This window comes from Moorena sp. SIO1G6, from assembly GCF_010672795.1.
GTDB classification, from domain to species: domain Bacteria; phylum Cyanobacteriota; class Cyanobacteriia; order Cyanobacteriales; family Coleofasciculaceae; genus Moorena; species Moorena producens.
Window position 1 is genome coordinate 1 of sequence record NZ_JAAHFZ010000039.1, and the last position, 57,671, is coordinate 57,671.

At 43.1% G+C, this 57,671-nt stretch carries 25 protein-coding genes and 3 pseudogenes (1 of these 28 running past the window's edge); 9 read left to right on the top strand and 19 right to left on the bottom strand.

Going from position 1 to position 57,671, the window contains the following annotated elements; translation table 11 throughout:
• Nucleotides 1-123: 123 nt before the first annotated feature.
• Nucleotides 124-576 carry a hypothetical protein gene (locus F6K63_RS26530; RefSeq protein WP_287313533.1) on the bottom strand — a complete coding sequence of 151 codons (453 nt, stop codon included), beginning with the start codon at nt 574-576 and terminating at the stop codon, nt 124-126.
• On the bottom strand, nt 503-907 hold the full coding sequence (locus F6K63_RS26535; RefSeq protein WP_287313535.1) for a hypothetical protein: 405 nt from the start codon (nt 905-907) through the stop codon (nt 503-505). Before F6K63_RS26535 ends, F6K63_RS26530 begins: the two co-directional genes overlap by 74 nt.
• 225 nt (nt 908-1,132) lie before the next feature.
• On the opposite strand from F6K63_RS26535, the pseudogene F6K63_RS26540 reads away from it, so the two are divergent.
• Nucleotides 1,133-1,510, top strand: a pseudogene (locus F6K63_RS26540) (zinc ribbon domain-containing protein); the annotation flags it as partial.
• 382 nt (nt 1,511-1,892) lie between these two features.
• On the opposite strand, the gene F6K63_RS26545 reads toward F6K63_RS26540, so the two are convergent.
• The 9 genes and pseudogenes from F6K63_RS26545 to F6K63_RS26580 all read right to left on the bottom strand — a co-directional run.
• Complete coding sequence (locus F6K63_RS26545; RefSeq protein WP_287313536.1) at nt 1,893-2,990, bottom strand: glycoside hydrolase family 10-like protein; 1,098 nt, start codon at nt 2,988-2,990, stop codon at nt 1,893-1,895.
• Nucleotides 2,991-3,294: 304 nt separating this feature from the next.
• Nucleotides 3,295-4,431 carry a citrate synthase gene (locus F6K63_RS26550; RefSeq protein WP_287313551.1) on the bottom strand — a complete coding sequence of 379 codons (1,137 nt, stop codon included), beginning with the start codon at nt 4,429-4,431 and terminating at the stop codon, nt 3,295-3,297.
• Between the two features lie 246 nt (nt 4,432-4,677).
• On the bottom strand, nt 4,678-5,175 hold the full coding sequence (gene sixA / locus F6K63_RS26555; RefSeq protein WP_287313537.1) for a phosphohistidine phosphatase SixA: 498 nt from the start codon (nt 5,173-5,175) through the stop codon (nt 4,678-4,680).
• Nucleotides 5,176-5,536: 361 nt separating this feature from the next.
• A complete protein-coding gene (locus tag F6K63_RS26560) occupies nt 5,537-6,787 on the bottom strand; it encodes a DHH family phosphoesterase (RefSeq protein WP_287313538.1) in 1,251 nt (416 codons plus the stop codon).
• A gap of 97 nt (nt 6,788-6,884) precedes the next feature.
• Entirely contained in the window at nt 6,885-7,382 is a 498-nt protein-coding gene (locus F6K63_RS26565) for an HNH endonuclease (protein WP_008189673.1), read from the bottom strand.
• Between the two features lie 176 nt (nt 7,383-7,558).
• A complete protein-coding gene (locus tag F6K63_RS26570; RefSeq protein ID WP_287313540.1) occupies nt 7,559-9,109 on the bottom strand; it encodes an adenylate/guanylate cyclase domain-containing protein in 1,551 nt (516 codons plus the stop codon).
• A 227-nt stretch (nt 9,110-9,336) separates the two neighbouring features.
• On the bottom strand, nt 9,337-13,668 hold the full coding sequence (locus tag F6K63_RS26575) for a PAS domain S-box protein (RefSeq protein WP_287313541.1): 4,332 nt from the start codon (nt 13,666-13,668) through the stop codon (nt 9,337-9,339).
• 571 nt (nt 13,669-14,239) lie between these two features.
• Complete coding sequence (locus F6K63_RS38020; RefSeq protein WP_071986960.1) at nt 14,240-14,434, bottom strand: TLTLP motif-containing protein; 195 nt, start codon at nt 14,432-14,434, stop codon at nt 14,240-14,242.
• A gap of 310 nt (nt 14,435-14,744) precedes the next feature.
• A pseudogene (locus F6K63_RS26580) lies at nt 14,745-14,894 on the bottom strand (succinate--CoA ligase subunit beta); the annotation flags it as partial.
• A 685-nt stretch (nt 14,895-15,579) separates the two neighbouring features.
• Between F6K63_RS26580 and F6K63_RS26585 the strand changes: the two are divergent.
• The 4 genes from F6K63_RS26585 to F6K63_RS26600 all read left to right on the top strand — a co-directional run bounded on the left by F6K63_RS26585 (nt 15,580) and on the right by F6K63_RS26600 (nt 20,823).
• The gene (locus F6K63_RS26585; RefSeq protein ID WP_131827210.1) at nt 15,580-16,977 is read left to right on the top strand and encodes a hypothetical protein; all 1,398 of its coding nucleotides are present in this window, start codon (nt 15,580-15,582) and stop codon (nt 16,975-16,977) included.
• Nucleotides 16,978-17,065: 88 nt separating this feature from the next.
• Entirely contained in the window at nt 17,066-18,352 is a 1,287-nt protein-coding gene (locus F6K63_RS26590) for a M16 family metallopeptidase (RefSeq protein WP_008189686.1), read from the top strand.
• A 246-nt stretch (nt 18,353-18,598) separates the two neighbouring features.
• Nucleotides 18,599-19,873, top strand: a complete 1,275-nt coding sequence (locus tag F6K63_RS26595; protein ID WP_008189688.1) for a M16 family metallopeptidase — start codon at nt 18,599-18,601, stop codon at nt 19,871-19,873.
• Between the two features lie 140 nt (nt 19,874-20,013).
• Entirely contained in the window at nt 20,014-20,823 is an 810-nt protein-coding gene (locus F6K63_RS26600; protein ID WP_008189690.1) for a peptidoglycan-binding domain-containing protein, read from the top strand.
• A gap of 173 nt (nt 20,824-20,996) precedes the next feature.
• Here the strand turns inward: F6K63_RS26600 and F6K63_RS26605 are convergent, their stop codons facing one another.
• Nucleotides 20,997-21,641, bottom strand: a complete 645-nt coding sequence (locus tag F6K63_RS26605) for a PEP-CTERM sorting domain-containing protein (RefSeq protein ID WP_287263195.1) — start codon at nt 21,639-21,641, stop codon at nt 20,997-20,999.
• Nucleotides 21,642-22,110: 469 nt separating this feature from the next.
• Between F6K63_RS26605 and F6K63_RS37420 the strand changes: the two genes are divergently transcribed.
• Nucleotides 22,111-23,088, top strand: coding sequence for a PDC sensor domain-containing protein (locus F6K63_RS37420; RefSeq protein ID WP_353813102.1), 978 nt, complete (start codon nt 22,111-22,113; stop codon nt 23,086-23,088).
• A gap of 60 nt (nt 23,089-23,148) precedes the next feature.
• On the top strand, nt 23,149-25,578 hold the full coding sequence (locus F6K63_RS26610; protein WP_353813103.1) for a response regulator: 2,430 nt from the start codon (nt 23,149-23,151) through the stop codon (nt 25,576-25,578).
• Nucleotides 25,579-25,962: 384 nt separating this feature from the next.
• Here F6K63_RS26610 and mnmH read toward each other — a convergent pair whose 3' ends face one another.
• Nucleotides 25,963-27,027: a tRNA 2-selenouridine(34) synthase MnmH gene (mnmH, locus tag F6K63_RS26615; RefSeq protein WP_287313542.1), complete on the bottom strand. Its 1,065-nt coding sequence runs from the start codon at nt 27,025-27,027 to the stop codon at nt 25,963-25,965.
• Nucleotides 27,028-27,030: 3 nt separating this feature from the next.
• On the opposite strand from mnmH, the gene F6K63_RS26620 reads away from it, so the two are divergent.
• Entirely contained in the window at nt 27,031-27,261 is a 231-nt protein-coding gene (locus F6K63_RS26620; RefSeq protein ID WP_287313543.1) for a hypothetical protein, read from the top strand.
• Between the two features lie 210 nt (nt 27,262-27,471).
• Here the strand turns inward: F6K63_RS26620 and F6K63_RS26625 are convergent.
• Nucleotides 27,472-27,883 (bottom strand): annotated as a pseudogene (locus F6K63_RS26625) (IS4 family transposase); the annotation flags it as partial.
• Nucleotides 27,884-28,009: 126 nt separating this feature from the next.
• On the opposite strand from F6K63_RS26625, the gene F6K63_RS26630 reads away from it, so the two are divergent.
• Entirely contained in the window at nt 28,010-29,335 is a 1,326-nt protein-coding gene (locus F6K63_RS26630; protein ID WP_287313544.1) for a phthiocerol/phthiodiolone dimycocerosyl transferase family protein, read from the top strand.
• Between the two features lie 176 nt (nt 29,336-29,511).
• On the opposite strand, the gene F6K63_RS26635 is transcribed toward F6K63_RS26630, so the two are convergent.
• The 5 genes from F6K63_RS26635 to F6K63_RS26655 form a co-directional block, all read right to left on the bottom strand.
• Nucleotides 29,512-34,065 (bottom strand): non-ribosomal peptide synthetase, encoded by a 4,554-nt coding sequence (locus tag F6K63_RS26635; RefSeq protein WP_287313545.1) that lies wholly within the window; start codon nt 34,063-34,065, stop codon nt 29,512-29,514.
• Nucleotides 34,062-40,850: a type I polyketide synthase gene (locus F6K63_RS26640; RefSeq protein WP_287313546.1), complete on the bottom strand. Its 6,789-nt coding sequence runs from the start codon at nt 40,848-40,850 to the stop codon at nt 34,062-34,064. Before F6K63_RS26640 ends, F6K63_RS26635 begins: the two co-directional genes overlap by 4 nt.
• Nucleotides 40,851-40,870: 20 nt before the next feature.
• Nucleotides 40,871-47,506: a type I polyketide synthase gene (locus F6K63_RS26645; protein WP_287313547.1), complete on the bottom strand. Its 6,636-nt coding sequence runs from the start codon at nt 47,504-47,506 to the stop codon at nt 40,871-40,873.
• Between the two features lie 11 nt (nt 47,507-47,517).
• The gene (locus F6K63_RS26650; RefSeq protein WP_287313548.1) at nt 47,518-55,272 is read right to left on the bottom strand and encodes a type I polyketide synthase; all 7,755 of its coding nucleotides are present in this window, start codon (nt 55,270-55,272) and stop codon (nt 47,518-47,520) included.
• A gap of 46 nt (nt 55,273-55,318) precedes the next feature.
• Nucleotides 55,319-57,671: part of an SDR family NAD(P)-dependent oxidoreductase coding region (locus F6K63_RS26655; RefSeq protein ID WP_287313550.1), annotated on the bottom strand (this coding region is incomplete at its 5' end). 2,398 nt of the annotated region lie beyond the right edge of the window; the window shows 2,353 of its 4,751 annotated nt.

Sequence of the window (57,671 nt, forward strand, 5' to 3'; positions counted from 1 at the left end):
GGGCACACCGAAACTTTTATCAACGCTTGGGGAGATCTGTCCTCTACATTTCCTGATTCCGGTCTGGTTAAGCAAGTCAGTTCGTTGAACCAAGAATCCCCCGATTTCTAATCGTGGGGAGTGTCAATTTTGCACATTCCAGCCGTTGGATTGGTCATCCAAGAAATTTTCCTCGATATCAAACCGTAAACCATATTCTTGAAAAGTTTGGAGGGTCGTCTTTTCATTGCTGACAATCGCCCAAAACTCACCATTGATATTGTTGCAACCGAAGATCAGATGAACCGAGCCATACCAATGCTCCTTGTGAATCCTGACATTATGAAAACACAGGGCTTCACCGGGTTTGAAGTGGAAATCTTTGAGCTGACACCAACCTTTACCGGCTCGCCAAATCCAGGTATCCTTTTTCAGACGAATCCGATAATGCCAACCCCATTGATTGGTCATCGCTTTCATCAAATCGGTGTGGATCAACCCTCGATCTGCTAGTAAGACGACCTTAACCCCTAAAGGTAAACGTGGGATGGCAAGTTGGGCGCATCTCTCGATAATCTTTGAATGCAACTGTGGCACTGGGATGTTCCATCACTCGCCACACTACGGGCAAGGCACGTCCCCGATGGACTACGACCAATCGTACCAGGCAGTACTTATCCCAAAACAGCGAAGTGTCCAAACTTAGATAAATACAATCGTCTTCCCAATCTGCTAAGGCTGCCTGGATCAAAGGTTTATACAATCGTTCGCGTAGCGTGGCCTTTTGGCCATGGATGTTAATCCGGGCATTATGCAGCCAACGCTGCATCCGACGCTGTTTGCTTTGGGCATATTGGCCGAACCATGGGATGTAGGGAATCCAACGGGTCAAATTTACCTCCCCTGTCTGGATCAGGGCAGACACCATCCATAAACAGGTCGTCAGGTGGGTCAGATGTGCCCACTCACAGGGTTGACCCATCCAGGTCTTCAAGGCATTATAGATTCGGGAGTTTTTTTCACAGCATTCCTATGGTATGAGTGGTTTCTGTCCTTAGAATGCTGGCTCCCAATCACTAATGTCAAGTCTTGCAACTCCTTTCCAGATAAGCAGTTGACCACTGTTGACTTCACTTTTTGTCAGTCAACCAGACATGATGCAGCATGGGGAGCATTCTTGGAAATATTGCAAGCAGTGGCGGTAAAACGCGGCTTGTTAGTTCAGGAAGTTAACCCACGTGGCACAAGTATTGAGTGTTTTAATTGTGGCTCTAGAGTTGAGAAAAGTTTAAGTGATTCGGCGAAGCCGACGCTGCGCGAACGTGTTCATGGCTGCTCTACTTGTAACGTCAGAATTGATCGTGACTGGAACAGTGGCATTAACATTTTGAATCGTGGATTATTGGCGGTTGGACTGCCGCTTAATGGCTGTGACAAATCGGCACAGGATGTCGTTCGCGTAGCGTCGGCCTCCGCCGAGGAGCAGCAAGTCTCATTCGTGAGATTGAGAAGCCCACATCATAATCTTTGATTTGATGTGGGGAGTAGTCACATCATCGGTATCGTTAGTCGGGTTAGCTGGGAGCTCACCTTCCCTTCAATCAGGTTTTGCTTCATGGTAGGGCATACCTTAATTAATCTTAATAAAATTTAACTAAATTTAATTGGTTTTGAGGGTTTCTCGATAGAGAGGGGAAGAGAAGTAAGATGGTAAATGAGTTAAAACAGGTAAATTAAGTAAATAGTTTCGCCTCATCCATAACGAATGGGTTTAGTTTTTAGCTAACTGCTGAGAGCTGATATAGCAATCCCTGTAGGAATTGAGAGAATTTTGCTCCCTGTTCCCTACTCCCTGTTCCCTACTCCCTACTCCCTGTTCCCTGTTCCCTGTTCCCTTTGCTATAGCTAACTGCTTAAACTAATAGTTCCAGAAACCTTATAAGGTTAAAAAAAAGCTTCTTTGTGCCCAAGTAAGTTTTAACAAACGCTTCTTTGTGCTCTGGTTTTACACCACGAAAGGGACTATAGGTAGATTCCCAACAAAAAAGAGAATAACCATAACCATAGTTTTCGGCTATTGCTATCTGCTTGTTGAGTTCATTGATGGGCTTAGGGCGATAGACTTCTCCACTGTAGATACCTACCGCTACCGGAACGTAATAACTAGCTTCTTGTAAACCAGAAGATTTTAGAGTATTTATTACTTCTTGGCTTGTCTTGCGATAAATTTGGACGATCACTTCATCAATCAAGCCTTGGCGTAACCAATACAACCAATTTTGAGAGTATTTTCTGTAGGAAAAACTTGGGGAGTTGGGAGAAAGAGATATAATTAAGTTAGGGTTAATTTTTTTAACCGCTTGGTAAATTTTACGGGTTAATTCTGTCATCACTCTGGCGTGATTTCCAAACTGAGTTGGAATGCCCCAATGATCGTCTAGTTGAATACCATAGAGATTGGGATAGTTCTTTGCAGCTTCAGTAAATAAATTAATGAAGTACTGTTGAACATCTGGGTGCTTTGGATTTAGCCACAGATGTTGATCGATAGCTTTTTCTCCTGTTGACGTCTTCAGGAGCCAATCGGGATGCTGTTTAGCAAATTTTGAATTAAGATGAAGCATCATGCCATGCTCATACCAAGCATAAATTTTTAAGCCTTGACGTTCACCTTCTTTGATGGCAGCTTTTAGGGGGTCGGTGAAGGGTAAAGTAATCCGGTTATTTTTGAGGGAATAGTTACTAGGATAGGTAGTTCCACCATTATAAACATCAACGTAAATTCGATTAAAATTCAGACCAGATAACTGGTGAAATACATTATCAGTTTGTCCTGTATAGGATAGAAAGTTGTTACCGACATGAGTTACCCAAATTCCTTGAATTTTATTGGTGCTTTTTGGGGTATGGCGAGGGGCAGGAATGATAGTGTTGACTCCTACCAGGACTACCACTCCTATTAACATCCAAGTTATAAATTTATTGAATTTTTTTATTAACGGAAATTTCATTAGTTAATTAGTAATTGGTAATAAGCTGTTCAGCATTTAAATTGGCATACCTAAATTACTCACAGGGAACAGGGAACAGGGAACAGGGAACAGGTAATAACCAAGTTAAATGCACATCAGCTTAGGCATTCAGCTATCAGCACTCAGCAGTCAGCTTTTGAAGCAAGGAAAACTAGGTACGAAAACTTAGGCATTTGGCTGAGGGGCACGAGTACATGAGTATTCATGGGACTTCCCTCAAGAATCACCAACGCCCAAATCACCAATGACCAATAACTAATGACTAATAACTAATGACTAATGACTAACGAGCTTCAATAGGAATATAGGGAGCATCGTGAGTGCCAGTGTAGACTTGAGTAGGTCTAAAAATTCGATTTACGGCTAGCTGTTCCTTCCAGTGAGCTAGCCAACCCGCAACCCGTGCGATCGCAAACACTGGTGTAAACAAGTCACTCGGAATACCCAGCTTCCGGTAAACTAAGCCGGAATAGAAATCCACATTGGGATAAATCCCCTTATGACCCAGTTTTTCTTCCACTGCTTTCTCCAACTCCAAAGCAATGTCGTAGTACTTGTCTGTGCCAGATTCCTTAAACAGTTGTTCCGCTAAGTTCTGAAGTATCGTTGCTCGCGGGTCTTTTACCTTATAGACTCGGTGACCACAACCCATAATTCGTTCTTTGCGCTGCAAGCGCTCCTCCAAGTAAGACTGGACATTGTCCACTGAGCCGATGGTTTCCAACATGGTAATCACTTCTTCATTCGCCCCTCCGTGTAACGGACCAGCTAGAGTTCCCACCGCTGATGCCACTACTGCATAAGGGTCAGTAAGAGTAGAAGCAGTCACCAGAGCCGAAAAAGTAGACGCATTGATAGTATGTTCGGCATGGAGGGTCAGGCAAACATCAAAGACATGAGCCTCTAGGGGAGTAGGCTCTTGCTCATTGAGCATATACAGAAAGTTAGCTGCATAGCTAAGATCATCCCGAGGGCGTATTGGATCGTCCCCTTTGCGCATCTGTTTAAATGCTGCTACCATTGTGGGTATCTTAGCCAACAGCCGAACCACGGCTTCGAGAATGTATTGTGGATTGTCTAGAGCCCGTTTGGAGTAAAACAGACCCAAAGCAGCAGCAGAGGCTTGTAGAGCATCCATGGGATGACCAGTTTCTGGAAAACATTTCATCATGTCCCGGATGCTATACTTGATCCGTCGGTGGAGGCGGACTTCCTCCTGGAATTCATAAAGTTCGTTCTTACTAGGGAGCTCACCCCAAATGAGTAGATAGGCGGCTTCTAGGAAAGTACTTTTTGATGCGAGTTCTTCGATCCTAATGCCACGATACTCTAGTATTCCCTTCTGCCCATCAACGTAGCTGATACTGGATTGAGCTGCTGGAATGCCTTCTAAACCTGGCTGGTACTCGCAAGCTATCATGTTATTACCTACAGAATCTTCAGTCATCTCAGGGTAACTTACCAGAGATTAGTGCTTAAGTCTTCCGTGCTACAAAGATTATTACTTTTTAGTGTAATGACTATATTATAGCAATCTCCAACAATCTTGATGAATTTGTGCTTGATGAATTTGTGCTCAAAGAACCAATCGTTATATTCTTCCCCCTCTTACCTGTCTTGCCTGTCTTCCCCCTCTTCAGAAGTTTTACAACTCCAATCCCCATTGCTATAGTAACCACTTAGGTGAGGTCAGCAAGAATAGCTCACTGCGACCGAAGGGCTTGCCAGTATTAGGAAGCTTTAACCCAATTACTCCAGCTTTTTTTAGCACTAGTTTTTGATTGGATACTCCCCACACCAACATTTCCGCCCAATTAGCTAAATCCGGTTGATGGCCAACTAGAGCTAAACGTCTTTGAGCATTAGTCTTTCGCCACCTCTGCTGTAGCCAGCTGAGCCATTGGTGAATGTCACCCTCAGGAGCGAGACTCTCTGACTCTTCAACCAATGAGGCTAAGCCAACATCTTGGAGGATAGCAGCGGTTTCTTTAGCTCTGACCAATGGACTAGTCAAGATTAGGTCAAAATGTAGCCCTCGTTTCTGGAGCTCCTTTGCTACTTTACTAGTTTTTTCATGGCCAATTTTGGTCAGTGGCCGCTCTTGATCGTTGTTGTAGGTGCCTCGCTCAGCGGCAATACCGTGGCGAATTAAGTAGAGTTCCATGGGCTGATTCAAAGGCAGTAGCTTAAAATGCGATCGCGCTCACTGAAAATAGTCGTAAGCATTCAGCTATCAGCCTATGCGCTACAGATGGTGCTACTTGAGGTGTTATCAGCCTATGCGCTACAGATGGTGCTACTTGAGGTGCCATCAGCTATCAGTTTATGGGCTATGCGCACACTAATTGATGTCCTTATGGGCATAGGGCAAGCTACACCGAACAGCTTTTGAATAAAACAGGTAATTCGAATAATGCTGAGTTACGGAAAGCACCTCAAGCAGCATGAGCCTTTGGCTCACGGCTGACCGCTGACGGCTGAATGCTTACAAATACTAATGAGTTCATAAGTTGGTATTAGTTAGTTTAGATCACAGTATCCTGGGGATTAACTAACCGCAGTAGTTTTTGCTTGACTTGGGTATCAAACACCTCCCACTTGAGCTTGGCATACTCCGATTTGTCATTAAAACTACTCAAGAATCCCGTCGGAATTTCAAAGCCACCAGCCATCATGCGCCCACCACCAAAGAAACGCCCATGACTGTCTTGACCGAAAGCTTCTTTGATAAATTCATCAGGGTCGAGGGTTAACTTATTGGTTCTCAAGGAACCAATCACCACTTCTAATTCTTGGTCTTCATCGTAAACAATCCCGTAAACCACAGCAGTGTGAACATTTTCTTCAGTAACTAAAAAGTCAGCAGCTTGGGGAATAGCATCCCGGTCTTCATAGCGAAGATAGCCCACACCAGCCATAGAGAAGTTATCTTGGAGAATGCGATATTTAAGCGATCGCTCAATCACATCCATGACTCGGCGAGATCGGGATGTTTTGAGTATAGCGTTAAGCAGTTGACTGTCGTAGAAGCGACTGAGATATCCAGCTGCCAAGAAATCCTCTTCCTGAGCCTGCATCAGCATATTAGTATCAGAGCGCACACCATGCATCAAGGCTGTAGCACATTTGATGTGTTCACTAATGCTACTATCAAGCTGTAGTAACCCAGCCTGAAGGTAATGGGTTAATAGCGTCGCGGTTGCTCTTGCTTGAGGACGAAGGTCAATAAATTCTGCTTTCAACTCCCCTTGACTAGTGTGATGATCAAAGATTGCAATTAGAGGAATATTGGCCTCGGTAACAATCGGTAATAGCTGGGTGGTTGTACCCTGGTTATCAATCAGCACATAGCCCTGATACACCGATAAATCTTGATTTTTTGTGGTCTCGACACTCCAGCGTTTGGCTGGTAAACCAGTCAGCTTAACCAGGGCAATGTTTTCCTGGTGAGAGAGGGTACCAGCATAGACAATATCGCATTGGATATTATACTGCTGGGCAATCAGCTGGTAAGCCCAAGCGCTAGAGAGAGCATCTGGGTCAGGGAAATCTTGTAGGATGATCAGTTGCCGCTCATGTTGGTGACGCTCTAGAGTCTCCTGCAACTGTTGTACTTTTGAATGTACTTTTGAACCTGATGTAGCCGACTGCCGCCTTTTTGTTTGGGAATTTCCCACGAAGGGATTTAGATCTTGAGTAGATGACGGTTGCGCTTTAGCATCAACCTGTTCTGAATCTAAGCTAGATGCACCACTGTTAAGTAAATTGTTAGTCATTAGTTATTTAGTCATCAGTCATTAGCCATTAGTCATTAGTCATTAGCCATTGGTCAACCCCCTTTTGGCTTGATTAGTCGTGGCATGAGTTAGCAGACTAGGCACCAATCACATACTTCCGCCATTCCTGATGCCGTCCAGTTTTTAAGTGTTTAGCAATTTCAAAGTGGAGACTACTATAAGGTCTCCGGGGTTGGGTTTGCAACATCATGTTGGCTTCTTTGGGGGTGCGATTCCCTTTTTTGACGTTGCAGCGCACGCAAGCTGTAACAATATTTTCCCAGGACTCACCTCCATGGCGAGAACGAGGAATCACATGATCTAAGGTTAAGTCATCACCACTGTAGCCGCAGTATTGACAAGAGTGACCATCACGGTGCAGGATGTTACGACGGGTAAGGGGAATCTCTTTGTAGGGTACCCGTACGTAATGGCGCAGTCTAATCACTGTAGGCAGTGGAAAATCTGCGTAAACGTATTTGCCGTTATGTTCGATACGCTCTGCCTTACCCTTGATCAACAAGACAACTGCCCGTCGCCAGTTGGTGATGTTGAGCGGCTCATAGGAGGCGTTTAACACCAGAACCTTACCCATTGGTGATCTCAGCTAGGAGGATTTTCCCAGATAGTAGCACAGGTTGCTCAATCTGGGTCGTTTTTCCATGGGTTAGTTTAATTTACCTTGTTGCTGAACTGCTGAACTAAAGGCTGAACTAAAGAAATCCGTCAAGGGTTCAGTCAAATATAGTTAGGTCAGTTACCCATTACCCATTACCCATTACCCATTGCTTTAGGACCTGTGAGCAGATAAGTAGTCATTTTCCCTTTTCCTTTGACTTCAAACGGTTCCCGTTTATCAAACCGGTACTTATCTTTTAATTTCTCATAGGTCCTAACTGTAACCTGAATGCTACCTGGTATACCCTGAGATTCCATACGGCTAGCCATATTTACGGTATCACCCCACAAATCATAGCTAAATTTTTTGATTCCAATTACCCCAGCCACCACTGGTCCACTGTTGATGCCAATCCTGAGACGGAAATTTTGATTCGTTTGAGCATTGTACTGCGCAATTAATTTTTGCATATCCAATGCCATTTTAGCGATCGCGTCCGCATGATAATTGCAGGGTTTTGGCAGACCGGCAACAGCCATATAAGCATCACCAATCGTCTTGATTTTTTCGACACCATGCTCCTCAGCTAGTTGGTCAAACTCTGAGAAAATTACATTGAGAATTTCGACCAGTTCGGTGGGAGAGGTTTGGGTTGAGAGTTTGGTAAAGTCAACTAAATCAGCAAACAAAACGGTGACATCTTCAAAACTTTCTGCCAGGGTACGTTCTCCTTTTTTTAACTGTTCTGCGACCGGTTGGGGCAAGATATTAAGCAGCAAAAGCTCAGCTTGGGTTCGGGCACGACGAAGTTCATCTTCAGCTTTTTTACGCTCTGTAATGTCGCTAACTGTGCCTTCGTAGTAGAGTAAATCACCAAAATTGTCTCTGACTGCTCGTATATTTTCCGAAATCCAAATTACCATACCATCTTTCCGATAGACTTCGGACTCAACGTCTGATAACGTTTCTTCTTTGTGGATTAGGGCTAATATATCGTCACGACGCATCGGTGCGAGGTAGAGTTGTTTCCCAATATCCGTGACTTGATTAATCAGTTGTTCTGGCGACTGATAGCCCAAAATACTTGCGAGTGCTGGATTAGCGGTGATAAATTGTCCTTCTGGTGTAACTTGACAAATGCCTTCATTGGCATTTTCAAAGATACTGCGATATTTATGCTCAGCTTCTTGTTTCTGCTTGATTTCCTGTTGCAGCTGAAAATTTTGTTCTTGTAGTTGCTTTTGTAAACGCCCGAGTTTCAAGTGAGTGTTGACTCTCGCTCTTACTTCTTCCTGCTGCACTGGTTTGGTGAGATAATCTACTGCACCGAGTTTGAAACCTTTAACTTTGTCGAGAGTATCAGTACGAGCCGTCATAAAAATAACTGGGATGTCTCTAGTTGACTCTTGAGCTTTCAAGCGACGGCAAGTTTCAAACCCATCAATTCCGGGCATCATAATATCCAGTAAGATTAGATCCGGTTGAGTATAGTTGACTTTCTGGAGGGCACTATAGCCATCTTGAGCGACTAAGACTTTGAAGCCAGAATTGCTCAACAACTCAAACATCACCCCTAAATTAGTCGGACTATCATCAACAATCACAATTACACCTTTATAGCCAATTTTATTATAGCTCTCGGTTAGGGTTATTTGGCTGGAATAGGAATGATTATTAGCTTGAGTTACTGAGTAAATATTCATAATTACATGAACTTATTATTGGTTTTTTTTCGCTAAGCAATGGCTAATTAATAAGAGCCCAAATAATCTGATATCATCTCACAAAAAATAAATAAGCCCTTAAAACTATAAACCTTAAAACTATAACCTTTAAAACTATAATAACTTATTCATGGCTTAAATCATCATTTAAATGGCTAGTTATTTTAAAGATATATAATTTATTTTTTAATAACTTTATATTTTTTTTAATCCTTTGATTGACCATGAGCTTCGCGGTCTTTTTTATCCATGTAATTCCTAACAAATTCCAGTATTTGTCTTTCTTGAAAGCCTTTTGATAATTGACGCAAGTTTTGAGCAAAGGGGATGAATTTATCATCCAACTGTTCAATCAAATTAGCTTCCTCTTGGATCCCTCTAATATCACCGATGATGGCGAGTTCATACAGAACGGAGATTTTCTCTGGCGATGGAGCTACAGGCATAACGTCTTCAGCTTTCTCTTCCTTAGTGGATTCTACAATTCCTTGTCCTCCTTGTTGTTCCTGGGAAACGTCTGGTAAATCTAAATCTAGCCAAAAAATACTACCTTGACCGACAGTGCTTTTCACCTTTAATTCACTACCCATTAATTCCGCTAAACGTTTACTAATCGATAGTCCTAAGCCTGTACCATTAACCTGACGGTCAGTGTTACCCACTTGATGGAATGGCAAAAATATTTCTGCTAGTTGTTTTGGTGGGATACCAATGCCAGTGTCTGCTATGACAAAGCGCATTTTTTGAGTACCTTGCTTTTCGGTTAAAGACCGATCAACGTTCAACTCTGAACACCCCAAATAACCAACTTTAAAGGTTACCCCGCCAGTATCTGTAAATTTGACAGCATTTCCCAAAAGGTTCATCAGAACTTGTCGCAGTCTTATTTCATCACCCTTGACAAATTCAGGCAGGGGCGAAAGGAATTCGTAACGGAATGAAAGGTTTTTTTGTTTAGCACTGATCACCACAATTTCCACAATACCTTCCAGAAACTTGGGAAACTGAAAATCTCTGACATCCAGTTCCATTTTTATGGCTTCGATTTTTGATAGATCCAGGATGTCATTGAGTAGGGTTAACAGATGCTGACCACTTTGCTGAATAATACTGAGCTGCTCTTTTTGCGTAGCGCTCAGATTAGGTTCCTCTTGGAGGATTTGGGCATAACCTAAAATGCCGTTAAGGGGGGTACGTAATTCATGGCTCATGTTGGCTACAAATTCACTCTTAGCCCGATTGGCTACTTCCGCGTCAACTTTAGCCTGCTTCAACGCCTGTTCTGCCTGTTTGCGATCGCTAATGTCTCGAAAAATTCCCTGCACAACTGTCTTGCCTTGCAGCTCTAAAGTAGTGGCACTAACTTCTACAGGCACCGTTGTACCAACTTGATGCAGTAATTCCAGTTCTTCTTGAAATACACCCCCTGCCTCCACATGTTGCTGGAAACTTTGGGAGTAGGCTTTGAATCGTTCTCGTGGAATAATCTGACTCTGATGCAAGCCAATAATTTCAGCTCTCCGACGGCCCAGCATCTGTTCCGCCATCTGATTGGCTTCCAGGATGATTCCGGTTTCCGCATCTGCCATCAGAATGGCATCACCAGCTGACTCAACTAACTTGCGATACTTCTGTTCCGCCTGCCGTAGTTTTGCCTCTGATAGCTTGCGTTCAGTGATATCTCGGTTGCAGAATATTCTACCATAGTAATCCCCACCACTCGTGAGCACTGGTGCTGAATAAAAGTCAAAAATACGCCCATCCTTGATTAAAAGTTCATCGTAGTTCGTTGTTTTGGGATGAGCTTGGAGATAGTCCACCTGAGCTAGAAATTCTTCGGGATGCTTCAGTTGAGAACTCACCTGCTTGAGCAATTCTTGAATATCATTGGTTTCAAACAATTGTTCTGGAGTCTGCCACAAGTGAGAGAAACGGTGGTTGTAGGAAACCACCCGAAAATTTTCATCAACCACTAAAATTCCATCAATGGCAGCTTCTTGTTGCGCTTTGAGCATGGCATTTGTACGGAGCACATCCTCCTGTGCCACAGAGCGCTCAATGGCAATTCTAGCTAGTTGGGTGGCTTTATCCGCCAGTTCTTGCTCTTCGGGGTTTGGGGTATGAGGTTCAGTGTAATAGGTTGAGAAGGTGCCTAGCACCGTCCCTTGAGTGGACAAAATGGGGATAGACCAACACGCTCTGAGATTGTGGGAGAGTGCCAAATCCCTGATACTTCCACACAGGGGATGAGTGGCAATATCCTTAACCATGACCGATTCTCGCCAATAGGCGGCAGTGCCACAGCAACCCATATATGGAGCAATAACCATACCATCAATCGCCTGAATGTAGGATTCTGGAAGGCTGGGAGCGGCAGTATGACGCAGATTAAACCCATTTTTGTCCACCAGCAAGAAAGCACACCTAATCTTGGGCAATTGCTCCTCAATCAACCGAGCTAGTCGGTCTAGTACATCTGGCAGCTTCTCCCACTGGGTAATCATTTCCAGGATACGATTTTGTCCAGCTAACAAGGCTTTAACTCTCTGGCTATCAGTAATGTCAGTAAAGGTGCCAACTAGACGAACCACTTCACCGTTATCATCTGTGATCACCAGACCAGTGGAGAGAATCCAGGAAATTGAGCCATCTGTGCGCAGCAGACGAAACTTTTGTTTCCACTTCTTGATGCAGTCGCTCATGGGGGAAACCCCCAAGACCGCGCTGCATCGCTGAGAACTTCGTCCAGTACATAGGTTATCTAGGATGGCTTTCACCTGATCTTGATCCTCAAGATGAATCAGTGCCAGTAATTCATTAATGGTCGGTCCATCTTGATCCAATGGGTAGCCAATCAGGCTGAGAAATTGGGGTGAGTAGTAATGATCATAGGTCTTCAGGTTGATTTCAAAGAGTCCGTTGGTGTTGGCTTGAATAGCCAGAGCAAACCGTTCCTCACTCTCCCTAAGCGCATCCTCAATGCGCTTGTGTTCAAGAACCTCCGCGATTAATTGTCGATTGAGCTGCCTCAGGGTAGCTGTTCGCTCTTGAAATTGATATTCCAGCCGTTCATTTTGGTAAAGGAGTGCGTCTTGAGCGTGCTTGCGCTCTGTGATATCCTCAACTGTAGCTTCGTAGTAGAGTAGAAAGTTACTACTATCGCGGATAGCCCGCACGTTTTTGGAAATCCAGATTATACTACCATCTTTTTGATAAATCTGTGCTTCAAACCCTGAAACAACACCATCTTCCTGTAGCTGTAGAAGCAAATCTGCCCGGCGTTGAGGGTCAACGTAAAGTTGGTGGGCAATATCGGTGACACTTGCTACTAGTTCTTCCGGTGATTGATAGCCATATATTCTCGCTAGTGCCGGGTTAGCACTGATATAGCTTCCGTCAGGTGTGGTCTGACAAATGCCCTCGACAGCATTCTCGAATATGCTGCGGTATTTGGCAACGCTTAAGAGTAACAACTCTGCCGCCGAGTTTCGTTCTGATGTAATCGCTGCCAAGAATAAAGCGATTGTCGCCATCAGTATCATGAAAACCTGTAGCAGGGGAACTGCTTCACTCAAGTCCCCGGTGCTGGCAAGAAACGGTCCGGTACCCAGACTGGTTCCTACAATGGCAATACTCGATACCATCAAGCAGCCTAGGGTGGTGAGGCGTTGACCAAATTGGAGGGTAGCCCAAATCAGCCAGGGAAATGTCAAGCAGGCGAGGGGATAGGTTGCCATTTCTGGCGCAATGTCCGACCCAAACACTGCCCAACTCACTGTCAACAGTGAAATCAGCCAGATAGCTGCCAAAATAATTTGCTTGATCTTTATGCTTGCTTGAGGGGTTAACGGTTGTTGGTTAGACAGTTGGAGGTTAGTTTGGGTTGACTGTTCAACCTTCTCAACCTTGGCCAATTGGCCACGCTTTCGGCAAAGCCGACGCTGCGCGAACGCGAACAACCTGCCAACCTTCAACTCCTTCACTAGGTAGCACCAAACTAAAAACACTGGTACTACGACTAAAACCACCATTAAGTCCCCTAACCACCATTTCCACCACATCCCCCCGAAATTCCTACCATCAAATTCACCACTCAGGTGTAAGTGAGTTAGACTGACAGTCGGAGCGATGAGTGTGGCAACCATCGACACCCCTAGGAAACCCAATACATCTCGTCGCCGTTCTAGGGAAGGACGAAGCTGCCACAACAGTGCCAATCCTATCGAGAGCAATACTGACAAGATATAGCCGAGAGCAGTGATTACAGAAACTGGCCAGAACCTCTGAGCCGACACAGTCCAGAAAAATTGTCCCCAAGAAACCGATGGCAAAACTCCTTGTTGTTCGGTTAACCACCAAAGATGCTCCCTTAGTAGTAATACGGTTGCTTGGGTAACTCCTGCGGGAGACCAAACTGGTGGTACTAATGTATTTCCTCCAATCAATCCATGGACTAAGTTTGCCAGCCCAAGGTAAACCAAAGTCAGTAAACCTAAATTGGTTAAGTGTTGCCAGAATCCTTTTGGGATGAAAATCATTTTGGGAATACGCCCAAAGATGGAGTTAGGCGAAACTAATCTTTACGCACATTGACATAATTTTCAATCCCTAAACCGGTAAATTCCGCAACTTTACAAACTCTTTTATTTTCTAGTTAGATTTTTTTCAGTCTCTTTAAATTAAAGGTTTTTTTGACCTAGAGATTTAGTTAAAGTGAAAAGTGAAAGGTTATGGGTGAAGGCTACCGACTTAAGCTGGCATATAGCGAAGGAGACTGGTAATTGTTCATTGTTGTTCATTGTTGATGGTTTTCCCTTGTCTCCCTTCCCTTTGCTTGATAAGAGGTAGCCTCGGTGAAAGAGACGACACCAATCTCCTCTCTTTCCCCTTTCTCCTTTTCCTTGTTCCTTTTAACTATCATCAAGGAGCCAAGGCAAGTGATATACCATTCAACTTAAACTTTCTATAAAGCTGAGATTTCACAGAATCCCCCTTACGCCATTGCCTAGGAGACATGACGCTGGCATTTTATATTACACCTCAGCTATTGAAGGTTTTTAAATCAGCGCACCCACATATTGTGCTTTGGTTATCTAAAAAACTTGTATGTCAATTTTCTATTCTCGTCGTAGGCGAGTAGGGGGTTTGTGGCAAAACATTAACGTAGTTATTTGAAGAAGAGTAGTAAGCGATGATCAACAAAGGTAATGTTAAGGTCAACAGCGCAATTACCGTACCCAAGACTTCTGCCCATCTATATGGGTGAGGGTCAGAAGAGTTGGCAGATGAGCCACTAATTTCCATAAATTAATTGAAATTTAAACTAGGTCAGTTGAAAACGACGATTAGTTGGGTCTTATCATAAACCCTACATCCTCTATTTTATCGATTTATTCCCAAAGGATTGTTTTCTAGTAAACAATCTCAACCAAATTCCAGCCCGCTTAACGATACTTTGCAAAAAACTAGGCTCAACAAGGTTACAGGTTGTAGGTTACAGGTTGTAGGTTGTTAGTTACAGGTTGTAGGTTACAGGTTATAACCCACATTCCCCATGTCAGTTTGTAGTATGCAAAGTATGATGTAAATCCGACCAACGGGTGATGGGGTGACGAATCAATTGCTCTACACACCGGATCCGACGAGCTGGGTTGTCTCCATAAGTAGAGACTTGAGATTTGAGCACCACCGGATAGGGAATCTCTAATCCCTTGATGTCGGTAGGATGGTCAATGCGTTGAGCAGGCAAAACCGGAATGCCAATCTCACGGAATAATTCTTTAGCCTGGTATTATAACAGATGCATGATGCGCGAACAATCCTAACCACGACGTTTCAAATCTTTTGCCACTTGGTCAATGCTGTAGAAACACTTCGGTGAAAGCGTCTACCAGCTGACGGCACCTTAAATTGGTCATTAAAAACAGCAAAATTATTCCCCCAGTAGCCCCTAGGTAGGATAGGTAGAAGGGAAGCAGGTGTCGATCGCTTTAAACGCCATCACTTAGTTATTCATCTATTAGACATCTCCAAAAATTAACCTCAAACCCTTGCACTGCCTGGGTCAAAACCGAGTTTCTGGAGATGTCTATTATAGAAGTTACTAGTTCATAACTCCAGATTAGGGCAGGTGTTTGTTCATCGTTCTAGATAAGTCCCGATCTAGGAATGTCTAATCGTAAGGTGGGAAGTCTAGACCGAATCAAAGATTATGGTGGTCGAGGATGTCACTCCTTGCTTCTTTGATTCTTCAAAATTCCCCCCTAACCCCTATAATTCCTCACTGTTGCCTTAATATCTCACCAATTCCTGCCTAACCACTGGAAGCATAGGAGTATATTTTGGGTTAAGATTAAGTACCTTTTTTGGTATCCCTGGCTTTCCTCCTGCTACAGGCAATGGATTCTAACCAGTTCACCCCTGAGTCTAACCACAGCAACGATCAATCAATGGATTCTGACGTTGCAGCCCACCCTTGGGACGAACCACTTTCTGATCCCGAGGCTCAAACCGATGAGCCATTCCCTGAAACACTACAACCCGATGAAGGAAATTCTAAAAGTACGTTTCTTTTGTTGGTGGTGGTGGGCATGGGATTGGGTCTAGTATTTTTAACCGGCGGCTTTTATGTTTTTACCCGTCCCTGCGTATTTGGGTCTTGTACTGTACTCAATGAAGCTCAGCTATTGAGTAAAAAGTCAGCAGACACCCTCAAAAAACCTAAATCGGGAAAGGACATTCTCGAAGCTCAGAAGCAATTAAAGACAGCGATTGAAGGACTCAAAGCAATTCCGTTTTGGTCAATGAAGCATGACACAGCACAAGGATTGCTCCAAGCCTATCAAATCAGAGGTAAAGACCTAGATCAGTTAGTGACAGCCATGCAAATGGCGGCTAGGGCAGGTCATAAAGGGAAAAATCCTCCCCATAAGGCATCAAAGTGGATTGCAATTCAAAAACTGTGGCGAGAGGCAATTGCCCGCCTTGAACAAATGCCTAAGGAGAGTAGCCTTAATGCTATAGCGCAACAGAAAATTAAGCTATATAAGGTCAATTTAGACGAAGTTAATCGGCGATTAGTCAAAGAAAGACAGGCGAGTCAGATTATGAAAGCAGCTAAGAAAGCGGCTCAGATTGCCCAAGCTCGTCAGGGTGTAGCCCAGACTTTAGAGGAATGGCAACTAGTCTATAGTACTTGGAAAACCGCATTAGACCGTCTGAACAAAATTCCTCAAGGAACAACCGTTGAAGAGGACAAGCAACGACTGGAGGAATTCTATAAAACTAATCTGGCCAGGGCGCGCGATCGCAAAACCCAGGAAAAAATTGCTACCAACGCCTACAATCAGGGACTACGTCTGGCTCAGTTAGCTCAAAAGGCTCAGGGAAAGCAACAATGGTCGGTGGCTGCGATTCATTGGCGCAACGCTTTAACTTACGTGAAGCAAGTTCCAAACTCCACATACTACCACAAAAATGCACAGTCTTTAATTGAGCCTTATCAAAACGCCCTTAAGGCAGTTCAAAGCAAGTTGCAGTTGCAGGTAAAGTTAAAACAAATTGGTGGTGATCTTGAACAAATCTGTACTGGGGAAACTCGAGTTTGTAATTACACCATTGATGAAAGTCTGATTAAAGTAGAATTAACACCGACTTATATGTATCAGGTCAGACAAACAGCGATTACGGCTCAAGTCAGAGGTGATGTAGAGGCTCAAGCTGGCATCGTGAATCACGTATTGACGTTAGAAGATGCCCTCAAAGGGATTAGCTATAATTCTGAAATCCGTATGGAAATCTATACTGCTGATGGGGCTCTGATTCAGGTACACAGTCCTGGCACTTAGTTAGGAGAACTGTGAAGTAGCAAACATGATCTTTAACACTGGGTTAACCTAAATTAACCTTAAGTAATATCATGTAAGAAGTTACACATTGAGATTAGAAGCATTGTTATCTGAGCCCCTGCCTCAAATAAAGTTTCCTGCTAGTGTTTTCAAACTGACCAATGGCTTGAATGTCATTCATCAATACCTAAGCGCTACACCAGTAGTAGTGGCCGATGTGTGGGTTGGTGCTGGTGCGATCGCAGAACCACAAGAATGGTCTGGCATGGCTCACTTCTTGGAACACATGATTTTTAAGGGCACCGAGACCATTGCTCCTGGTGTGTTTGACTATGTGATTGAAAGCCACGGTGGTGTAACGAATGCCGCTACTAGCCATGACTTTGCTCATTTTTTCGTAACCAGTGCTTCTGAGTACTTAAAACAGACCCTGCCTCCCTTGGCAGAATTACTCTTGCATCCTGCTATTCCTGAAGAAGAATTTGTCCGGGAACGGTGTGTGGTGTTAGAAGAAATTCGTGGCAGCTACGATAATCCTGATTGGGTGGGATTTCAGGCTCTTTCTGAGAGCGTTTACCAACGTCACCCCTATGGCAGACCGATTCTGGGTACGGAAGCGGATTTGATGGCTCACTCTCCCCAACAAATGCGCTGTTTCCACCAATGCCATTACCAGCCGGAAAATATGACTGTGGTGATTGTAGGTGATATTGACCAAGAATCAGCATTAACTATAGTTGACCAGTCATTTCAAGATTTTGCTTCCCCCACTGATTGTCCTAAACCAGAGGTGATAGCTGAACCACCATTTATCGGAATTAGACGTCAGGAACTAAATTTGCCTCGCCTGGAACACGCACGTCTATTGATGGCTTGGCACGGACCAGGGATAGATCAGCTTGGGGATGCCTGTGGTTTGGATTTACTGTCTGTGCTCCTGGCTGATGGACGCTCTTCTCGCTTGGTAAGAGAATTAAGGGAAGAGAAACAATTAGTGCAAGACATTGGTAGTAGTTTCTCTCTACAGCGTGATTCGAGTTTGTTTACTATTACCGCCTACCTAGAACCCGAATACCTGGAACAGGTAGAAGCAATAATTAGGGAACACCTGTGGCAATTGCAACAGACACCAGTGTCAAGCACAGAAATCAAACGCTGTCAACGTCAGCTCTATAACGACTATATTTTTTCCACAGAATCTGCTGGTCAACTTGCTGGTTTGTATGGTTACTACAGCACTATTGCTACAGCAGAAGCAGCCTATAGTTATCCGCTTGAGATTCAAAAGCTAACAGCTAATGACGTAATGCAATTAGCCCAGCGGTATCTTTATCCCCATCGCTATGCTATCACAATCCTCAACAGTATAGCTTAGATCGTAACTCATTTTTAGATTCAAAAGCTGAGATATTTAGATGTAATTAACTTAGGGGATTCGGTATATTTATACCTATTACCTAAGCTATCACAATCCTCAAAAGGATAGCTTAGATCGTAACTCATTAAAGGTAGTAACTCCTCACAAAGGCATGTAGTAAAAGTGGGAATTCGTGCATTTAAAATTTGGAATTTACAATTTTCCTAAGACCTAAGACTATCAAGCCTAAGACCTAAGACCATCATGCCTAATATCACACTAAAGCAACAACAGAATATCCATCGCACAGTGCTAGATAATGGCATCGTGGTGATAGTAGTTGAAAATGCTGCTGCTGATATCATTGCCAGCCGTCTATTTATTCGGGCAGGTAGTCAGTTCGATCCACCAAACCAAGCTGGCCTATCTCACCTCGTCTCAGCAGTTATCACCAAGGGAACCCAAGACTTATCCTCCATAGACATTGCCGAACGGGTGGAGTCTATGGGGGCTCAACTTGGTGCTGATGCAGCTAACGATTATTTTATACTCTCCCTGAAAACCGTTGCAGCTGACTGGTTTGAAATGTTACAGCTAGCAGGACAGATTTTGCGATCGCCTAGTTTCCCAGATGCCGAAGTAGACCTAGAAAGGTACCTAACCATTCAAACTATTCGTGGGCAACAGGAGCAACCCTTTAGCATTGCCTATAAGCAATTGCGACAGGCAATCTATCAAGACCATCCCTACGGCTTTTCGGTGTTGGGAGAAGAAGCTACGGTATCTACACTGGATCGAGCTGACTTAGAACACTATCATCACACTTATTTCCGCCCCGATAACCTCATAATTAGTATTGCAGGTCGTATTAACTCAGAAGATGCGATTAAGCAGGTAGAGCAAGTGTTTGGGGATTGGCAAGTTCCCGATACACCCCTGAGCAAACCCTCCTTACCCTCCCCTATTGCCCAACCCTGCCAAGTGACCACTGCCCAAGACACACAGCAGTCCATTGTGATGCTGGGTTATATTACCTCAGCTGTACAAGAGGCTGACTTTGCTACCCTCAAACTCCTGAATACCTACCTGGGGAATGGTCTTTCTAGCCGCTTGTTTGTAGAACTCAGAGAAAAGCGGGGTTTAGCCTATGATGTCTCAGCATTGTTTCCGACACGCCAGTCAGCTTCTACGTTTATAGCGTACATGGGAACAGCACCGGAAAATACAGAAACTGCCCTGGTTGGTCTGGTTACCGAAGTGGAACGCCTTTGTTCTCAACAACTGAGTCAGGATGAATTGCAAGTTGCCAAAAATAAGCTTCTTGGTCAGTATGCACTAGGTAAACAAACCAATGGTCAGCTCGCTCAAGTCTATGGCTGGTATGAGACGATCGGGCTAGGAGTTGAGTTTGATAACCTATTTCAACAAGATGTGACAAAGGTTACTCCAGAGATGGCTCAAGCAGCAGCTAATCGCTATTTTATTGAACCTTATATTTCTCTAGTCGGACCGGCTGAAGCAATCAACTTCCTGAGTTAACAGAGCAGACCAAAAACTTCAGGTCTCTCCCGTGTTTTACCTTTTAACCGGGGGAGACCTGAATGTATTGTTGTCTATAAATCCGCTTGAATCGATAAAGTTAAATTAAGTCGTGACAAGATTTAATTCACTGTAAAGATATGGATTCTATAGACACCACTAACAGCATTATCGGTATAACTATCTTTGGATCAATAGCCCTTAGCTTAGGGAATTTGCCATCAGTTGCCCTTGAAGCCAATGGCGTTGTCCCAAAACTGGCTCAAGCAATTACCCCAGTCAAAATCAACCGACCAACTCTCGACATTGGTAGTGAGGGGGAAAGAGTATCTGAATTACAAGCAGTTCTTAAATTATTGGGGTATTACACAGGAGAGGTAAATGGGTTTTATGGAGATAATACTGCGATCGCTGTCTCCAAGCTCCAGCGAGAAGCGGGTTTAACTCCCCATGGCATCATGGGAGCTGCTGAATGGAATCTTCTGTTTCCAAGCATCCCACCCAATCCAACATCCTCAACCTCTACTTCCAATCCCTTACCCTCAGCAAGTAGAACACCACCGACCACCTCTGATGGCATCTCAGCTTCATCGTTTCCGACGCCTTCCATCACAGAAGCTATTACCCAAACCACCACAACTCGTCCCAACCCTTCCTCTCCAGCAACCAGCACTAGCTTTGGTAATCGCACTACCACAACAGGCAATTCGGTCACTGTTGAGAGAACTAAGCCTAGCGCTATAACTTTACCAATTCTCCGACAAGGTATGCGTGGTCCAGCCGTCCAGCAATTGCAGAGGCGACTGAAATCTCTTGGTTTTTTAAAAGCCACAGTGGATGGGGTATTTGGAGAGGTTACGAAAGCCGCAGTACAAGCGGCTCAGCGCAAGTTCAAACTAGAACCTGATGGCATTGTTGGTCCTGCTACTTGGAATGCTTTGCTACGTTGATGAAATTTTTGTTGAACGCGATGGACTTCGTCCCGCTTTCAGCGATCGCGTGGCCGAAAGGCCATGGTTGATGATTGAACTGTCAACTGTTCAATCATCAAGCGTCAACAACACACTAGTTATATTTTTGCTGGTTGACTAATGATCATTCTTGATTGATATTACTGCTTTGGTTATTTCTGCTGCTTGAGTTCGTGTTTAAATAGGGAACTAATTCCTAAAGCTCCCAAAGCTAAAATCCCTAGGGTAGAAGCAGGTTCGGGAACTCTTTCACCTGTAGACAATGACAGCTTCGCACCAGATACAATGGCATCATCTCCATAAAATACCGGAATCTTGCCACTATTAGCATTAAAGACGTTCACGATTTCTCCTGAGTCGTAAAACTCCAGTAAATTTAAAGACAGCGATTGCTTAGTTCCTACTGATAAATTGCTGAGCGGAGCAATAAGAATAGTATCCAATCCTATGATCCCAAATACATCGGTAGTAATCAGGACGTTGTTTGGTGTCAGGTCTAAAGTTAGTTCCGCTTGCAATACGTCATTTATTGATGTTGCCAAGTCAGAAAAATCAAAGCTCCAACTTGTCTGTTCATCAATCCCATTACCAAGGATTTTATCCCCATTCTTTTCTATCGTAAAATCGCTGTTTTGTAGGGTTTGACCAATACTGGGATTTAGTATTGTTGAAGGAGTTGAGCTCCCAATCGCTTCAGCTGTTAAATCAAGACGACTAGCCAAGGCTTTTTCAGGGATTAAGCAACTGCTCAAAACCACGGCAATTGTAGCCACTGAGAACACTTTTAAAGTAAGCATTTTAATGATCCCAAACCAAAAATCACGTTAGTGTTGATGGAAAAATAACTTTATTATACTTCCTTGAGAGAATTTGATCACCAAAAAAGCAATACTCCAGATAAAGATTTATGAAGTCCTTTGATTTATGGTAAGCATTCAGCATTCAGCATTCAGCATTCAGCATTCAGCATTCAGCATTCAGCATTCAGCATTCAGCATTCAGCATTCAGCATTCAGCATTCAGCATTCAGCATTCAGCATTCAGCATTCAGCATTCAGCCATAGGCCAACGGCTGACGGCTGACGGCTGACGGCTGAATGCTTACGATTTATGAAGTCCTTTCTAAGGATTCAGGCATCAGTAAATAAAGGACTTTAAGCCCCTTTACTTTAGTCAAGGGTGCTGACGCTACTTTTTTTAGATTTCTGGGAATTCTGTGAATGTAACTCCTAAGGATTTGTCAGTCAAGCAGGATGGCATAGGCAAATGTTATTCAAATCTTTAGCCCAAGGGGTTTCCAAGGTTTCTGGGAAAGTTCCCCTTCCCCTGATCTTGGTCATACCATTTGTCCTGCAAATCTTCGCAGCAGTCGGACTTGTGGCATATCTGTCCTATAGAAACGGCAAGAGAGCGGTTAATGATGTTGCGACTCAACTGCTTGAAGAAGTCAATGCTCGGGTTGAGCAGAATTTGGAGGCTTATCTAACCATTCCTGATCTAGTTAATCAGATTAATGCCACTGCCATCAATCTAGGTCAATTGAATTGGCAAGATATTCCTGAATTAGAACGTTACTTTTGGCAACAGCTTCAGATATTTAATACCCTCACATTTACTGGATTAGGCTTAGAGAATAAAGACAACCTAGGAGCAGAACGATTAGATGATGGTACACTGACTCTTAGAGTATCCACCAAAGCTAGCAATCAGATTTTTTACTCCTATTCTACTAACGAATTTGGGGAGCGATGCAGTCGGCCAAAGGGGGAAATCCCCATGAGCGACTGCATCAAGAAGCGTGAGGAAATCCTAGACAGTATTAAGTTTGATCCGCGCACTCGACCATGGTATAACACTGCTGTCAAAGCTGGTCGCTCAACTTGGAGTGAAATTTACCCCAATACTGCTGGTGTAACTGCCTATCTCGGTGCATCAATGCCATTTTACGACACACAGGATCAATTGCAGGGGGTACTCCTAACTAATATAAATCTATCACAAATCGGCAACTTTTTAAGCAGTCTAAACGTTGGCAAAACTGGACAAGTTTTTATCATTGAACGTTCGGTAATGCTCGTGGCTACCTCTACCGGTGATAAGCCTTTTCACCTTACTAACAAAGACTACGGAGCGGAACGAGTTAAAGCAACGGATAGTAGTAATGCTTTCACTAAATCTACTGCTCAATTTTTATCAACCAAGCTGAATCAAAAACAACCAATTCAACTTTTACAGCAATGGTAATTTGCTGTTGAGGGTAAACGAAAATTTGTACAAATACAGCCTTTTCAAGATCAGTTTGACTTGGATTGGTTGATTGTGGTAGTCGTGCCAGAAGGGGATTTCATCGAACAAATCCACGCCCATACCCGCACTACTATTGCCTTATGCCTAGTAGCATTGTTACTGGCAACAGAAGTCGGAATCGTTACATCCCGTTGGGTTGTCCGGCCTATCCTCCAACTGAAGGATGCAGCCATTGCTCTAGAGAAGGGACAATTTGACCAAATTGTCAACCAGGAGCGCTCCGATCAGCTTGGGGTTTTGGTTAAGGCATTTAATAACATGGCAAGACAATTGCAAGAGTCGTTTGCCACCCTAGAAGCCAAGAATACTGAATTGCAGCACCTCGATCAACTGAAAAACGAATTTTTAGCCAATACCTCCCACGAACTCCGCACCCCCCTCAATGGCATGATCAGTATTGCTGAATCCCTGATGGATGGTGTTGCAGGACAATTGCCCTCCAAAGCAAACGCTAATCTTGCCATCATTGCATCTAGTGGAAAAAGACTAGGGAATTTAGTCAACGATCTCCTGGATTTTTCGAAGCTAAAACACAAACATCTTGAACTTCAAATTAAGCCAGTCAGCATGCGAGAAATAGCCAATCTCGTCCTTGGACATTCCCACTCTCTAATTGGGGAAAAACCTTTGGAGTTAATTAACTCAATTCCTGCCGATCTGCCCTTGGTCGATGCTGACGAAAATCGGCTGCAACAAATTATTTATAACTTAATCGAGAATGCTATTAAGTTTACTGAATCTGGTAAGGTTGAAGTATCAGCTGAGCAGTTACCCGTTAGCAATGACGAGTTACCAATGTTAGTCATTACTGTCTCAGATACAGGAATTGGTATTCCAGCAGATAAATTAAATCGGATTTTTGACTCCTTTGAATCAGTAGATTGCTCCAGGACTAAAAAATATGGCGGGAGGGGTTTGGGATTAGCGGTTACTAGACAGTTAGTCGAGTTACACGGTGGCAAAATTTATGTGCGATCGCGTAGCTTGCCAGAAGCACAATTTCGCCTGGGAGGATCCCCTAAGCGATTGCAAAATAAGTCTGGTTCCCAGTTTACATTTACTTTGCCAGTGTCTCAGAGGCAGCTTCAGCAGACCTCAGCACTTTTGCAAATTGAATCAATCGCTCCAGTTCCGGATTTGACGAATGAAACCCCGAACTTTACTGGAGCCTTAGCAGCAGACAGTGGATATATCAAAATTTTGATTGTGGACGATGAACCAGTCAACCGTCAGGTTATTAGCAATTATCTTTCCATGGAAAACTATGCGATCGCTACAGCCACTAATGGTTTAGAAGCTTTAGAAATGCTCTCAACTGGCTTCCAGCCTGACTTGATCTTACTGGATGTGATGATGCCCCGCATGACGGGCTATGAAGTTTGCGAAAAAATTCGCCAGAAGTTTTTGCCCAGTGAACTTCCGGTGATCATGTTAACCGCCAACAATCAAGTTTCCGATTTGGTAGAAGGGTTTACTTGTGGGGTAAATGATTATCTGACTAAGCCTTTTTCTAAGCATGAACTGTTAGCCCGAATTAAAAGTCATCTACGGCTTTCTCAAATTACCTCTGCTTATGGTAAGTTTGTTCCCCATGATTTTTTGCGCTTCCTGGGATATGACAGTATTGTTGATGTTAAATTAGGGGATCATGTTCAAAAAGAAATGACTGTTCTTTTTGCTGATATTCGCTCTTTTACCAGCCTATCAGAACAGTTATCTCCTCAAGAAAATTTTAATTTTATTAATAGCTATCTGAGTCGAGTTAGTCCAGCAATCCGCGCTCACAACGGTTTTATTGATAAGTACATTGGAGATGGAGTTATGGCACTTTTTCCTGAGTCTGCGGATGATGGGGTTCAAGGTGCACTTGAGATGCAACAAACAGTTGCGCTCTACAATCAGCATCGGTGCCAAAGTGGTTATGTTCCGATTACTATCGGTATTGGTTTACATACAGGTAGCTTAATGCTAGGAACCATCGGTGAACAAAAGCGGATGGAAAGTACGGTTATTTCTGATGCAGTGAATCTTGCTTCCCGCTTGGAAGGATTAACCAAACTTTATGGTGCAGGGATTATGATTAGCCAACAAACCCTCTATAACCTGAATCAGTTTCAAAAGTACAGTTATAGGTTTCTGGATCGAGTCAAAGTTAAGGGAAAAAATAAACCGGTGGCAGTATTTGAGCTATTTGATCAAGATCAGCCGCAACTGAAGGAGTTAAAGAGAACAACTAAGAGTAACTTTGAACAAGCTGCTTTTCTCTACCATCGGCAAGCCTTTGCCCAAGCTGAACAGATATTTCAGTCAGTTTTACAAAGCAATCCCCAGGATAAAGCAGCCATGCTCTATGTCAAACGCTGCCAAAGGTATCAAAGCTATGGGGTGCCAGAGGACTGGGAACGGGCAGAAGGGTTGCATGACTAATAATTTAGCGTTGCCCAATTGTGTAATATAGCGCTACGTGTAAGGCAAGAGGCAAGAGGCAAGAGGCAAAAGTTTACGTGCATTAGCAAATGAGCTTTTATCAATGTCCTAACTTTAATGAGTAGTGCTATAATTTACGGTAATGGGTAAAAAAATAAACTATGAACCTAAGCGAAACAACCGGACAGTATCTCATTATTTGTTATCAGTAATTTATCATTATATTTTGATAATTACTCGTACATAAAATCTATAATTCCTGATTAACTATCCTTAATTTTTTTGGCATTTAAAGTGTATATTATTTAAATCAAGTAAAAAAAATATATCCCAGTACCATTTTGCCTTTTGCCTTGCTAAAACGCATTTTTAATGCGTTTTAACTTAGGATAATTCCGTCAAAGACACCAAACTATTGACCAAAGTATGAACACTATGCTCTGATAAATCCATAATCGGTAAGGTAAATTCTACATTTCCATAACACTTACTAATCGAGCGGCGGTAAGCTGGATCATAATGAGTTTCAAGCAAATCTCCTACCAAAGCATGACCTTGATCCTGATCAATCATTCCATACCACTGGTTAATTTTTTTCCAGCCATAGCGAGACCTTAGACACTCTAGTTTAGCTTTGCAAAACTCAGGGTTAGTACCCAAGTGAGGATACTCTTGCAACAACCATTCAATTCGACGTGCCAGGGGTAACTCAACTTCTACACAACTAGCATCCTTCATATTTTGCCATACTGCATGAGGCAAATAAATTTGTCCAATCTTATTGCTTTCTGCTTCCACCCATACTGGCTTATCGACATCAAAGTGTTGCAATTTTTCCAATAGCAGGGATTCAAACCATTTTTGGGATGGTTGAGATAATGGTTCACCTTCCCACTCTTGACCCAACAGGGAACCTCGATGATTGGCTAACTCTTCCAAATCCAGCACCTGGACACCTCCCTTAGCAAGTTGCCGCAAAATCAGGGTTTTCCCACTACCGGTTAGTCCACACAATACCCGGTAAGTAAACTGTTGTGGCAACTGTTCTAATTGTTCCCTTACATAAGCTCGATAGGTTTTGTATCCCCCGTCGAGAACTGTAACTTGCCAGCCAATTTGAACTAACACTGCTGCCAAACTCTGGGAACGCTGTCCACCACGCCAACAATAGACCAAGGGATGGTAATTTTTATCCTTAGCAGCAAAGTGACTTTCCAGATGTCGAGAGATATTCCCAGCAACTAGAGAGGCACCAATTTTGCGAGCTTCAAAGGAAGACACTTGTTTATAGATAGTCCCTACCTTAGCCCGTTGCTGATCATCGAGCACAGGTAGATTAATCGCACCTGGCATATGATCCTCAGCAAACTCACTGGGGGAGCGCACATCAATAATTTCGCTGTAGTCTTCTTCCTTTGGCTGCTGGGTATAGTTATGCGATCGCTGCATTCGATGTTCAATTCTGTGTTTCGTGACATACTCCCGACGCTGACAAGCCCGAATGCGGGCTTCTTACCAACACCACCCAAAGGTATCACCTTTCGCCGACGCTGCGCGAACAGTTACACGGGTTACTTTATTATTAACGACACGGGATGCCCCGACCCGCCGGAACAATACAAAGCGATGCAGCGCGGTCTTGGGGGTTCCCCCCATGAGCGACTGCATCAAGACAAAGTTTAGAACCTTAGGTGCGCTTTCAGCATCTAAATTATTAAATTCGCCACGGGTCGCACCTGAAAGATACATGCTGTTTTGGGCTGACCTTGGACGTAGTTATAAGGGTTTGAGCTTTCATAAAATCAAAGCAGGGTCAATTTAGGAGTTTATCTTTCCTAAGATAATTGGCATCAAAGCCTTATATAGTAAGCTTTTCAGGGCTCATATCACCCCCTCAGCGCTGTTGGAGTTTCCTTTTTTATTGAGTATCCACCACAGTACTCGAAAGGCTACCCCTTCATGGACAATGCCCAAGGTCAGGATGTTGTAGCACTGAGAGCCAAACTCCCAGGTAGTACGATCTACACTCAATACCCATTCCACACGGAATTTGCATCCAACTCACCACCAGTAAGCGCGATCACGGTGTAATCAATGTCAAATTTTCGGAAAAACCGTTGCATGGGTTTGTAGTTCGACTCCGGTAACGCTAATCATCCCATACCTAATGCCAGCTGACTTAGGTTGACAGTTTTGACAATGATTACGCGAAAGCCGCGAACATGGCGCTTGAACGAGAGTCTGGCTCCTAGCCAATCCAGATGGGGTTGGAGAGCGCTGTCTTTTGTTCGCTATATTGATTCATGGGGTTTCTGATGACTGTGGTAATTCTGATCAAACCCCACCCTTGTCAACTTTTCAAGCCTTTTGTCCTGTACTGAGATTCGTTGTATGTACGTAACAAAGCACCGATATGGAATAAAAAATGTCAATGATTGATAATAGAAAACTATGTGCTGTAGAGCAAGTAATGGAAATAGTAAATCGCTTGAATAGCTCATTAAATATAGTAATTATCGGGCGTATTTCAGGCACCCTGAATGAAGAACTTGTGAGACAGGCCCTTGATATTGTCCAAACTCATCACCCTCGGCTTAATTATGGTATCATCGGTGATGTGGATAATCTCCGTTTTGAAACAGGTGCAAAAAAGATCCCTTTGCGGGTTATAGATACGCAACACTCTGGACAATGGCAAGAAACCCTTCTAGAAGAACTAAACACCCAAATTGAGAGTAGTGAAGTGCTATTGCGAGCTGTACTTGTGCAAAGGCAGGAGTACTCTGAAAATAGTGCTAGCCATCTGATTATCACAATAAACCACGCCATCACAGATGCTTTATCGAGTATCCAGTTATATTCAGAAATCTTGACCTACTGCTCGAAAATTGCCTCTGGTGAACCAGTTGTTCCAGAGCCTAACTTACCAACGCTTCCCTCTGTAGATGACTTATTACCTGCATCAACAAAAGGCTTTAGGGGTAATATCAACAAGCTGTTGTTTATTCTGCGACTTCTATTCAAAAATATTTGGCACCAACCAAAAGGCTTGAGTTTTGAGAAGACTGTACCTCTTGAGTTACGCCGTACTGGCAATGTTTATAGACAGTTAGATGCGGAGGTTACCAAAGAGCTGATTCTACGTTGCCGTCAAGAAAAGACAACAGTACAAGGTGCTTTATGTGCGGCGCTGATATTTGCCACAGCAAGAAAAATCGGATCAGGAAAGAAAAAGTATGTGTCCTGTTGGATTCCTGTTGATCTGCGTAAACACTTGAAACCAGTGATCGGCAATGAAAATATGGTCTTACTGGTTGGCCCCATAACGTCATTTCACACTCTCGACACAAATACCTCCTTCTGGGAATTAGCACGGGAAGTGAGACAACAAGTGGAAGTTGGCTTAAAGCGTGGCGATATGTTCAGCGGAGTGTTGATGTATAAGAAGATGTTCGAGTTGGCGCTCACCCGCCGAGATCAAGCCCCTCAGACAGTGTCTATTTCCAATATTGGTCGAGTAAACATTCCCAGAGTTTACGGTCAATTTGAACTCTCAGAAATCAGTTTTGCTTCAGGACAAGCCATGTTTGGGGGTCTTGTGCTTGCTTATGTTACAACTTTTGAGGGAAAAATGTTTTTGCATTTCCCCTTTTCTAAGCCTGCAATCAGCCAGGAGACGATGGAGACTTTAGTAGATAGCTTCCTGTCCTACCTGGTTGATGCTAGCAAGGGAAAAATATCGCCCTGGGCTAGTTAAAATCGAATTACACCCACATTCCACACCCTAAACTATCAGACTACGAATTTTGGTTGTTTGGCTGGGGGGCGATAAGTAGGCTAGAAAAAGGTTTATGGGCAACTTGTTGCCCCCCAGAGTTAATCTATTGAACTCCAAGGCGCACGACTGGTGTGCGCCTATTGGAAAGGAATGCCCTACTGTGGCGCGTTCAATAAGCCGCTACTCCTAAAATAAGAATAGTAGGTGTTCAATAATTTGGAATCTATGGATGGACAGACTAAACCCGTGTCAGCTAGTCCATGTATTGTATTTGTGCAGTCGTATCTTTGCTTTTCCGCATTTACTGGTAGTTCTTCTGAAAAAAGCGACAAAAGAGGATACAATGCATTTTCATTGCTATTTTCTGCTTGACAAATTAGTTTGGTTCGCCACTTTTCATAATCCATCTGTTCAATTGGGTATCCCCAAGAACGGATCATGTTGAAAGCCTCGTTTACATAGATGTCATTAGGGTTGACCATGTGAAAAGCCTTTCCTAGAGATTCTTTCTGTTGTGATATATTAACAATCGCCTTACTTACATAGTCTACAGGTACTATGTCGCTGAAAACGCCTTCAAGATTTGGCACTGCTCCTAGCTGGATACAGCCTTTAATCATTCGAGAAAATAGATCTTCTGTATTACAGAAGCCTGTTTGACTGTGTCCTGTTATTCTCCCTGGTCTGTATATACACACAGGCAATCTTCGGTCACGAGCTTCCATAACTAATTTTTCTGCTACCCATTTACTTTCAGCGTAGCCATCATCGTTGTCTGGACTATAGTCAAGGGAGTCTGATTCAAAAATTACTTGCTTGTCAGAATAGCCAGATGAGGAGAAAACTGAGATGGTAGAGATAAAATGTACGGGTTTAATTTTGGTTTGGCTAGCCAATCTCAAGACTTCCTGAGTTCCGAGAACATTAGCTGGCTTCAAAACTGAGTAAGAGTAGACAAAATTTACCCAAGCGCCATTATGATAAATGACATCCACCTGACTGGCTAGATGGTTAAACTGTGGTTCGTCAAGACCTAATAGTGGAGCCGACAATTCTCCTATAACTGGAATAATTCTTGAGCTTTTGCTTTCATTCCATAGGCTATACGACTCCAGGGAGCTTTGCAGTCTCTGCTTACCTTGCTCAGAAGAGGTTGCACGTACTAGACAATATATATTTCCTTGAGTTTGTTCGAGGAGTTCAGAGAGTAAATAAACTCCCAAAAAGCCTGTTGCTCCAGTCAAAAAGATATTTTTCGGCTCACTTATATATTTAAAAGCTACAGACTGATTCTGAATTTTGGAGTCTAAGATTACTTCAGCCCTTAAGTCCTTAACTTGATTAGTAACCTGTGTATCATTGTTTCCCTGATCAATAGCTTGAGCCACTCCTGCTACGGTGGGTGATTCAAATATGTCCCGTAGCTTAAGTTCTATTGAGAAAGCTGCTCGCACACGAGAGATTACTTGAATGGCTAATAGGGAATGTCCTCCCAACTCAAAGAAGTTATCGTGTGTACCCACTTTTTCTATACCCAACACTTCTTGCCAAATCTCGGCTAATGTCTTCTGTGTCTCCGTTTCTGGAGCTACATACTCCGTTGACAGACTACTGAATAAATCTGGTGCTGGCAATGCCTTACGGTCTACTTTTCCATTAGGAGTCAGAGGCAGTTTTGACAAGAGTACAAACCTACTAGGTATCATATATTCCGGCAACTGCTCTTTCAGATACTGTTTCACTTTATCTATTTGTTCTGTCTCTGATACTTCTGGAGTTTCACTTTCTAGCACTAGATAAGCTACTAAACCTTTATTGCCAGAGTTATCTTCCCTTGCTAATACTACTGTTTCTTTGACTAGGGGAAATTCATTTAATATCGCTTGGATTTCTCCGATTTCGATGCGGTAACCTCTGATTTTAACTTGATGGTCAAGTCTCCCTAAGAATTGTATTTGACCATTTCTTTGATAACGTGCTAAATCTCCTGTTTTATATAATCTTTTCCCATTCCAAAAGATAAATTTTTCTGTTGTTAATTCTGCTTTGTTCAGGTAACCTCGTGCTAGTCCTTCTCCTCCTATGTGAAGTTCTCCTGCTACTCCTATTGGTACTGGTTGATTCTTTGAGTCCAGAATATACACCTGGGTGTTGCTTATTGGTCTACCTATGGTTGGTGCAGCTCTTCCTCCTTTCTCCATTAACCCATAGGTTGAGTAAGTTGTGTCTTCACTTGGCCCATACAGGTTGTATACTGCTTTAATTGTTGCTTGTTCATACAGTTTTTGCACCAATTGATTTTCTAGTGGCTCTCCTGCCAAATTCACTGTTTTTACCCCACTGGGGATACTTTGGCTTCTGATTAATTCCCTGGCTGCTGAAGGTACTGTATTTATTAGGCTTACTTCTCCTGCTGCTGGTAATTCTGGCAGGTGTAAAGCATTTTCAGCTAATATGACTTTTCCTCCCCAACTTAAGGGCACAAACAATTCGAATACTGATAGGTCAAAGCAAATGGATGTGGAGGCTAATACTCCTGATAATTCCTCTTGGCTATACACTTCTCGTGCCCAATGTAATAGGGACACTGGACTACGGTGTTCAATTGCTACTCCTTTGGGTCGGCCTGTAGAACCAGAGGTATACAATACATAAGCTAGGTTTTGGGGGTTGACATTACTGACTACATTGGTTTGTCTTTCTACTGTATTTGCTTTCTTGATATCTACTACAGGTGTTTTTGTTTCTGGTAGCTGAAACGGGGAGTTGGAGTCAGTTAACACTAACTCTAACTCCCCGTCTTCTAATATCTGAGCTAGCCGCGCAGCGGGATAGTTGGGGTCTAATGCTACATAAGCCCCTCCGGCTTTGAGTATGGCTAATAAACCTACTACCATCTCCACTGAACGCTCTACACAGATGCCCACTAGGGTTTCTGCCTTGACTCCTAAACCTTGCAAGTAATGGGCTAGTTGATTGGCTTTGCTGTTTAATTGGGAATAGGTCAGCTTTTGCTGTTCAAATACTACTGCTACTGCATCTGGAGTTTTGTCTACCTGCTCTTCAAATAACTGATGGATACATTTGTCATCAGGATAACCCACCGCTGTATCATTCCAATCAACTAAAAGCTGCTTTCTTTCTGCTGCTGTCAGCAGTGGTAAGCGACTAACTGGTTGTTGTGGATCGGCAACAATACCCTCCAACAATTTCTGGAAATGACTCAGCATTCGCTCAATCGTACTCTGTTCAAACAGGTCTGTGTTGTATTTGAATGCTCCTGTCAACTTAGAGTTGATTTCGCTCATTTCCAAATCTAAATCAGATTGCCCCTCAAATAGCACTGGGTTATAAGGGATAAATTTTAAATCTCCCCAAGAATAAGAAGTCTCATCTTGACCAGAAGCCAGTAAATGTGCTTGTTGAAATGACTGAAGCACAAAGTTCGTTTGAATAATTGGGGAATAACTTGAATCTCGTTGCGGATGCAATCGTTCCACCATTAGTGCAAAAGGAAAATCTTGATGATCTAGTGCTTCCAGAACAGTTTGCTGCACTTGCGTTAACAGTTCAGTAAAACTACCTGCACCTTTGATAGTGCTTCGCATGGGGAGCATATTAACAAAATGCCCAAATATGCTATTGAACTCTGAGCGACTCCGACCCGTTACAGGTGAGCCAACAATAATATCTTCCTGCAAAGTATATCTATACAATAAAACCTGATATACTGCCAAGAGCAGAGTGTAGAGAGATACTTTCCTGGTATCAGCCAGCTTCTTTAACTTTTGTGTTAGTTCTAAAGATAAACTAAAGACACAGGAATTTCCTTTATAGGTTTGGAGCGGAGGTCGCGGATAATCAGTGGGCAGTTGCAATACAGGCAAATTGCCCTCTAGTTTTTGTTGCCAATAATCCCATAGCTGCTTTCCTCTGGCACTCTCCAGTAACTCTTTTTGCCAATGAATAAAAGTTGGATAGCTATAGCTTGGAGGAGCAAGAGGAGTAGATTCCTGAGTATGTAGCTGATGATAAATAACAGGTAACTCTTCCACCATAAGATTTAGCGACCAACCATCACAGACAATGTGGTGTACAGATACGATAAAGGCGAGCCCCTGTGCTCCCTGTTGAAAAAATCTGACACGCATTAGTGGACCATTTTCTAGGTCAAAAGGCTCTCGGTGAATAGCTCTCACCTTTTGTCGCACCTCTTCTATACTCCAACTGATAGCATCAATCACTTGAAAGTCTAAAACAGGGGTTTCCAAAACCTGTCGATAAGGTTTGTTATCTAAACTAGGAAAGCAAGTATGCAGGCCAGGGTGTCGCTTGAGTAAATGCTCAAATACTTCCTTCCAAGCTGAAACATTGCTAGCTTCAGGCATTCTACCTGCAAAGGAAACATTATAAGAGTAACTGTCTGGGTCTAAGTACCAGACAAACCAAAGAGACTTTTCATTTAGAGATAGGGGAGGATACGGACTTGTTTCCTCATAAGGTTTTAGTGGTTCTGAAAGAGCCTCAGAACTATCAGTAGTAGAAACGTTCTGAAGTAATCGTAATAATTCAGCTTTGTTTCGGGCAATAAGATCCCTAGTTTCTTGAGTTAATGCTCCCTTGGGAGCACGAATCTTTAGTTGCTCACCTTCAGCAGACAATCGGATGCCTTTGCTAGCGATTTGAGATAGAACTTGATTCAGGTTCATAAGGTAATTTCCTCCATATCTTCACAAATATCTTCAGTATCTGAATTGTCAGAGTCAGTGATTTCTTCTAACAAAAGCTGCTGAGTTATTTGGTCATTTACTAAGTCTGCGATCTGCGCAGTACTCGCCCCTCCAAATATTTTTTGAAAAGGTATATCCCATCCCAGTTGCCTTTTTAACAAATTCCGCAATTCACCTGCCATCAAAGAATCTAGCCCCATATCTATAAGAGGTTGAGCTACATCTATTTGAGAAGCACTCATAGCCAATATTTTGGCTATTTTTCCTACGAGGTACTCCATCAATATGCTTTCTCGCTCCTCTAATGAAACTGCTTTTAGCCTCTGTAAAATGCTATCATTTTCCCTTTTGGTTGCAGCCATTGAGGCAGTTAATTCCTGCCAATCAGCTAAGAAAGGCCATTCAGCTATTCTTTCTTCCAAAGCCAACCAATCAATCGGTACTACTCCTACTTCAGTATCATCAGTACCACTCATTAGTAGTTCTAGAGACTCTAAAACCTGAGCAGGAGCGATCGCACCCAAACCCTTCTTCTGTAGACTAACATCTGCACCTCGTTCTGCTGCTTCTCCCACTTCACCTACTATTCCCCAGTTAATGCTCAACCCAGGCAATCCTAGACTTCGACGATAATAAGCTAAACCATCTAGAAATCCATTTGCTGCAGAATGATTTCCCTGACCTGGTGAACCAAATAGAGAGGCTATCGAAGAAAACATCACAAAAAAGTCTAATTGCTGGTTTTGGGTCAATTGATGCAAGTGCCAAGCTCCTTGCACTTTCGGAGACATCACTTTATCAAAACTAGGCCAATTCTGGTTTTGTAGCATTCCATCTGACAACATTCCCGCCGAGTGTATTATTCCTGCTAATGGCCTGTTTAACTGCTCTATATTAGCCACCACTCTTGTCATCGATTCCCAATCAGATACGTCTGCTTTTTCCACTACTACTTCCGCTCCAGCCATTTCTAACTCAATTATTTTTTCCTCCACAGTATCATCGGGTGCCCTACGTCCTAATAATATTAAGTGCTTGGCTCCCTTCTCTACCATCCAACGGGCTACCAGTAAGCCTAAACCTCCCATTCCCCCTGTAATCAAGTAGTTAGCTTCCTCACGGAAACTCACCGATTTTTTGCTTGTTGCATCTGCTACTACCCTTTGCTGATGATGACTTGCAACCAATCTTGGCACATAACGACCATTTCCTCGCTGTGCTATTTGGTCCTCCTTATCTTCCGACCAGATTTCCTCAAATAGTCCATTAGCTTGACACTCTTTCGTCTCCTCTGGGTCTAAATCTATGCAGACACAGTTGAATTCCGGGTGTTCTAAACTAATTACTTTCCTCATTCCCCATAGTGAAGATTGGGTTACTCCTGGTATTATCGGTGCATTTGACGGTACAGGTTGAGAGCCACAAGTCACTAACCATAACCGAGGGGCTGTTGGTAACTCAGCTTTGACTAAAGCTTGCACTAAATATAATGTTGTAGCACACCCCAATTTAGATAAATTTTCTAATTCCTCAGATTTAATAGTTTTACCTAATCCCACTTCTGTTGTCCAACATTGCACTATTCCATACAATGATGGTGATTTAACTGCTACCGCCTCTATCAGTTGTTCATATTCCGACTGGTTATTAGGATTAATCCTCAATTCTTCTGGAGATATCTGCTGATATTTCTCTCCTGCAAATACTAAGATACACACTTCTCCTATCGATTTCAGTTGCCGTGCTAAGTGTTGAGCTATTCCTTGTTTGTCTGCTAGTATCAACCAACTCTTCGGTTTCTTCTCCGTTTTTTGTTTTGTTGGAGCTGCTTGAGCTACAATCACCTTTTGCCCTGACAATCCTTGTGTCTTTTCCTGTACTTCTGGTATAGCTACTACTTCAGTAAAACCTGTTTCTCTCAAAACTCTGTTCCACTGGTCAAAACTTAGCAGAGGGTAGTCTGGTCGTAATTCATAATCGGTGAATTTCCACCATCCTTCTAATAGTCCAAATACTAAATCCAACCATCGCTGAGGTGTTGTTGCTTCATACAATACTAATATTCCTCCTGGTGCTAATAGTTGTCGCACATTGGATAATGTCTCCTTGATACTTGTAGTTGCATGGAGTACATTTGCCGCAATAATTATATCGTACTGATGAGCACCGAATCCTTGACTGTTTGGGTCTACTTCTATATCTAAGGTTTTATACACTACAAATCGATAATCCGAGAATTTATCTTGCGCCTTACTGGTAAATAATTGTCCGATATCGGTGAATATATATTCTGTTTGCTGGGGATTTAGGTGAGGCAGGACATAACTACTTGTTCCTCCGGTTCCTGCTCCGATTTCCAACAACCTTATCCCTCGGCTTGGCGGTAATTTCTCTATAGCTTTATTAATAGTATTTTGTACTATCGTGTTCATCAGTTTAGCTACAGTAGACTTTTCATAAAGTTGGGTAGCGGTAGTCAAATCTCCTTGAGGGAATACCAACTCTACTGGGTCTATTTCTCCTCGTAGTACCATACTTAGTTGAGACGCACACCGATCCAGTAGTGTCAATGCTGCTGCTTCCTCTGGATATTGGCTCAGTAAACTCTGGTTTTTTTGAGTCGGGTTGACTTTCTCTAAGGTTTGTTTTACCTCCCACTGCAGTTGAGCAAATTCCAGTACTCCTAATTCTTTTAAGATTTGGAGGAGACGCATAAATAATCGTTCTTGGGTGGGAACTATACCTAAACGTTGAACTGCTGCATCAGCCTCAAAGCTCTCTTTCGCCTTATATGACCAACCTATCTCCAGCAAGCCTTGAACTATATAATCTACGCTTAATTCTTCTAACTTTGTGCTGATTTCTGAGGCTTTGCGATCATCTATCTGAGTTAATAATTCTATCAGAGTAGGAGTTAATTGTTGGGCAATTTCTATAGGAGGAAGCAAAAAATCAGGAGGTAGTAACTGACCTAAGCGACCTTTAGCTCTCCATTCTACTTCATACAGGCAATTAGTTATTGATTTTACTTCTAGTGGGGTCTCTTGAGTGGCAAGTTTTAGTTGTAAGCCTTTAATTGTGGCAATGATTTCTCCTTCTAGACTCGCTACAGTCAGTTGAGCAGTTAGGATTTTTTGATCTTCTATGAATTCACTCACCGATGCATACACCCAGAGACTTTTCTCTGGAGGAGCATATATTTTTAACTGCTCTATTCCTACTGGCAGATAAGTGTTGTTATTTGTTTGTGGTAGAGCCTGACCAGCTACTTGCAAAGCTGCATCTAACAATGCGGGATGGAATTGATAGTTGGTGATTTCTTTTGTCAAGGCTTCGGGTAACTTAATCTGTGCCAAGGCTTGGTGTGAACCCAACCACAATTGTTGAACTCCTTGGAAACTAACTCCGTAATTCAGCCCCAGTTGCCGAAATTTTTGATAATGTTCTTGGACTTTTATTGGCTGAGTACACTCTGCTTGGTATTTTGCCCGGTCTATAGCTCTCAGTGTGCTTTCCTGTGAATCAGCTCTGATTTGCCCTTCTGTGTGGAGTATCCACAATGGCGTATCTTGATTTTCCTGATTTTTATAACTAAAAATCTCAAACTTATAAGAGCCGTTTTCTAAGGGTGTGAGGATGGTTTGGACTGTTGTTAAGTCAATTTCTTGTAGAATCAGCCCTCGCCCAATAATTACATCTTCTAACACCACATGCTGAGATTTGGACAAATTCACTCCCGCTGCCAAGGCTATTTCTAAGTACCCTGTGGCTGGAAACAGGACTTGGCTAAACACTTCATGGTGCTTGAGGTAAGCTGGTCGATCTCCGGCTAGTAAAGATTCAAAACAAAATTGATTTTTTAAAGCTGCTACTTGTAGTTTGATACCTAGTAAGGGATGTAAAACTTTTTCCCCATCAACTTGCTGTGTCTGAAACTTCCGCTTGCTCTCTGGCCAATATCGTTCTCGTTGGAAAGGATAGGTTGGTAATACTACTTTCTCACGGTTATAGTTTTGGTCAAATCCTGACCAATCTACTTTGGCTCCTTGTACATACAGTTTTCCTAAACTATCCAACATTTGCTGCCATTCATCTACTCCTGGACGTAATGATGGCAACCATACACCTACCTCTTCCGGTAGACATTGCCTTCCCATCCCCAATAAAATTGGTTTGGGTCCAATTTCCAGGAATAAATCATATCCTTCCTCCTGCATAGTTATCATACTCTGGGCAAACCTCACTGGTTGCCGCACATGACGAGCCCAATATTTCCCAGAAGTCATCTCCTCTCCCACCAGTTTGCCAGTAACATTTGATATCAGTGGTATCTTAGGCTCATGGTAGTTGATTTCTTCTGCTACTGCTTCAAATTCTGCCAACATGGGTTCCATCAGAGGAGAATGGAAAGCATGGGATACTTGTAGTTGTTTGGTTTTGATGCCGACTGATTCTAGGTGAGTTGCGATCGCTCTTACTGCTTCTTCCTCACCAGAAATGACTATACTTTCGGGTCCATTGATGGCTGCTATGGCTACTTTTTCTTCCAACGACATCGCCTTGAAAATCTCTCGCACTTTCGACTCTGAGGTCATCACTGAAACCATTGCTCCACCAGCAGGTAATTTCTGCATCAAAGAGCCCCTAGCAGCAATTAGTTTCAAACCATCTTCTAAACTCAGTACTCCTGCTACAGTTGCTGCGACATATTCTCCAACGCTATGACCCATGACCACATCTGGTTTAATTCCCCAGGATTGCCAGAGTTTGAATAGTGCATATTCTATGGCAAATAGAGCAGGTTGAGTGTAAGCGGTTTGGTCTAGTAGGGATGAACCGGACTCATCTGTGTCTGTAGGATAGAGGATTTCTCGTAATGACTTATCCTGGAAAGTTTCTAGGCTACTGAGGATTTGCTCACATTGGTTAATCGCTTCACGGAAAGTTGGTGCTTGTTGATACAACTGCCTGCCCATGTTCACATATTGTGAACCTTGTCCTGTGAATAAAAAGGCGATTTTAGGTGTTGTGGTGTTTAATAGTGCTCCTGAGTAGATTCCGGTTACCTCTTCTCCCTGTTGGTGCTGTTGGAGTTTTTCAGCTAATTCTTTTGGGTTAGAGGTGACAACAGCTAGTCTGTGGTTAAAGTGGTTACGTCCTGTGTTAGCCGTATAGCAAATATCGGCTACCCCTAATTGGGGATGAGTTTGGAGATAATTGTGATAACTACTGACTAACTCACCAAGAGCAGTTTTAGTTTTCGCTGAGAGAGTTAATAAATGAACTGAACGTTCTATGTAATCTTCACTGTTGCCTGTTGCCTTTCCTCCTTGGGGGGACACAGGGGAGGTTTGCCTGTTGCCTTCTCTTGGTACTTCTTCTAAGATTATATGAGCATTTGTACCACTAAAGCTGAAGGAACTCACTCCCGCAATACGAGTTTTACCATTGGTTTGCCAAGGGGTGAGTTGAGTCGAGACTTGTAGTGGTAATTGTGACCAATTAATATAAGGATTAGGCTGGTTAAAATGGAGTGATGGTGCTATTTGTTGATGCTGTAGTTGCAGGACTACCTTCATCAACCCTGCTATTCCTGCTGCTACCTCTAAATGGCCAATATTAGTTTTAACTGTACCAATGATTAATGGTTGCTCTTGGGAGTGGGTTTTCCCAAATACCGTTCCTAACGCTCCGACTTCAATGGGGTCTCCCAAGGAAGTTCCAGTACCATGAGCTTCAATATAACTGACACTGGCGGGCTCCACACCCCCATTTGCTAAGGCTTGGCGAATCACAGCTTCTTGAGATGGACCATTAGGTACTGTTAAACCACCACTCAGACCGTCTTGATTAACAGCTGTGCCACGAATCACTGCCAGAATATTATCCCCATTGGCTAGTGCGTCAGAGAGTCGTTTCAAGACAATTATTCCACATCCTTCCCCACGCACATAACCATTTGCTGAAGCATCAAAAGTCTTGCAGCGACCATCAGGAGATAACATTTGGGCTTGAGAGAATATAATACTAAGCTCTGGAGAAAGGAGTAGATTCACGCCCCCAGCTAAAGCCAGATTACATTCTCGTTGTCGCAAACTCTGACAAGCCAGATGCACGGATACCAAAGACGAAGAGCAAGCAGTTTCTACTGCCAGACTAGGTCCAGTGAGCCCCAAGATGTATGATAAACGACCTGTAGCAGCACTCGGCGCATTACCTGTACCCCAATAAGCCTGTGGCATCTCAGAGGTTGCCAGCTTACTTTGATAATTGCTATTACCAATGCCAATGAATACTCCTGTCAGACTATTTAATAACTTTTCTGGGAGTATGTTAGCCCTTTCTATTGCTTCCCAACTAACTTCCAGTAATAAGCGTTGTTGAGGGTCTAAGCTTTGAGCTTCTCGGGGAGAAATCCCGAAAAATGCGGCATCGAAGCCATCTATTTGTGAGATAAAACCACCGTCGCGGGTAGAAATTTTGCCGGGAGCATCTGGGCCGGGGTCATAGTAGTTATTAATGTTCCATCGTGATAATGGTACTTCAGAGATAGCATCTACTCCATCATTGAGTAATTGCCAGAATGCTTCAGGAGAATCTACTCCGCCAGGGAAGCGACAACTCATGCCAATGATGGCAATTGGCTCAATCTGGGCAGACTTGAGAGCTTGCAATTCGGACTGCATTTCCTTTAATGCAATTAGTGCCCGTTTTGTTGCTGACAAAGAGTTTGCCGTATTTAGAGATTCCGAAATATTTTCCATATCTTTAAAGTATTCTACTCCTAGAAATTCATATTTTCTAATTCTTGAAGCAAAATATTTTGAGCTTCTGATTCTGATAGTTGTTCTATTTCTTGTTGTAAATTTGATTGGTTTACTTCTTCTGATTCTTGCTGAACAAGAACAACTGCTGACTCTCCCGAGAATACCTTAATGGAGAGATAATTTACTAAATTTTCTACAGTAGGATAGTCAAAAAACAGTGTTGAACTTAAACTTGTCTCTAAGGTTGACTCCACTTGATTTCTCAATTCCATAGCCATCAGAGAATCTAATCCTAAATCAAACAAAGGTTGGCGCATTCCTATCTTTTGTCCATCTGTCCAACCCAAGGTTTTGGCTATCAATGAGCGAATCTTATTGGTTAATAACTGTTGACGTTCTGAAACCGGTGCTGCTTCTAATTGTTCTCTAAATACTGACTTTTTGGTGAATGACGGTTCAGTGGAAATCAAAGCCTCCAAAAAAGGCATCTTCTGCACACCGGGCATCTGCCTAAAAAACTCAGACCAATTAACTGGGAACACCCCTACTTGGCTTTGAGAGCCTGATAACAATGAACCTAATGCTTGCATTCCTGATTCGGGGTCAATGGCCACTACCCCGCTACTCTGCATTCGATTTTGATGTTCCCTTGCTAAACGAGCTGCCATTCCTGCTGTCGCCCATGCTCCCCAGTTAATACTTAATCCTGGTAATCCCTGACCTTGACGATAGTGGGCGATCGCATCCATAAAAGCATTGGCAGCAGCATAGTTTCCTTGACCATAATTCCCCAACATCGAAGCCATAGAGGAGAAACAAACAAAGAAATCTAAAGGTAAATCCCGAGTCAGTTGATGTAAATACCAGGTTCCCGACACCTTGGGAGCCATAACTTTTGTAAATCTATTCCAGCTCATCTTTTGTAAGACTCCGTCATCCAACACCCCAGCAGCATGAATCACTCCTTTAAGTGGAGGTAACGAAGCAGATATCCCCTCTAAGATTTTGATGACAGACTCTTGAGTAGAAATATCCCCTAACAAAACACTGACTGATGCTCCTGCTGCTTCTAATTCCTCTATGATTTTTTGTGCAGTTTTATTCGGACTCCGACGCCCAGTTAATACTATATGTTTTGCTCCCTCTTTCACCATCCATTGGGCTACTTCTAAGCCTAAAGCTCCTAAACCTCCTGTAATCAAATAACTTGCTTCTGGTTTGATATATTTTGACTCATCTCTAGTTTTTGCCATAGAAACTACGACTTTTCCTATATGCTTACCTTGCTGCATATATCGGAAGGCAGCTTTTACTTCTGTACTAGGAAATACTTTATAAGATAATGCTTTCAGTGTTCCTTGCTGACACTGCTGGTTCAATTCCTCTGAAATTTTGGCAGTTAAATCTGGTTGTTGTTGGATTATCTCTCCCAGATCAAAAGGGAAGTAATCAGCATCTGGTCGCTTCTGCATCACCTTTTGTTTGTCCCAAATCCCTATTTTGCCAATTTCTACAAATCGCCCTTGGGTAGCTAACACAGCAAAACTCTTATCAATAAAGTCTCCATTTAGACTATTTAAGACTATATCTACACCTTTTCCCTGAGTCAGACTCATTATTTGATCGGCAAACTCTAAAGTGCGAGAGTTCATTATGTGTTTAATGCCCATAGACTTGAGAAACTCCCACTTAGGAGGACTCGCAGTCGCGAATACTTCTGCTCCTGTCTGTAGTGCGATTTGAACTGCCGCTTGCCCTACACCACCAGCAGCAGCATGAATTAATACTCGCTCTCCTGGCTGAATTTTAGCTAAGTGTTGTAATCCATAGTAAGCTGTGGCAAAGGTCAATGGTAAAGTAGCTGCTTCCGTAAAACTCAAATTTTTCGGTTTAGCCATCACTAACTCAGCCGGAGTAGTGACAAAGCTACTGAACCCATTATGAACCAAAGCCATCACCTCATCTCCCACCTGCCACTGAGACACATTGTCTGCCACAGATGCAATAACGCCTACACATTCTAAGCCAAAGTTAAGTTGAGCTACGTCAGTAATACCTAATACCTGAGCATAATATTCTTTCAGTAACCCCAAGGAATTGAGTACATCTCGGAAGTTTAAACCCACTGCTTTGACTTGAATTTCTACTTCATTCCCTTGTGGAGGACGGCGCTGCATTACTTGCCACTTGAGGTTGTCTATCAGTCCATATTCAGACAACTTCAATTCCAGTGGTTGATTTTCTAATCCTAATTTTTCTTCTAAGCTCGATTTCGGCTTTTGTTGTCGTACTAATCTTGCTACATAACGGACTCCCTGACGAATTGCTATTTGGTCTTCATTATTCTTAGAAAATACTTCATCTACTAAACTGGGGAGCATTTCCGAAACATTCGTTTTGGGGTCTAAGTCTATTCGGCCACACTTTAATTCTGGGTGTTCTAGACTAATAACACGCCCTAGTCCCCATAGAGTTCCTTGTTGGGGTTGCACCACTTCTGCTTCATCCAATATACTCTGAGTCCCTTGAGTAACTAACCACATCGGTGTTACATTAGTCAATCCAGCTTGAACTAAGGCTTGCACTAAATGTAACGCTGTTGCACAACCAAGTTGTTGAGCTGTTTGTAAATCCTCAACTTCATTTATTATACCCCATAAATGCAAAATGCCCTTAATATCTGAATTATCTTGGAGCAGTTTGAGAAATTGTTCAGCTACAGTGGGATTAATTTGATAATGTTGAGCATCTAATTGCTGATACTCTGAACCTGGGGATACCCAAATATAGTTCTGTCCTCTCTCTTGTAGATACTTCCCGACCGACTCTACCAATTCATAACTAAGTGCAAATACTAACCATTTCCCAGAGGCATTTTCATCAGATTTTGAAACTTTTGTTAAGGGTTGAGCTTCCCAGTTGATTTCATAAAACCAATCACTTAAATCTGAATCCAGAGTCATTAGTAATGCTTTGGGATTCGCTTTCCTTCCCTCAAAACCATTAACCTCAGCCACCAATGCCCCAGTTTGGTCAAATAATTGTATTTCTGCTTTCAGCAGTTTTTCCTCTGATGCTCCTTCTTTCAATCCACGGGTATAACACCAAAGCGAACCATTCTCAGGGCGCTGATAAAAAGTAAACTTCTCTATACTGAAGGGCACAAAAGTTTCATTTTTGTCACCAGCAAGACTGAGATTAAGTGCAGCCACTGACTGAAAGCATGAGTCAATTAAGGCAGGATGTATTTGATACTTAAGGGCATCTAACACTGTCTCAGGTACTTTCATTTGACACAGAATTTCTCCCTCTCCTAACCATACTTGGTCTATCCATCTAAAACTCTCCCCTAATTTAATTTTTCTATCCCATAGACTCTGGTAAATTTCTGTGCTTTCATTTTTTTGACTACAACGAGATTGAATTTCTTTGATGGTTTCTAGAGACTGCTGGGAGGACTCCATAGTAGGGTAAATCTTGCCTGTAGCATGCAGAGCCCAAGAATTATCACCATTGGAAGAGCTAGAAGAGCTATCAAAACTAATTACTTGAAATGAATATGAGCTATCCTGTGGAGTAAAAGCCACCTGAACATTACGCACTCCTTGTTCTGGAATAGCTAAGGCTTGGGGAAACAGAATATCTTCCAGTTGACATCCAGTTGTAGAAAATGTTAGAGAGGCGCTTGCTAACAATAGAGAAATGTGACTGGCACCAGGTACTACAACTTTTTCATATATTCGGTGGTCTGCTAAAAATGGTAGGGCGTCGGTGCTAAACTCAGATTCAAAAAAGATGTCTTTTGATAAGGGAGATTGAAACTTGCGATTAATCAGAGGATGAAGTTTGGTTGCAGAGATACTTTGATAATTGGTCGTTTCCACCCAATACTTTTCCCGCTGAAATGGATAAGTGGGCAAGATTACTTTCTGATTAGTATAATATCGGTCAAACCCTGACCAATCTACTTGGGCTCCTTTTACATACAATTGTCCTAAACTTGAGAGCATTTGTTGCCATTCTTCTACTCCAGGACGTAAAGATGGTAACCATACTCCCACATCTTCTGGTAAACATTGACGTCCCATCCCCAGTAATATTGGTTTTGCTCCCACTTCCAAGAATACCTTATAACCTTCCTCATCCAGAGTTTTCATACTCTGGGCAAACTTCACTGGTTGTCGGACATGATTTACCCAATATTTAGCGGTAGTAATTTCTGAACTCACCTTTTGACCAGTAACATTAGAAATGAGTGGTATCCGAGGCTGACTATAGTTGACTTCTTGAGCTACTGCTTCAAACTCTGCCAACATTGGCTCCATTAACGGAGAGTGAAAAGCATGGGACACCTGTAAATGTTTAGTCTTAACTCCCATTGCTTCTAACTTACTGCAAATGGTTGCGATCGCTTCACTTTCACCAGAAATCACCATACTTTCTGGTCCATTAATCGCTGCTATTGTCACTTGAGAACTATATTCTCCTATGGCCTCTGTCACCAGAGATGCTGATGCCATTACAGATACCATTTCACCACCAGAGGGTAACTGTTGCATCAACCTGCCCCGCATGGCGATTAATTTCAGACCATCCTCTAAACTGAAAACCCCTGCTACAGTTGCTGCCACATATTCTCCTACACTGTGACCCATGACTACAGTTGGTTTAATTCCCCAAGATTCCCATAACTTGAACAAAGCATATTCAATCGCAAATAGAGCAGGTTGGGTATAACCTGTTTGGTCTAACAAATTCGAGGTTGACTTTTGTACATCTTTAGGAAAAATAACCTCTAATAGGGGATATTCTAGATAGGGTTGTAGAATTTGGTCGCATCGCTCTAAAGCTTGGCGGAAAGTTGGTTGAGTTTCATACAATTGCTTACCCATATCCACATACTGGGAACCTTGGCCTGTGAATAAGAAAGCTAGCTTAGAACTTGCGCTACCACTATCAAATTCTCCACAAGATAGTCCAACTACTTCCTTTCCTGTTTTTTGATCAAGTAGCTTTTCTGCTAATTCCTTTTGGTCAGAAGCAATAACTGCTAGTCGATTCTTAAAATGTTTCCTTCCTGTATTGGCCGTGTAACATACATCTGCCACAGCAAAATCTGGATAAGTTTCTAAATGCTTTTGATAATTACTGACTAAATCTTCTAAAGCTTTTTCTGTTTTTGCCGATAGAGTTAATATATGAATTGGACGTTCGGCAATATCCTCACTTCCGACTTCTGACTTCTGACTTCTGACTTCTGCAGGAGCTTCTTCTAAAACTATATGAGCATTGGTGCCACTAAAACCAAAAGAACTAACCCCAGCTATGCGACTTTTACCATTTGTTTGCCAAGGGGTGAGCTGAGTCGAGACCTTTACTGGTAATTGAGACCAATTAATATAAGGATTAGGTTGGTTAAAATGTAGTGATGGTGCTATTTGTTGATGTTGCAGTTGCAGGACTAACTTGAGCAAACCTGCTATTCCTGCCGCTCCTTCGGTGTGACCAATGTTCGTCTTAACCGAACCAATGATTAATGGCTGTTCAACAGAGTGGGTTTGGCCAAATACCGTTCCTATGGCTTCGACTTCAATGGGGTCCCCCAAAGCAGTTCCTGTACCATGAGCTTCAAGATAACTAACACTTGTTGGGTCTACTTCCCCGTTTGCCAAAGCTTGACGGATGACTGATTGTTGAGAAGGTCCATTAGGAACCGTTAAACCACTAGTATCACCATCTTGATTGATGGCACTGCCCCGAATTACTGCCAGAATATTGTCCTGGTCTGCTACTGCATCTGATAAACGTTTGAGTACAACAATACCGCATCCTTCACCACGGACAAAGCCATCAGCAGAAGTATCAAAAGTCTTGCACCGACCATCAAAGGATAACATACGAGCCTTAGAAAAGTTGATGCTAAATTCCTGAGATAGCAAGAGATTGACCCCTCCAGCCAAGGCTAGATTACATTCTTGATTCCTTAAACTCGAACAGGCCAAATGGATACTTACTAATGAAGAGGAGCAAGCTGTGTCTACTGCCAAATTCGGTCCAATTAGTCCCAGAATATAGGAAATTCGCCCTGATGCTGTACTGTGGGCATTGCCTGTAGCTACATAGGCATCAAATTGTTCTGGACCTTGACTGAATATACGTTGGGTATAGTCGTTGCCACAAATACCAATAAATACACCTGTTGGGCTTCCTTGGAGTTGTTGCGGATTTTTGCCTGAATTTTCTAGAGCTTCCCAACTGACTTCTAGGAGTAATCTCTGTTGAGGGTCTAGATGGATGGCTTCCTTGGGAGAAATACCAAAAAAATTGTTATCAAACTCCTGAAGTTTGTTGAGAAATCCTCCATAGCGAGTATATATTTTACCAGGACTGTCTGGGTCTGGGTCGTAATAATCATCAAGGTGCCATCGGTCTTGTGGTACTTCAGTGATCGCATCTACTCCGTTTTGTAAAATATCCCAGAAGGCTTCTGGAGTAGATGCACCTCCAGGAAAGCGACAACCCATACCAATGATCGCGATTGGTTCTGATTTGTCCTTACTTTTTAGTGCATCAAGTTCAGCTTCCAACTTAGCTATCTTGTCTGATGCCATTTTCATCAGTTTGGCATATTCTTGCACCTGAGTACTACTCATTGAAATACCTCCTAATTGGCTCCTAGTTGTTCTGCCAGCCTTTTAGCAATATCGTCTATTTCGATAAGTTGCTCGCTTTCATCTGGTACCTCCTCTTTTTCAGCTAGTAAGTCTTTAACTAAATAATCTACCAGTTTCTCTACCGTGGGATAATCAAAAGCCAGAGAAGATGGCAGTGAACAATCTAAACTGGATTGCAACTTATTCCTCAACTCGACAGAACTTAAAGAATCCATGCCTAGGTCAAAAAAGCCTGTCTCTAATGAAATGGATTCGGGATTATTGATTCCTAATACCAGAGCTAATTGACGACGGACATGAGCTACTAATAAAGAGCGACGTTCGTTAGGTTCTGTTGCCTCCAGCTTTAACAGAAATTCTGACTTAGACGTTTCAGAAGTGGTTTGGATTGTTTCCTGCCAATCTGCCAAGAAAGGCCATTGGGCTAATCTCTCCTGCCAAGCTGACCACTCAAGGGGAATCACTCCTACTTCTACATCCTCACCACTCATCAGTAGTTCTAGAGACTCTAATACCTGAGTTGGAGAAATTACACCCATACCCTGCTTGGATGCCCTCATATCAGCACCCCTTTCTGCCGCCTCTCCCACTTGAGCAACGGCTCCCCAATGAATGCTCAATCCCGACAATCCCATCCCGCGACGATAATGGGCTAACCCATCAAGAAACCCATTAGCTGCCGAATGATTTCCCTGACCAGGTGAACCCAACAGAGATGCTGCCGAAGAAAACAGCACAAAAAAGTCCAATGGTTGATTTTGAGTCAATTGATGCAAATGCCAAGCACCTTGCACTTTCGGTGCCATCACTTGCTCAAAGCTAGACCAACTTTGGTTTTGTAACACTCCATCCGACAACATCCCTGCTGAATGAATTACCCCTGCTAGTGGTATGTTGGACTGCTCAATCTTGTGCAGCACTCTGGTCATTGATTCAAGATCAGACACGTCGGCTTTTTCCACTACCACGGAAGCGCCAGCCATTTCTAACTCTGTTATTTTTTTCCTAATAGCATCATCCGGTGAACGGCGTCCCAACAATACCAAATGTTTAGCTCCCTTAGACACCATCCAATTAGCTACCAGTAAACCCAAACCTCCCATACCTCCTGTAATCAAATAGCTAGCTCCAGAACGGAAACTTAAAGGCTTTTGAGTCGTACCATCAGCAAGTTGTGTTTGACTCACCACAATCTTGCCTATATGTTTGGCTTGCTGCATATAACGGAAGGCATCAATGACTTTCTCTATGGGAAATACCTTCACTGGTGGTGGTTGTAGTAAACCGTTGCTCAACTTATCTTTCAACCCTTGCAACATAGAATTGATTAATCCCGGTTGCTCTATTGATTCTTTGACTAAATCCACTACAAAATAAGATACATCAGGTCTGACTGCTGCTACTTGGCTTGAATCCCAGACTCCTCGCTTGGAGATTTCCACAAACCGACCACCAGAACTTACTACTGAGAGACCCTTGCTAATAAATTCCCCAGAAGTCAGAGAGTTGAGTACAATATTTACTCCTTGACCTTGAGTGATTGCCATCACCTGGTCAGCAAACTCCACTGTCCGGGAATTCATAATGTGTTTGACTCCCATCTGTCGTAGCGCTTCCCATTTGGGAGGACTGGCGGTAGCCAAAACCTCAGCTCCTGCTCGCTGTGCGATTTGAACTGCTGCCATCCCCGTACCTCCGGCACCAGCATGGATGAGAATGCGATCGCCACCCTTAATCTTAGCCACATAATGCAAAGCATAATAAGCTGTTAAAAAATTAGCTGGAATAGATGCTGCTTCTTCAAAGCTCAGATGTTCTGGCTTAATAACTACATAGGTAGCATCAACAGTTACATACTGACTAAAGCTGCCTTGAGCCATAGCCATAACTGTATCCCCTATATGAAAGCCTGTGACTTCTGACCCTACAGCTACTACTTCACCCGCACACTCTCCACCAAAACTGTCCATCTCTACTAAGTGTTTTTGAGACATTCCATCCACTTGCTGAGGGACTAATCCTAATGCAGATACTACATCTAGAAAATTCAATCCTGTTGCCTTAACTCTAATTTCTACTTCCCCTGCTCCTGGCGGACGTCTAGTAACTGGCTCTAGGATTAAGTTATCTAAACTACCCTTCTCGGAACTTCCTAGTTTGAATGGTTGAGATGGCACCAACTGTTGTGCCACTGGTTGCCGATGACGACTACCCACCAACCGAGCCACATAACGACCATCTCCACGCCATGCCACCTGATCTTCGGAATCCTCCGACCAGATTTCATTAAAGAGTGCATCAGCTTGACCCTCTATAGTCTCCTCTGGGTCTAAATCTATACGAGTACAGTTTAACTCTGGATGTTCCAAGCTAATCACTTTTCCCATTCCCCACACCGAAGATTGAGTTACTCCTGGTATGACCGGATGATTTGACGGCACCGCTTGAGCACCACTCGTCACTAACCATAACCGGGGTGATTGAGATAATCCGGCTTTGACTAAGGCTTGTACCAAAGATAAGGTTGTGCCGCACCCTAGCCGAGATAAGTTTTCTAATTCCTCAGAGTTGATAGTTTTACCTAGCCCTGCTTCGGTTGTCCAAGATTGTACTACTCCCGATAAAGATGGTGATTTGGCGGCTAGAGTCTCTATCAGTTGCTCAAATTCTGAGAGGTTGTCGGGGTTAATGGTAAATTCTTCCGGGGCAAGCTGTTGATAGCTCTCTCCTGCAAATACTAAGGTACAAACGTCTCCTACTGAGCGCAGTTGGCTAGCTAAGTGTTGAGCAATTCCTTGAGTGTCTGCTAGTATCAACCAACCTTTCGATGTCTCCTTCGTTTGTTCTAAGGTTGTGGTAGCTGCTTGGGCTACAATCACCGTTTGCTCTGACAAAGCTTTTGCCATTCCCTCCACTTCTGGCAAGGTAACTACTTGAGTAAAACCTGTTTCACTCAACACCTTTTTCCACTGCTGGCGACTCAGCAGTGGGTAGTCTGGTCGTAATTCATAATCACTGAATTTCCACCATCCTTCTAATAGTCCAAAGATTAAATCCGCCCACCTAATCCGAGTTGTTGCTTCATACAAGACCAACATTCCCCCTGGTGCCAACAGTTGCCGCACATGGGATAAGGTTTGCTTGAGACTTGCGGTTGCATGGAGGACATTGGCCGCAATAATTACATCATATTGATGAGATTCAAATCCTTGGCTGGTCGGGTCTACCTCTATATCTAAGGTTTGATAGCCCAGGAATCGATAATCCCGGAATTTCTCTTGGGCTTTACTGGTGAACAATGCCCCAATATCGGTAAATATATATTCTGTTTGGTTGGGATTGAGATGGGGCAGAATATAGCTAGTTGTCCCTCCTGTTCCAGCTCCGATTTCCAACAACCTTATCCCTCGGCTCGGTGGTAATTTCTCAATAGCTTGAGTGATGGTTTTTTGCACGATCGTGTTCATCACTTTCGCTACACTTGAGTCTTGATACAGTTGGGTTGCTGTGGTTAAATCTCCTTGAGGGAACACCAATTGTACTGGGTCTATTGCTCCTCTTAGTACGACCGCTAGTTGAGATGCACAACGGTCTAATAATGTCAATGTTGCTGTTTCCTGTGGATATTGACTCAGTAAACTCTGGCTTTGTTGAGTCGGGTTGACTTTCTCTAAGGTTTGTTGCACCTGCCACCGTTGTTGCTGGCACTGGAGTATTCCTACTTCTGCTAAGATTTCTAGCAAACGCTGGAACAGTCGTCGTTGGCTCGGAACTATGGCTAAACGTTGGACTGCTGCCTCCAAGTCGAAGCTCTCTGTTGGCTGGTATGACCAACCCATTGACCCCAAGGCTTGCACTATATAATCTACGCTTAATTCTTCTAAGCTCCTGCCAATTTCTGAGGTACGAGCATTATCTACTTGAGTTACTAATTCTGTTAGACTGGGAGTTAATTTTTGGCTAATTTCTACAGGAGGTATCAGGAAATATGGTGGTAGTAGTTTACCGAAAATACCTTTGTTTATCCACTCTACTTCATACAACCAATCTGTTATTGATTCGGTTTCTGTTCCCAGTAGAGTCTGTTTTGTTGCTAGTTTGAGTTGTAAACCTTTGAGGTTGGCAATTATTTCTCCTGAAGGAGTTACTATGGTGACAATAGTCGTTAAACTTTCTGGAGTTTTCACTTCGGGACTGGTTACTGATGCGTAAGCCCATAAACTTAGCCCGGGATTCTTATATAGTTTGAATTCTTCTATTCCTACTGGCAGATAAGTTTTATCACTATCCGTTTCTGGCAGTGCATGAGATATTACTTGAAAGGCTGCATCTAATAGTGCTGGATGGAAATTATACTCCCCTGTTTCTGTTATCAATTCTTCGGGTAGTTTGATATAAGCTAGTGCTTGGTTTGAACCCGACCACAATTCTTGAATGCCTTGGAAGCTATTTCCGTAGTCTATCCCCAATTGTTGACATTTTTGATAATGTTGTTTGACTTCTATTGCTTGATTACATTCACTCTTGTATTTTTCTATGTCAATTTTTGTCTGAGTAGCGGGGGTTGACTCTTTTCTGATTTTTCCTGTGCTATGGAGTCTCCACTCTTCTTCTTCAAGTTGAGAAAATATTTTAAACTTGTAGCTTTGGTTGTCTGTTGGGGTGAGTATGGTTTGGGCATTTGTCAATTCTCCTGCTGGTAGTATCCATCCTCTACCTATGGTTAGGTCTTCTACTACTATCTGGGGTGTTTTTAATTGATGATTTCCTGCTGCTATTGCTATTTCTAGGTAGCCGGTTGTGGGAAATAGTGCTTGATTAAATACTCGGTGATGGCTGAGATAATTGGGTGATTTTTCTCCTATTTGTGATGCAAATATTTGTTGTTCCCCTGCACAATTTAGCTTTTGACCTAATAGGGGATGGAGGTTTTCACCTTTTGAAAATTTCTGTTTAGGCCAGAAGTTGTTGTTGGTTTCTATCCAATAACGTTCCCGTTGGAATGGATAAGTCGGCAATGCTACTTTCTGACGACTATAGTCAGAGTCAAACCTTGACCAATCTATTTTGGCTCCTTTTACATACAATTGTCCTAAGCTATAGAGCATTTGTTGCCACTCATCCACTCCTGGACGCAATGATGGCAACCATTCTCCCACATCTTCTGTTAAACATTGCCTTCCCATTCCTAACAATATTGGTTTGGGTCCCACTTCCAAGAATACCTTATAACCTTCCTCATCCAGAGTTTTCATACTCTGGGCAAACTTCACTGGTTGTCGGACATGATTCACCCAATATTTAGCAGTAGTTATTTCTGAACTCACCTTTTGACCAGTAACATTAGAAATGAGTGGTATCCGAGGCTGACTATAGGTGACTTCTTGAGCTACTGCTTCAAACTCTGCCAACATTGGCTCCATTAACGGGCAATGAAAAGCATGGGACACCTGTAAATGTTTGGTCTTAACTCCCATTGCTTCTAACTTACTGCAAATGGTTGCGATCGCTTCACTTTCACCAGAAATCACCATACTTTCTGGTCCATTAATCGCTGCTATTGTCACTTGTGAACTATACTCGCCTATAGCCTCTGTTACCTGAGATTCTGATGCCATTACAGATACCATTTCACCACCAGAGGGTAACTGTTGCATCAACCTGCCCCGCATGGCGATTAATTTCAGACCGTCCTCCAGACTAAAAACCTCTGCCACACAAGCTGCTACATATTCTCCGACACTGTGACCCATCACTGCATCTGGGTTTATGCCCCATGATTGCCATAACTTAAACAGAGCATATTCTATAGCAAACAGAGCCGGTTGGGTATAAGCAGTTTGGTCTAGTACAGAGGAGCTTGAATGCTGTGGGTGTTGAGGATAGAGAACTTGATTGAGTGGAGATTCCAGATACTGCTGTAAGATTTGCTCACATTGATCTAAGGCTTGACGGAAAGTCGGTGCTTGTTCATAGAGTTGCCTTCCCATGTTGATGTATTGGGAACCTTGACCTGTGAATAACAACGCAATTTTCGATGCTGTGGTCTTGTTGGACAGTTCTCCTGAACTGATTCCTGCTACTTGTTCTCCTTGTTGGTGCTGTCGAAGTTTTGTGACTAATTCGTGTTGGTTTGAGGCGACAACCGCTAGTCTGTGCTTGAAGTGAGTACGTCCAGTGTTGGCAGTATAACATAGATCGGCCACACCTAATTTGGGATGAGTTTTTAGATAATTTTGATAACTACTGACCAACTCATCAAAAGCTGTTTCGGTTTTAGCTGATAGAGTTAATATATGAATTGGACGTTCTAAATCTTCTTCACTTCCGACTTCTGACTTCTGACTTCTGACTTGAATTGGAGCTTCTTCTAAAATGGCATGAGCATTTGTACCACTAAAACCAAAGGAACTTACTCCAGCGAGGCGACTTTTCCCATTCCTTTGCCAAGGGGTCAGCTGGGTCGATACTTCTACTGGTAAGTCCGACCAATTAATATAAGGATTAGGCTGGTTAAAATGCAGTGATGCTGCTATTTTTTGCTGTTGCAGTTGCAGGACTACCTTCATCAAACCGGCAATTCCTGCTGCTACTTCTAAGTGACCTATGTTAGTTTTAACTGTCCCAACACTTAAGGGGTTTTCTTGAGAGTGAGTTTTTCCAAATACTGTTCCTATGGCTTTGACTTCAATCGGGTCTCCCAAAGAAGTTCCTGTCCCATGAGCTTCAATATAACTAACACTTGCTGGGTCTACTCCCCCATTTTCGAGGGCTTGACGGATCACAGCTACTTGAGACGGGCCATTAGGTACTGTCAATCCACCACTTGGTCCGTCTTGATTAACAGCAGTTCCACGAATTACTGCCAGAATATTATCCTGATTGGCTACAGCGTCTGAAAGTCGCTTCAAAACAATTATTCCGCATCCTTCTCCACGGACGTAACCATTAGCCGAAGCATCAAACGTCTTACAACGACCATCGGGAGATAACATTTTGGCTTTAGAGAAAACAATACTCAACTCAGGAGATAGGAGTAGATTCACACCACCAGCTAAAGCCATATGGCATTCTCGCTGTCTGAGGCTCTGACAAGCTAGATGCACAGATACTAAGGAGGAAGAGCAAGCGGTTTCTACTGCCAGATTAGGTCCTGTCAGTCCCAATATGTATGATAAACGACCTGTAGCAGCAGAAGGCACATTACCTGTCCCCCAATAAGCCTGTGGCATCTCACAGGTGGCCAGCTGATTTAAGTAATCGTTACTACCAATGCCAATAAATACTCCTGTCAGACTATTAAACAATTTATCCGGGACGATGTTAGCCCTTTCTATTGCTTCCCAACTTACTTCTAGCAAGAGGCGTTGTTGGGGGTCTAAGCTTTGAGCTTCTCGGGGTGAAATCCCAAAAAATGGGGCATCGAAGCGATCTATGTGTGAGATAAAACCACCATCGCGGGTATAAAGTTTACCTGGAGCATCTGGAGAAGGGTCATAGTAGTCATCAATGTTCCATCGCGCTAATGGTACTTCTGCGATCGCATCTACTCCATCATGGAGTAGTTGCCAGAATGCTTCAGGAGAGTTGACTCCACCAGGGAAGCGACAACTCATGCCAATTATCGCTATGGGTTCCTTGCTTTGAGCTTCGTATTTTTCTAATTTTGAGCGTGCATCTTTAAGGGCTATAAGTGCTTTTTGTAAGGGGGATAGTGGTTGTTCTGATTCTTTTTTTATGATCATTATGTCTTCCAGTATAGCATTATATTTTGTAAATTCTAATGTTGTATTAGATTAATTTTTCTAATGCTTCAATTTCTTCAAGAACTGATGCTTCTAGTTCAGTTTCTGAGAGTTGGGTGACATCTGATAACTGGGATGAGTGCTCCCCAGGAACATCTTCCTCCTTTAATTTCTTTTCTGTTTCATCAAAGAAATCTAGAGGAATGACATCATTGGTTAAATACTCTACCAGTGCTTCTACCATAGGATAATCAAATAACAGTGTTGAACTTAAGCTTGCTTCTAAACTTGACTCCAAGCGATTTTTTAATTCCACGGCCATCAAAGAATCTAAGCCTAATTCAAACAAAGGCTGTCGCATTCCAATCTTTTGTGCATCTGTCCAGCCTAAGGTTTTGGCGATCACCGAGCGAATCTGAGTTGTTAATAACTCCTGACGTTCTGAAACGGCTGCTGCTTCTAGTTGTTCCCTAAATGCCGACTTTTGGGTTAATGATGGCTCAGTGGAAATCAAAGCGGACAAAAATGGCATCTTTTGCCCACCCGGTAGTTGGCTGACAAACCTTGACCAATTAACCGGGAACACCCCCACTTGGCTTTGGGACTCCGATAACAATGACCCCAATGCCTGCATTCCCTGTTCTGGTTTGATGGCAATCATGCCACTCCGATCAAGCCGCTGCTGATTAAAACTATCTAAACGAGCGGCCATGCCTCCTGCTGCCCATGCTCCCCAGTTAATACTCAATCCTGGTAATCCCTGCCCTCGACGATAGTGAGCTACTGCATCCATAAAACCATTAGCGGCGGCATAGTTTCCTTGACCTGGTGAACCCAACATCGAAGCCATCGACGAGAAACAGACAAAGAAATCTAAGGGTAAATCCTGGGTCAGTTGATGCAAATACCAAGTTCCTGCCACCTTTGGTGCCATCACTTTGGTAAACTGCTGCCAATTCATGTTTTGCACTAACCCGTCATCCAATACCCCAGCTGCATGAATCACCCCTTTGAGTGGGGGTAATGATGCTGATATTTCCTGTAGTGTCAAGGCTACATCCTCTTGATTGGAAATATCTCCTAATAATACACTGACATGGGCTCCAGCTGTTTCTAACTCCTCTATTACTTTTTGTGCGGTTGGATTCGGAGCCCGACGCCCCATTAAGGCTAGATGCTTCGCTCCTTGAGTGACCATCCATTGGGCTACTTCCAACCCTAAGGCTCCTAATCCTCCGGTAATTAAATAACTGGCTTCTGGTTTGATGGAGTTTGGCTGACCTGTGGCTTGTGGCATCTCCACAACTACCTTCCCTATATGCTTGGCCTGCTGCAGATACCGGAAGGCTGCTGCTATTTCTGTACTGGGGAATACTTTATAAGGTAAGGCTTTGAGTTTTCCTTGCTCCCATCGTTGAGTTAATTCCTCCGACAGTTGAGCCATTACACCTGGTTTTTGTTGGACTACTTCTCCTAAATCAAAGGGGTAGTAGCTAACATCTGGTCGTTTTTCCTTGACTTGCTGTTGGTCCCAAATCCGAATTTTGCCGATTTCGACAAATCTGCCTGTTGGAGCTAATACTTCCAAGCTCTTGGGAATGTACTCTCCATTGAGGCTATTGAGGACTACATCTACCCCAACTCCTGCGGTGCGCTCCATGATTTCCCCGGCAAACTCTAAGGTGCGGGAGTTCATGACATGCTTGATTCCCAGGGATTTGAGAAATTCCCATTTACTCGGACTGGCGGTGGCCAATATTTCTGCCCCTGCTCCTTGGGCTATTTGCACGGCGGCTTGCCCGACACCACCTGCTGCAGAATGAATTAATACTCGCTCTCCTGGTTGAATTTTGGCTAAGTGCTGCAACCCATAGTAGGCGGTCAAGAATGTCAGGGGTAGGGTTGCCGCTTCTGCAAAACTCATTTGTTTGGGCTTTGGCATCACATGCTCTACTGGGGCAGTGATGAAACTGCTGAAACCATCGTGGAGCATGGTGGCTATCACTTCATCTCCTACTTGCCACTGTGATACTTGTGCTCCTACGGCACAGATTTTACCAGCACATTCAAAACCAAAGGTCAGTTGCTGTGCACTGCTGATGCCTAGATGGGAGGCGTAGTAGTCTTTAAGTAATCCTAGGGCGTTGAGCACGTCTCGGAAGTTTAGTCCCACTGCAGCTACTTCGATTTCTACTTCCATAGCTTTTGGAACACGCCGCTGCATTGGTTGCCAGTTGAGATTGTCGATCACTCCGTATTCTGGCAGTTTTAATTGCACTGGTTGGTCGGCTGAGGTGATGGCCTGTTTGTGGTTTTTTTGTCCAAGTCTGGCTACATAACGACTGCCCTGACGTATGGCGATTTGGTCTTCTACATCTTCTGATAACAGCTCTGTGACT

Bases quoted from the DNA above. Each gene is read 5' to 3' on its own strand.
- mnmH (WP_287313542.1), bottom strand. From the start codon at position 27,027: ATGCAGCGATCGCATAACTATACCCAGCAGCCAAAGGAAGAAGACTAC.
- F6K63_RS26640 (WP_287313546.1), bottom strand. From the start codon at position 40,850: ATGGAAAATATTTCGGAATCTCTAAATACGGCAAACTCTTTGTCAGCA.
- F6K63_RS37420 (WP_353813102.1), top strand. From the start codon at position 22,111: ATGTTATTCAAATCTTTAGCCCAAGGGGTTTCCAAGGTTTCTGGGAAA.
- F6K63_RS26595 (WP_008189688.1), top strand. From the start codon at position 18,599: ATGCCTAATATCACACTAAAGCAACAACAGAATATCCATCGCACAGTG.
- F6K63_RS26650 (WP_287313548.1), bottom strand. From the start codon at position 55,272: ATGATCATAAAAAAAGAATCAGAACAACCACTATCCCCCTTACAAAAA.
- F6K63_RS26635 (WP_287313545.1), bottom strand. From the start codon at position 34,065: ATGAACCTGAATCAAGTTCTATCTCAAATCGCTAGCAAAGGCATCCGA.
- F6K63_RS26535 (WP_287313535.1), bottom strand. From the start codon at position 907: ATGGTGTCTGCCCTGATCCAGACAGGGGAGGTAAATTTGACCCGTTGG.
- F6K63_RS26560 (WP_287313538.1), bottom strand. From the start codon at position 6,787: ATGACTAACAATTTACTTAACAGTGGTGCATCTAGCTTAGATTCAGAA.
- F6K63_RS38020 (WP_071986960.1), bottom strand. From the start codon at position 14,434: ATGGAAATTAGTGGCTCATCTGCCAACTCTTCTGACCCTCACCCATAT.
- F6K63_RS26645 (WP_287313547.1), bottom strand. From the start codon at position 47,506: ATGAGTAGTACTCAGGTGCAAGAATATGCCAAACTGATGAAAATGGCA.
- F6K63_RS26605 (WP_287263195.1), bottom strand. From the start codon at position 21,641: ATGCTTACTTTAAAAGTGTTCTCAGTGGCTACAATTGCCGTGGTTTTG.
- F6K63_RS26600 (WP_008189690.1), top strand. From the start codon at position 20,014: ATGGATTCTATAGACACCACTAACAGCATTATCGGTATAACTATCTTT.
- F6K63_RS26565 (WP_008189673.1), bottom strand. From the start codon at position 7,382: ATGGGTAAGGTTCTGGTGTTAAACGCCTCCTATGAGCCGCTCAACATC.
- sixA (WP_287313537.1), bottom strand. From the start codon at position 5,175: ATGGAACTCTACTTAATTCGCCACGGTATTGCCGCTGAGCGAGGCACC.
- F6K63_RS26585 (WP_131827210.1), top strand. From the start codon at position 15,580: ATGGATTCTGACGTTGCAGCCCACCCTTGGGACGAACCACTTTCTGAT.
- F6K63_RS26550 (WP_287313551.1), bottom strand. From the start codon at position 4,431: ATGATAGCTTGCGAGTACCAGCCAGGTTTAGAAGGCATTCCAGCAGCT.
- F6K63_RS26545 (WP_287313536.1), bottom strand. From the start codon at position 2,990: ATGAAATTTCCGTTAATAAAAAAATTCAATAAATTTATAACTTGGATG.
- F6K63_RS26620 (WP_287313543.1), top strand. From the start codon at position 27,031: ATGTTCAATTCTGTGTTTCGTGACATACTCCCGACGCTGACAAGCCCG.
- F6K63_RS26575 (WP_287313541.1), bottom strand. From the start codon at position 13,668: ATGATTTTCATCCCAAAAGGATTCTGGCAACACTTAACCAATTTAGGT.
- F6K63_RS26630 (WP_287313544.1), top strand. From the start codon at position 28,010: ATGATTGATAATAGAAAACTATGTGCTGTAGAGCAAGTAATGGAAATA.
- F6K63_RS26570 (WP_287313540.1), bottom strand. From the start codon at position 9,109: ATGAATATTTACTCAGTAACTCAAGCTAATAATCATTCCTATTCCAGC.